At 65.0% G+C, this 57017-nt stretch carries 52 protein-coding genes (2 of these 52 running past the window's edge); 12 read left to right on the forward strand and 40 right to left on the reverse strand.

Annotation, left to right across the window (positions count from 1 at the left end; genetic code table 11):
* The 4 genes from DOM41_RS10770 to DOM41_RS10785 all read right to left on the reverse strand — a co-directional run.
* On the reverse strand, window positions 1–2230 hold the 5' portion of the coding sequence (locus tag DOM41_RS10770; RefSeq protein WP_110686957.1) for a Tex family protein. Its footprint begins 158 nt before the window's first position; the window shows 2230 of its 2388 coding nt (coding positions 1–2230); it begins with the start codon at window positions 2228–2230; the stop codon falls past the left edge of the window.
* Window positions 2231–2405: 175 nt separating this feature from the next.
* On the reverse strand, window positions 2406–3989 hold the full coding sequence (locus DOM41_RS10775; protein WP_110686861.1) for a phosphoenolpyruvate carboxykinase: 1584 nt from the start codon (window positions 3987–3989) through the stop codon (window positions 2406–2408).
* Window positions 3990–4188: 199 nt separating this feature from the next.
* Complete coding sequence (gene hslO / locus DOM41_RS10780) at window positions 4189–5061, reverse strand: Hsp33 family molecular chaperone HslO (RefSeq protein WP_110686862.1); 873 nt, start codon at window positions 5059–5061, stop codon at window positions 4189–4191.
* A gap of 63 nt (window positions 5062–5124) precedes the next feature.
* Complete coding sequence (locus DOM41_RS10785; RefSeq protein ID WP_110686863.1) at window positions 5125–5517, reverse strand: RNA-binding S4 domain-containing protein; 393 nt, start codon at window positions 5515–5517, stop codon at window positions 5125–5127.
* Between the two features lie 151 nt (window positions 5518–5668).
* Here DOM41_RS10785 and nudE point away from each other — a divergent pair, with 151 nt between their 5' ends.
* Entirely contained in the window at window positions 5669–6262 is a 594-nt protein-coding gene (nudE, locus tag DOM41_RS10790) for an ADP compounds hydrolase NudE (RefSeq protein ID WP_110686864.1), read from the forward strand.
* A gap of 156 nt (window positions 6263–6418) precedes the next feature.
* Here the strand turns inward: nudE and DOM41_RS10795 are convergent, their stop codons facing one another.
* Both DOM41_RS10795 and DOM41_RS10800 read right to left on the reverse strand, forming a co-directional pair.
* Window positions 6419–6799: a hypothetical protein gene (locus tag DOM41_RS10795; RefSeq protein ID WP_110686865.1), complete on the reverse strand. Its 381-nt coding sequence runs from the start codon at window positions 6797–6799 to the stop codon at window positions 6419–6421.
* 173 nt (window positions 6800–6972) lie between these two features.
* Complete coding sequence (locus DOM41_RS10800; protein WP_110686866.1) at window positions 6973–8001, reverse strand: LysR family transcriptional regulator; 1029 nt, start codon at window positions 7999–8001, stop codon at window positions 6973–6975.
* A 318-nt stretch (window positions 8002–8319) separates the two neighbouring features.
* Here DOM41_RS10800 and DOM41_RS10805 point away from each other — a divergent pair, with 318 nt between their 5' ends.
* Both DOM41_RS10805 and DOM41_RS10810 read left to right on the forward strand, forming a co-directional pair.
* The gene (locus tag DOM41_RS10805; RefSeq protein WP_110686867.1) at window positions 8320–9897 is read left to right on the forward strand and encodes a UxaA family hydrolase; all 1578 of its coding nucleotides are present in this window, start codon (window positions 8320–8322) and stop codon (window positions 9895–9897) included.
* Between the two features lie 40 nt (window positions 9898–9937).
* Entirely contained in the window at window positions 9938–10975 is a 1038-nt protein-coding gene (locus DOM41_RS10810) for a 2-keto-3-deoxygluconate permease (protein ID WP_110686868.1), read from the forward strand.
* Window positions 10976–11037: 62 nt separating this feature from the next.
* Here DOM41_RS10810 and DOM41_RS10815 read toward each other — a convergent pair whose 3' ends face one another.
* Both DOM41_RS10815 and DOM41_RS10820 read right to left on the reverse strand, forming a co-directional pair.
* On the reverse strand, window positions 11038–12087 hold the full coding sequence (locus tag DOM41_RS10815) for an oxidoreductase (RefSeq protein ID WP_110686869.1): 1050 nt from the start codon (window positions 12085–12087) through the stop codon (window positions 11038–11040).
* A 289-nt stretch (window positions 12088–12376) separates the two neighbouring features.
* A complete protein-coding gene (locus tag DOM41_RS10820; RefSeq protein WP_110686870.1) occupies window positions 12377–13633 on the reverse strand; it encodes an acyltransferase family protein in 1257 nt (418 codons plus the stop codon).
* Window positions 13634–14054: 421 nt separating this feature from the next.
* Here DOM41_RS10820 and DOM41_RS10825 point away from each other — a divergent pair, with 421 nt between their 5' ends.
* The gene (locus tag DOM41_RS10825; protein ID WP_110686871.1) at window positions 14055–14819 is read left to right on the forward strand and encodes an SDR family NAD(P)-dependent oxidoreductase; all 765 of its coding nucleotides are present in this window, start codon (window positions 14055–14057) and stop codon (window positions 14817–14819) included.
* 315 nt (window positions 14820–15134) lie between these two features.
* Here DOM41_RS10825 and lon read toward each other — a convergent pair whose 3' ends face one another.
* The 9 genes from lon to nrdR form a co-directional block, all read right to left on the reverse strand.
* Window positions 15135–17564: an endopeptidase La gene (lon, locus tag DOM41_RS10830; protein ID WP_110686872.1), complete on the reverse strand. Its 2430-nt coding sequence runs from the start codon at window positions 17562–17564 to the stop codon at window positions 15135–15137.
* Between the two features lie 188 nt (window positions 17565–17752).
* The gene (locus DOM41_RS10835) at window positions 17753–19069 is read right to left on the reverse strand and encodes a DUF945 family protein (RefSeq protein ID WP_110686873.1); all 1317 of its coding nucleotides are present in this window, start codon (window positions 19067–19069) and stop codon (window positions 17753–17755) included.
* Between the two features lie 107 nt (window positions 19070–19176).
* Window positions 19177–19650: a phosphatidylglycerophosphatase A family protein gene (locus DOM41_RS10840; RefSeq protein ID WP_110686874.1), complete on the reverse strand. Its 474-nt coding sequence runs from the start codon at window positions 19648–19650 to the stop codon at window positions 19177–19179.
* Window positions 19647–20615 (reverse strand): thiamine-phosphate kinase, encoded by a 969-nt coding sequence (gene thiL / locus DOM41_RS10845; RefSeq protein ID WP_110686958.1) that lies wholly within the window; start codon window positions 20613–20615, stop codon window positions 19647–19649. Before thiL ends, DOM41_RS10840 begins: the two co-directional genes overlap by 4 nt.
* Before the next feature lie 16 nt (window positions 20616–20631).
* Entirely contained in the window at window positions 20632–21159 is a 528-nt protein-coding gene (nusB, locus tag DOM41_RS10850; RefSeq protein WP_188112394.1) for a transcription antitermination factor NusB, read from the reverse strand.
* Window positions 21156–21638: a 6,7-dimethyl-8-ribityllumazine synthase gene (ribH, locus tag DOM41_RS10855; protein WP_110686875.1), complete on the reverse strand. Its 483-nt coding sequence runs from the start codon at window positions 21636–21638 to the stop codon at window positions 21156–21158. The genes nusB and ribH overlap by 4 nt, the downstream gene beginning before the upstream one ends.
* Before the next feature lie 178 nt (window positions 21639–21816).
* Window positions 21817–22950, reverse strand: a complete 1134-nt coding sequence (gene ribBA / locus DOM41_RS10860) for a bifunctional 3,4-dihydroxy-2-butanone-4-phosphate synthase/GTP cyclohydrolase II (protein ID WP_110686876.1) — start codon at window positions 22948–22950, stop codon at window positions 21817–21819.
* 127 nt (window positions 22951–23077) lie between these two features.
* Entirely contained in the window at window positions 23078–24256 is a 1179-nt protein-coding gene (gene ribD, locus DOM41_RS10865; RefSeq protein ID WP_110686877.1) for a bifunctional diaminohydroxyphosphoribosylaminopyrimidine deaminase/5-amino-6-(5-phosphoribosylamino)uracil reductase RibD, read from the reverse strand.
* A gap of 67 nt (window positions 24257–24323) precedes the next feature.
* Window positions 24324–24806: a transcriptional regulator NrdR gene (nrdR, locus tag DOM41_RS10870; RefSeq protein ID WP_110686878.1), complete on the reverse strand. Its 483-nt coding sequence runs from the start codon at window positions 24804–24806 to the stop codon at window positions 24324–24326.
* A gap of 243 nt (window positions 24807–25049) precedes the next feature.
* Between nrdR and DOM41_RS10875 the strand changes: the two genes are divergently transcribed.
* Both DOM41_RS10875 and crcB read left to right on the forward strand, forming a co-directional pair.
* Window positions 25050–26822 (forward strand): sugar phosphorylase, encoded by a 1773-nt coding sequence (locus tag DOM41_RS10875; protein ID WP_110686879.1) that lies wholly within the window; start codon window positions 25050–25052, stop codon window positions 26820–26822.
* An 80-nt stretch (window positions 26823–26902) separates the two neighbouring features.
* Window positions 26903–27280: a fluoride efflux transporter CrcB gene (gene crcB / locus DOM41_RS10880; RefSeq protein WP_110686880.1), complete on the forward strand. Its 378-nt coding sequence runs from the start codon at window positions 26903–26905 to the stop codon at window positions 27278–27280.
* Between the two features lie 59 nt (window positions 27281–27339).
* On the opposite strand, the gene DOM41_RS10885 is transcribed toward crcB, so the two are convergent.
* From DOM41_RS10885 to DOM41_RS10930, 10 genes are all read right to left on the reverse strand, one after another.
* Window positions 27340–28599 carry an outer membrane protein assembly factor BamB family protein gene (locus DOM41_RS10885; protein WP_110686881.1) on the reverse strand — a complete coding sequence of 420 codons (1260 nt, stop codon included), beginning with the start codon at window positions 28597–28599 and terminating at the stop codon, window positions 27340–27342.
* A gap of 291 nt (window positions 28600–28890) precedes the next feature.
* Window positions 28891–30111 carry a glycosyltransferase family protein gene (locus DOM41_RS10890; RefSeq protein ID WP_110686882.1) on the reverse strand — a complete coding sequence of 407 codons (1221 nt, stop codon included), beginning with the start codon at window positions 30109–30111 and terminating at the stop codon, window positions 28891–28893.
* Between the two features lie 105 nt (window positions 30112–30216).
* A complete protein-coding gene (locus DOM41_RS10895) occupies window positions 30217–31080 on the reverse strand; it encodes an HAD-IIB family hydrolase (protein ID WP_245391812.1) in 864 nt (287 codons plus the stop codon).
* 238 nt (window positions 31081–31318) lie between these two features.
* Window positions 31319–32278, reverse strand: a complete 960-nt coding sequence (locus DOM41_RS10900; protein ID WP_110686884.1) for a 2-dehydro-3-deoxygalactonokinase — start codon at window positions 32276–32278, stop codon at window positions 31319–31321.
* Window positions 32275–32961, reverse strand: coding sequence for a 2-dehydro-3-deoxy-6-phosphogalactonate aldolase (locus tag DOM41_RS10905; RefSeq protein ID WP_110686885.1), 687 nt, complete (start codon window positions 32959–32961; stop codon window positions 32275–32277). Before DOM41_RS10905 ends, DOM41_RS10900 begins: the two co-directional genes overlap by 4 nt.
* 58 nt (window positions 32962–33019) lie before the next feature.
* On the reverse strand, window positions 33020–34168 hold the full coding sequence (dgoD, locus tag DOM41_RS10910) for a galactonate dehydratase (protein ID WP_110686886.1): 1149 nt from the start codon (window positions 34166–34168) through the stop codon (window positions 33020–33022).
* Window positions 34165–34965, reverse strand: a complete 801-nt coding sequence (locus tag DOM41_RS10915; protein ID WP_110686887.1) for a FadR/GntR family transcriptional regulator — start codon at window positions 34963–34965, stop codon at window positions 34165–34167. Before DOM41_RS10915 ends, dgoD begins: the two co-directional genes overlap by 4 nt.
* A gap of 206 nt (window positions 34966–35171) precedes the next feature.
* On the reverse strand, window positions 35172–36434 hold the full coding sequence (gene glyA, locus DOM41_RS10920; protein WP_110686888.1) for a serine hydroxymethyltransferase: 1263 nt from the start codon (window positions 36432–36434) through the stop codon (window positions 35172–35174).
* A gap of 235 nt (window positions 36435–36669) precedes the next feature.
* The gene (locus DOM41_RS10925) at window positions 36670–39189 is read right to left on the reverse strand and encodes an ABC transporter permease (RefSeq protein WP_110686889.1); all 2520 of its coding nucleotides are present in this window, start codon (window positions 39187–39189) and stop codon (window positions 36670–36672) included.
* Entirely contained in the window at window positions 39186–39911 is a 726-nt protein-coding gene (locus tag DOM41_RS10930; protein WP_110686890.1) for an ABC transporter ATP-binding protein, read from the reverse strand. The genes DOM41_RS10925 and DOM41_RS10930 overlap by 4 nt, the downstream gene beginning before the upstream one ends.
* Here DOM41_RS10930 and DOM41_RS10935 point away from each other — a divergent pair.
* The gene (locus DOM41_RS10935) at window positions 39910–40587 is read left to right on the forward strand and encodes an arylesterase (RefSeq protein ID WP_188112395.1); all 678 of its coding nucleotides are present in this window, start codon (window positions 39910–39912) and stop codon (window positions 40585–40587) included. The genes DOM41_RS10930 and DOM41_RS10935 overlap by 2 nt on opposite strands.
* Window positions 40588–40685: 98 nt before the next feature.
* Window positions 40686–41675, forward strand: a complete 990-nt coding sequence (locus DOM41_RS10940) for a zinc transporter ZntB (RefSeq protein WP_110686891.1) — start codon at window positions 40686–40688, stop codon at window positions 41673–41675.
* A gap of 35 nt (window positions 41676–41710) precedes the next feature.
* Here the strand turns inward: DOM41_RS10940 and DOM41_RS10945 are convergent, their stop codons facing one another.
* The gene (locus DOM41_RS10945; protein ID WP_110686892.1) at window positions 41711–41983 is read right to left on the reverse strand and encodes an Rdx family protein; all 273 of its coding nucleotides are present in this window, start codon (window positions 41981–41983) and stop codon (window positions 41711–41713) included.
* Between the two features lie 174 nt (window positions 41984–42157).
* Here DOM41_RS10945 and DOM41_RS10950 point away from each other — a divergent pair, with 174 nt between their 5' ends.
* The 4 genes from DOM41_RS10950 (at window position 42158) to ettA (ending at window position 46180) form a co-directional block, all read left to right on the forward strand.
* Window positions 42158–43474 carry an MFS transporter gene (locus DOM41_RS10950; RefSeq protein WP_110686893.1) on the forward strand — a complete coding sequence of 439 codons (1317 nt, stop codon included), beginning with the start codon at window positions 42158–42160 and terminating at the stop codon, window positions 43472–43474.
* A 118-nt stretch (window positions 43475–43592) separates the two neighbouring features.
* Entirely contained in the window at window positions 43593–44012 is a 420-nt protein-coding gene (locus tag DOM41_RS10955; RefSeq protein ID WP_110686894.1) for a PAS domain-containing protein, read from the forward strand.
* A 143-nt stretch (window positions 44013–44155) separates the two neighbouring features.
* Window positions 44156–44359 carry a PA3496 family putative envelope integrity protein gene (locus DOM41_RS10960; RefSeq protein WP_110686895.1) on the forward strand — a complete coding sequence of 68 codons (204 nt, stop codon included), beginning with the start codon at window positions 44156–44158 and terminating at the stop codon, window positions 44357–44359.
* Between the two features lie 159 nt (window positions 44360–44518).
* The gene (ettA, locus tag DOM41_RS10965; protein WP_110686896.1) at window positions 44519–46180 is read left to right on the forward strand and encodes an energy-dependent translational throttle protein EttA; all 1662 of its coding nucleotides are present in this window, start codon (window positions 44519–44521) and stop codon (window positions 46178–46180) included.
* A gap of 137 nt (window positions 46181–46317) precedes the next feature.
* Here the strand turns inward: ettA and DOM41_RS10970 are convergent, their stop codons facing one another.
* From DOM41_RS10970 to ispD, 12 genes are all read right to left on the reverse strand, one after another.
* Window positions 46318–46476, reverse strand: coding sequence for a DUF1328 domain-containing protein (locus DOM41_RS10970; RefSeq protein WP_110686897.1), 159 nt, complete (start codon window positions 46474–46476; stop codon window positions 46318–46320).
* 163 nt (window positions 46477–46639) lie between these two features.
* Window positions 46640–47554 carry an LpxL/LpxP family Kdo(2)-lipid IV(A) lauroyl/palmitoleoyl acyltransferase gene (gene lpxL / locus DOM41_RS10975; protein WP_110686898.1) on the reverse strand — a complete coding sequence of 305 codons (915 nt, stop codon included), beginning with the start codon at window positions 47552–47554 and terminating at the stop codon, window positions 46640–46642.
* Window positions 47555–47566: 12 nt separating this feature from the next.
* Window positions 47567–48691, reverse strand: a complete 1125-nt coding sequence (gene alr / locus DOM41_RS10980) for an alanine racemase (protein ID WP_110686899.1) — start codon at window positions 48689–48691, stop codon at window positions 47567–47569.
* Window positions 48692–48847: 156 nt separating this feature from the next.
* Complete coding sequence (locus tag DOM41_RS10985; protein WP_110686900.1) at window positions 48848–50314, reverse strand: TolC family outer membrane protein; 1467 nt, start codon at window positions 50312–50314, stop codon at window positions 48848–48850.
* Window positions 50315–50639: 325 nt separating this feature from the next.
* Window positions 50640–51614, reverse strand: a complete 975-nt coding sequence (rpoS, locus tag DOM41_RS10990) for an RNA polymerase sigma factor RpoS (protein ID WP_110686901.1) — start codon at window positions 51612–51614, stop codon at window positions 50640–50642.
* Window positions 51615–51904: 290 nt separating this feature from the next.
* The gene (locus tag DOM41_RS10995) at window positions 51905–53029 is read right to left on the reverse strand and encodes a peptidoglycan DD-metalloendopeptidase family protein (protein WP_110686902.1); all 1125 of its coding nucleotides are present in this window, start codon (window positions 53027–53029) and stop codon (window positions 51905–51907) included.
* 53 nt (window positions 53030–53082) lie between these two features.
* Window positions 53083–53997 carry a DUF368 domain-containing protein gene (locus tag DOM41_RS11000; protein ID WP_110686903.1) on the reverse strand — a complete coding sequence of 305 codons (915 nt, stop codon included), beginning with the start codon at window positions 53995–53997 and terminating at the stop codon, window positions 53083–53085.
* On the reverse strand, window positions 53994–54629 hold the full coding sequence (locus tag DOM41_RS11005; RefSeq protein WP_245391813.1) for a protein-L-isoaspartate(D-aspartate) O-methyltransferase: 636 nt from the start codon (window positions 54627–54629) through the stop codon (window positions 53994–53996). The genes DOM41_RS11000 and DOM41_RS11005 overlap by 4 nt, the downstream gene beginning before the upstream one ends.
* Before the next feature lie 19 nt (window positions 54630–54648).
* Window positions 54649–55401 (reverse strand): 5'/3'-nucleotidase SurE, encoded by a 753-nt coding sequence (surE, locus tag DOM41_RS11010; RefSeq protein WP_110686905.1) that lies wholly within the window; start codon window positions 55399–55401, stop codon window positions 54649–54651.
* Between the two features lie 64 nt (window positions 55402–55465).
* The gene (gene truD / locus DOM41_RS11015; protein WP_110686906.1) at window positions 55466–56515 is read right to left on the reverse strand and encodes a tRNA pseudouridine(13) synthase TruD; all 1050 of its coding nucleotides are present in this window, start codon (window positions 56513–56515) and stop codon (window positions 55466–55468) included.
* The gene (ispF, locus tag DOM41_RS11020; RefSeq protein WP_110686961.1) at window positions 56512–56991 is read right to left on the reverse strand and encodes a 2-C-methyl-D-erythritol 2,4-cyclodiphosphate synthase; all 480 of its coding nucleotides are present in this window, start codon (window positions 56989–56991) and stop codon (window positions 56512–56514) included. The genes truD and ispF overlap by 4 nt, the downstream gene beginning before the upstream one ends.
* Window positions 56992–56993: 2 nt before the next feature.
* A protein-coding gene (gene ispD / locus DOM41_RS11025) for a 2-C-methyl-D-erythritol 4-phosphate cytidylyltransferase (RefSeq protein WP_110686907.1) crosses the window boundary here: on the reverse strand, window positions 56994–57017 show its final stretch. It continues 726 nt past the right edge of the window; 24 of the gene's 750 nt are visible here — the last part of the coding sequence; its start codon lies beyond the right edge, outside the window; its stop codon occupies window positions 56994–56996.

Consider the following 57017-nt stretch of genomic DNA (forward strand, 5'->3'; position numbering starts at 1 on the left):
CCGGCTCGTCGCCCATGCGCATCGACAGTCCAATGCGTTTACGCTCGACGTCCACCTCGAGCACTTTCACCTTGACGATATCGCCGGCCTTGACCACCTGACGAGGATCCTCGACGAATTTCTCTGCCAGCGCCGAGATGTGCACCAGACCATCCTGGTGCACCCCGACGTCGACGAAGGCGCCGAAGTGGGTGACGTTGGTGACCGCCCCCTCGAGCACCATGCCGGGCTCCAGATCGGCGATCTTCTCGACGCCCTCGCGAAACTCGGCGGCCTTGAACTCCGGCCGCGGATCGCGCCCGGGCTTGTCCAGTTCCCCCAAAATATCGATCACTGTCGGCACGCCGAAGCGCTCGTCGACGTAGTCCGCGGGCTTCAGGGCCTTGAGGGTTCGGCTATCACCGATCAGCTCGCCCAGTTCGCGGCCGTTATGCTCGGCGATACGCGACACCAGCGGATACGCCTCAGGGTGAACCGCGCTGGCATCGAGCGGGTTGCTCCCTCCCATGATGCGCAGAAAACCCGCGCACTGCTCGAACGTCTTCGGCCCCAGTCGGGCGACATCGAGCAGCTCTCGCCGACTGGTGAAGGCGCCGTCGCGGTCGCGACGCGCCACGATGTTTTCCGCAATCATCGCGCTGAGGCCGGAGACTCGGGACAGCAGCGCGCTGGAGGCAGTATTGAGATCGACTCCCACGGCGTTGACGCAGTCTTCGATGACCGTCTCCAGGCTGCGCGAGAGTTTGAGCTGGGAGACGTCGTGCTGGTACTGGCCCACGCCGATCGATTTGGGATCGATCTTGACCAGCTCCGCCAACGGGTCCTGCAGTCGACGCGCGATCGACACCGCCCCGCGAATGGAGACATCGAGCGCCGGAAACTCCTTGGCCGCCAGTTCGGACGCCGAATACACCGAGGCTCCGGCCTCACTGACCATGACCTTGGCCACGCGGCGGGAGGCCACGCTGGCGATCAACTCCGCCGCAAGACGGTCGGTTTCCCGGCTGGCGGTCCCGTTGCCGACCGCAATCAGGGTGACCTGGTGGCGCTCGACGAGATCGTTCAGCGTCTTGAGCGACTCCTTCCAGCGGTTCTGCGGGGCGTGGGGATAAATAGTGGCATGGTCGAGCAGACGACCGGTCGCATCGACCACCGCAACCTTGCAGCCCGTGCGCAGCCCCGGATCGAGCCCCAGCGTGGCCTGTGGCCCGGCCGGCGCCGCGAGCAACAGATCCTTGAGATTGGCGGCGAAGACATCGATCGCCTCCTGCTCGGCGCGCTCGCGCAGCCGCCCCATCAGCTCGGTCTCCAGGTGGGTGTAGAGCTTGACCCGCCAGGTCCAGCGCACCACCTCCTTTAGCCAGCGTGCGGCCGGCGCCTCGCTGTCCAGCGCGATGCCAGCGTGACGCGCGATCGCGACTTCCGCGGGATGAATCGGCGCCTCGTCCTCGCCGGCCATCGTCAGGGACAGCGAGAGCACGCCCTCGTTGCGGCCACGGAACATTGCCAGCGCCCGGTGGGAGGGCGTCTTGGCGAGCCGTTCATCGTGTTCGAAATAGTCAGAGAACTTCGCGCCCTCCTGCGCCTTGCCCTTGACCAGGCGAGCACGCAGCCCGCCTTCGTCCCAGAGCCGTTCCCGCAGGCCACCGACCAGTGCGGCCGACTCGCTGAAGCGCTCCATCAGAATCTGCTTGGCACCATCGAGCCCGCTCTTGGCATCCTCGATGCCGTTGGACACGCCGGTCGCGGCGTCGATGAAAGCGGCCGCCTCTGCGTCAGGGTCGAGCGTCGGGTCATCGAGCAGGCGCGTCGCCAGCGGTTCGAGACCGGCCTCGCGCGCGATCTGCGCCTTGGTTCGCCGCTTCTTGCGATAGGGAAGGTAGAGATCCTCGAGGCGCTGCTTGGTCGTCGCGGCGAGCAGGTCGGCGCGCAAGGCGTCGGTGAGCTGGCCCTGCTCGTCGATTGTCTCCAGGATCGCGCCGCGCCGCTCCTCCATCTCCCGCAGGTAACGAAGACGCTCCTCGAGGGTGCGCAGCTGGCTATCGTCGAGACCACCGGTCGCCTCCTTGCGGTAGCGCGCGACGAACGGAACGGTCGCACCGCCGTCCAGCAGCTCGACAGCCGCTGCGACCTGGGCAGGCCGGGCACCGAGCTCGTCGGCAATCAGCGAGACGATGGCGTTTTGCGTCGCGGCGGACGCACCGGTTGCGGAGGATGAATTAGAGGACATGGCAGACATCACGGCAGAAAAGATCGCGCCACGTTAGCACAGCACTCGCCCGGCTCCCATGCTGGGCAAATCGACACGTCTCGCGCCGAAAGTGCACCCCGGAACGCAGCGCGGGGAGAGCCGTAGCTCTCCCCGCGATCGATGCTGCTGTTGCCGAACGTCCTCGGACGCGACCTCAGCGCTGCTGCGGACCCGCTGCAAGGATGGCGTCATCCACGCCGGGGAACTTGGCAAAGTTGTCGGTGAATTTCTGAATCAACGCGTTCATCTGCGTCTGATAGGCCTCACCATCACCCCAGGCATCGCGGGGATCGAGCAGCTGCGAGTCGACGCCCTCTACCGCCACCGGCACATCGAGGTTGAGACCATCGATATGGCGTGTCTCGACCTCGGCCAGTTCGCCTTCCTGAATCGCACGGATGATCGCGCGGGTGGTCGGGATGCTGAAACGGCTGCCGCCCTGCCCGTAGGCCCCACCGCTCCAGCCGGTGTTGACGAGATAGACACGCGAACCGAAGGCTTCGATGCGCTTGATCAGCAGCTCGGCATACTCGTGCGCGGGGCGCGGAAAGAACGGCGCGCCGAAGCAGGTGGAGAAGGTCGCGGAGAGCGTGCTGGTAGAGCCCATCTCGGTGGAGCCGACCTTCGCCGTGTAACCGGAAAGGAAGTGGTAAGCTGCTGCTTCCTTGGAGAGCACCGAGACCGGCGGCAGTACGCCGCTCATGTCGCAGGTCAGGAAGATGATGGCGTTGGGCTCACCCGCCCGGTTCTCCTCGACCCGCTTTTCGACGAACTCCAGCGGGTAGCCGGCACGCCCATTCTGGGTCAGGCTGTCGTCGCTGTAATCCGGTTGACGCTCGGCGTCGAGCACCACGTTCTCGAGCACCGTACCGAAGCGAATCGCATCCCAGATGATCGGCTCGTTCTTGCGCGAGAGATCGATGGTCTTGGCGTAGCAGCCGCCCTCGAAATTGAACACCGTGCCTTCGCCCCAGCCGTGCTCGTCGTCACCGATCAGATAACGCTCCGGGTCGGCGGAGAGCGTGGTCTTGCCGGTGCCGGAGAGGCCGAAGAAGAGCGTGGTTTCACCGTCTTCGCCGACGTTGGCGCTGCAATGCATCGGCAGCACGTCCTTCTCGGGAAGCAGGAAGTTCTGCACCGAGAACATCGCCTTCTTGATCTCGCCGGCGTAGCGCATGCCGGCGACCAGCACCTTGCGACGCGCGAAGTTGATCATGACAGTGCCTTCGGAGCGCGTGCCGTCACGCGCCGGCTCACACACGAAACCCGGCGCGCTCAACACCGTCCACTCGCTCTTGCCCTTGGGGTTATAGCCCTCCGGGCGCACGAAGAGGTTGCGACCGTAGAGGCTCTGCCAGGCAGATTCGGTGATCAGGCGAGTGGGGAGGTAGTGCTCAGGATCGGCACCGACGTGCAGGTCGGAGACGAAGGTATCGCCCCCGGCGAGGTAGTCCTCGACACGTTCCCACAGGGCATCGAAGACGTCCGGTGAGATCGGGCGATTGACCTCGCCCCACTCGATCAGCTCCGAGGTGGAGGGCTCATCGACGATGAAGCGATCCAGTGTCGAGCGGCCCGTGCGCTCCCCGGTCTCCACCGTCAGCGCGCCGTTGGCGGCCAGCACACCCTCTCCCCGCGCCAGTGCATACTCGACCAATTCGGCCGGGGTCAGATCGGAGTGCGCTTTCGCAGAGTGAGCATCTTGGGCAGCCGAAGCGGTCGCTTGCGTGGTCATCATCCAGTCCTGGGCTCGAGGGCCTCTGTTCATGTTGTTTCACAGCGTCGCTGCCCGCCTCGGACACGACGCCGCTCGCTGGGACACGGCAAATTCGACGTGTGGCGGGCAAAAAGGATCGCCATTATGGCAAAAAGCGCTCGGGGCGCAAACGCCGGGGACGTCACGCCGGTGCGCCCCGCATCGAAGTATTAGGCAACCCCTAGTGTAACGTGGGGGACGGCGCCTGGGGTGACTCGATGATCGCCTCGATGTCGGCAGCGCTGAAGTGATAGCGGGTATGACAAAAATGGCACTGCGTGTCCACGGCCTGCTCCTCCTCGAGAATGCTCCGCAGCTCCTCGGCTCCCAGGGAGTGCAGCGCATCGGCGAATCGCTCTCGGGTGCAGTTGCAGCCGAACTCGAGCGCCTTGGGCTCGAACACCCGCGTGGTCTCTTCATGGAACAGCCGGTAGAGCACGTCCTGCCCCTCGACCGTGCAGAGCTCCTCGGGGGTGATCGTCGAGGCCAGCTGGGTCAGGCGGTTCCAGGCGTCCGGGTCGAGATTGGCGGCATCGTCGGGGAGCTGCTGCAGCAGTAGCCCGGCGCCCCGCGTGCCGTCGGCACTCAACCAGAGGCGGGTCGCCAGCTGTTCGGACTGGGCGAAATAGGCTTCCAGGCAGCCGGCAAGGCTGTCGTGCTCGACGGAGACGATGCCCTGATAGCGCTTGCCCTCTTTCGGATCGAGCGTGATGACGATCTGGCCATCACCGATGAGCTGGCGCAGGTTGGCGTTGTCGGCAAACACCTGGAATTCGTCGTAGCGCGCGATCGCCCGCAGCTGGCCACCGGGGTTCGACTCCGCCATCAGCACGTTGACGCCCTGCTTGCCACGCACCTCGAGGCTCACGGTACCTTCGATTTTGACCGTCTCGGTGAGCAGTGCCACGGCACTCATCAGCTCGCCGAGCTGCAGCCGGATGGCCTCGGGGTACGCCTGGCGCTCGAGCACTTCGGCATAGGCGCGCTCCAGCTGGACGATCTCGCCACGCACGTTCGTGTCGTCGAAAAGAAAACGTTGAATCTGGTCGTTCATTAATCGGTCTCGTCGACCGCGGGCGCCGCCCGGCGCCGGCCGTCGTCAATGAAAAAGGGAAAGTCAGTCGTCGCTGGGATTGCGCTGGAAGCGCTGAATATCGCGACGCTGGCGTTTGTCGGGTCGCTTGATGGGCGGGCGCATTGCCTGATTGGCCAGCTTGCGATTCTGGGCTTCGCGCTCGCGCTTTGCGATGCTCTCGGGGGTCTCGGCATAGAGCGCCTGAGCCTCGGGGGCGCCGCGTCGCTGATCCGACAGTGCGACCACCTCGACGACCGCACTGTCCCACCCCTGTGGGACCTCGATCAGCGCGCCCACCTCGACATTGCGGCTGGTTTTCACCCGGTTGCCGTTGTAGCGAACCTTGCCGCCCTCTATCGCTTTCTTGGCGAGCTGACGCGTCTTGAAAAAGCGCGCCGCCCAGAGCCACTTGTCGATACGTACCGTTTCACTCATGGGTCTGTCACCTCGACCGCCAACAATGGGGGCATCGATGCGTCGCTTCAACCCGCCAGAGTCGGCCGGTTGCCCGCGGACCATCGCCTTTTGTACCGCGTCATGGCTGAATAGGCCTAGCCGACCCTCTGATATGCACCCGGAGCGCACCATGACCTCGAGCGACCCGTCTGCCCCCGCTTATTCACGTCCTCACGTGCGCGCTCGCCGTGACGTCGCCGCAAGCCGTCTGTTCGCCATCGAGGAAATAGACCTGCATTTCTCCAATGGTGCCGAGCGCACCTTCGAGCGGCTGAAAGGCAAGGGCCACGGCGCCGTCATGCTGGTCGCCATGCCGGACCCGGATCACGTACTACTGATTCGCGAGTACGCGGCAGGTTTCGACGACTATGTGCTGACACTGCCCAAGGGGCTGGTCGATCCGGGTGAAGATATCGTCACCGCTGCCAATCGCGAACTCATGGAGGAGTGCGGCGTCGGCGCTCAAAACCTCGAACCGCTGGTGGAGCTCTCGTTGGCGCCCAACTACATGGATCACCGCATTCAGGTAATGCTGGCGAGCGATCTCTACCCCCAGCGCCTCCCGGGCGATGAGCCGGAGCAGCTGATCGTGGAGACGCACCCTATCGACGATATTCTGGGGCTTCTGGCACGTGACGACTTCCATGAGGCCCGTGCGGTCGCTGCACTCTTTATTGCCCGGGAGACACTGCGGCGGCAACAGGAGGGAGAGAGCTGGTGGTAACGTGCCCTCGCTTGCTCCGGTATCGCTCGTTACCGGCGAGCGCCCCTTGCCAGCTCCCTCTGTTCCGGCGGGCGATGATTGGCTGAGCACAAAAAAATCGCCCCGAATTCGGGGCGATTCAAGTCACACGATCGAGCGAGCTAGCACGACGTCACATCACGGCGTGGGGTCGACATCCTGGGCGGAGTCGATGCCCGCATTGTCGTCCATGGTGTCATCCACCGGACCCTTCGCTGCCTCGGCGTCCTGCGCGGTCGGCCCATCGGCCTTCAGGCTGCCGGGCTGGGTATTGGCAGACCCGGTCTGAGCGTTGTCAGTGTCGGGGAGGCTGTTGTCGGACGGCAGGCTACCATCGGTGTCGCCGGTCGCCGTGGCGCCTTCGACTTCCGTCGGTGTACCGCCGGCCCCTTCGGTGTTGGCTGAGCCGGTCTCCGGGCTGACGTCCGGGGCTTCCTGCGTTGACTGCTGGGCCATGGCAGCGACAGGCAGTGAGAGCAGTGCCGCCACGATGGCGGTATTGAGCGTCTTCATCTTCAAGGGGATCTCCTCGTTCCACGGGATCTCAACCGGCTCCCAACTCCCTGGAAGCCGTCGACTCGACGATGGATGGGCAAAAAGATCGAACGGTGCGCCGCGATCTCTTTCCCAACCGGCTGTTACAAAACGTAGACAGGGTTCCGGATATTCGCAACCGCCATCTCACGGTATCGCTAGTCGCTGGCCCCCTCACCTCGCATGGCGAGCCGCTGATACTCGCTGACGAACCGCTGGGCGGCAGCGGAGAGTTCGCGGTCGCGGCGCCAGAGCAGCTCGAACGGCGGGTTGTCGGTCGCGAGACGATACGCGATCCGCCGAATCTGGCCGCGCGCCACCGGCAGCGTGGCGATACGCTCCGGTAGCAGCGCCAACGCGGTTTCGTCGCGCTCGATCATCGCCAGAATCGCGTAGGTTGACGAAATCTCGAGCGTTCGCAGCGGCTGGGGGAGTCCTGCCGCCATGAACTCCTGTTCGAGCATCCGCGGCATGCTGACCGGATAGACGATCCAGGTCTGCTCGGCAAGCTCGGCAAGAGAGGGGGCGGGCACGTCCGCCAGCGGATGCCGCGGGTTCGCCAACACCCATAGCGGCTCGGGAAAGCTGCCCTGGCGATGATAGTCGCCCGGACGCTGCCCAAAGCTCGAGCGGCAGAGTGCGACGTCGAGGCGCCCCTGGTCGAGCATTCGCAGCAACCCCTCGCTGGTGTCCTCGACGATCTCCAGCGATAGCGACGGCTGCTCGGCGCGAAGTAGGGCGACCACGTCGATCAGCGTTCCGATCGCCCCCATGGTGGCGCCGACCGCAAGATGTCCGCCAACGCCCTGCCGGATGCCGATCATCTCCTCGCGCAGATGCGCAATGTCCGCCTGGATCAAGCGCGCATAGCGCAGCACGCAGCGCCCCAGCTCGGTCGAAGTCAGCCCGCGGGCGCCGCGCACGAAGAGCGTCGCACCGAGCGCCGACTCGATCTCGCTGAGCGCCCGCGTCGCACCGGGCTGGGAAATGGCCACCCGTTCCGCGGCCTTGTGAATCGAGCCGCACTCCTCGAGCGCCATCAGCAGCCGCAACTGGCGGAGTCGCAACCGCGACATCAGCGCCTCGAGCGTCGGCGTTGTCTCCAGCGGCCCAGGACTCGTCACCGCGAAATCCGCCCCACCCTGCTGGCTCTGCGCCCTCCCGCGGTCTGGCTTGTCACCCCTCATCGCTACGCTTCCTTTGCCTGCCATTAACCGTTGATGGAGCTCGCCGCCGGTCACCCAGCCACGGCGGCGTCCTATCAACCCGTGGCGCCCTTCGAGGCATGTCACGTACGACTTTCGGTCGATACACCCCGGTTATCGCACCATCAGCAACTCTCAGTATCGCCGACAGCCCGCCTCAGTCTACCGTCGCCGCTAGACCTGATGCTTTCAACAGACTGATAACACTGCATTTCTCACCGAAGGTCGAATCGACCAAAGTCGAACGACGCCGCGCGTCGATGCCGTCTTGCGACCCGGTAGGGAAATCGAGGAGACACCATGAGCCTGATCGAACACGCCAGCGAAGCGCCAGCGTCGGTGGTGCGTCTACATGAGCGCGACGATGTCGCTATTGCTCGTCGCCCGCTGCCGGCGGGTACCGAGGTCGCCCCCGGGGTGACGCTCACGGGTCCCGTCCCGGGTGCGCACAAGGTCGCGCTCCGGGCGATCGCCGCCGGCGAGACGATCCGCCGTTACGGGCAGATCATCGGCAAGGCGAGCGCGGCCATCGCCGCCGGGGACCATGTTCACGTGCACAATCTCGACATCGCCGATCTGGAGGGGGAAGCCCACGAGCAGGCGTATGCGAAGGACTACGCCATCGGCAGCGACGTTGTGCCGGTGACGCCGGTCGCCTCACCGGCGACGTTCATGGGCATTCAGCGTCCGGACGGCCGCGTCGCCACGCGCAACTACATCGGCATTCTCACCTCGGTGAACTGCTCGGCCACCGTCGCCCATGCCATCGCCGATCACTTCCGTCGCGACGTGCATCCGGAGGCGTTGCTGCCCTACGCCAACGTCGACGGCGTCGTCGCGCTGACCCATGGGGTGGGTTGTGCCGTCGCCTCCGAAGGAGAAGCCCTGGCGATGCTGCGTCGAACGCTCGCCGGCTACGCGCGACACGTGAATTTCGCCGCCGTGCTGGTGATCGGTCTGGGCTGCGAAACCAATCAGATCGATGCCTTGATCGAAGCCGAGGGGCTCGAAGTCGGTCCCAGACTCCACCCCTTCACCATCCAGCAGATCGGCGGTACCACCCGAGCGATTCAAGAAGGAATTCGCCATATTCACACGCTGCTGGAGGAGGCGAACCAGGTCGAGCGTACTCCCTGCGGCGCCGAGCACCTGCGCGTTGCACTGCAGTGCGGGGGGTCCGACGGCTACTCCGGCATTACCGCCAACCCGGCACTGGGCATCGCCGTGGACAAGCTGATTGCCCACGGCGGCAGCGCCATTCTGGCCGAAACGCCGGAGATCTATGGGGCCGAGCATCTGCTGACCCGCCGCGCAGTGAGTCCGGCGGTCGCCGAGAAGCTGATCGAGCGCGTGCACTGGTGGGAAACCTTCTGCCGAGTGCGTGGCGCCTCGCTGGACAACAACCCCTCTGCCGGCAACAAGGCCGGCGGGCTGACCACGATTCTCGAAAAATCGCTCGGCGCCATCGCCAAGGCCGGTACCAGCCCGCTCGAGGAAGTTCTCGAGTACGCCGAGCCGATGCGCGCCCGCGGCCTCGCCTTCATGGATTCCCCCGGATTCGACCCGGTGTCGGTCACCGGCCAGGTCGCCAGCGGCTGCAACCTGATCGCCTTCACGACCGGCCGCGGCAGCGCTTTCGGCTGCGCCCCGGTGCCGTCGCTCAAGCTCTCGACCAATAGCGCACTGTGGGCCCACCAGAGCGATGACATGGATATCAACTGCGGCGCGCTGATCGACGGTGAGGTCGATATCGACACGCTCGGTGAGCAGATATTTCAGCGTCTACTGACCCTGGCCTCCGGCGATTGCAGCAAGAGCGAGCGCCATGGCTACGGCCAGCAGGAGTTCGTGCCGTGGCAGATCGGCGTCATCACCTGAACGACTCCAGCAACCAGCCTTGTTCACTTAGGAGAGAACAATGACTCCTGTCCGTTCCCGCTTGCCTATCTACGATACCCTGAACCGCATCCCTGGCGGACTGATGATCGTTCCGCTGATTCTCGGCTCGATCTTCGGCACTCTCGCCCCTGACGCGCTCGAGATCGGCAGCTTCACCACGGCACTGTTCAAGGATGGTGCCATGGCCTTCATGGCGTTGGTGATATTCGCGACCGGCATGCAGATCACCCCGCGCAACGCCGGGCCCATCGTGGGTACCGCGAGCGTGATTCTGCTGACGAAGAGTCTAATACCCGGGGTGTTAATCGCCGGGCTCGGACTCGCAACCGGCATGGAGGGACTATTCGGTATCTCGATCCTGGCGATGCTCGCCGCCATGGACAACAGCAACGGCGGCATCTGGCTCGCCTTCACTGGTCGCTATGGCGATCAACGTGACCGCGGCGCCTATATCGCCAGCGCCATCAACGATGGCCCCTTCTTCACGCTGATCCTCATCGGCGCCTCGGGGCTTGCGGACATTCCGCTCGAGGTGTTCCTGGCAGCGATCATTCCGCTGCTGCTGGGCATTCTGGCAGGCAATCTCGACCCCAAATGGACCGAGGTGATGCGTCCGGTACCTGAGATGGTCATTCCGTTCTTCTCGTTCGGTCTCGGCACCGGCATTAACCTAATGGATGTCGTACAGGGCGGGATCACGGGGGTCGGGCTCGGCCTTCTGGTCGCACCGTTGACCGGCGGACTCGTCTATCTTGGCTATCGCTATCTGCTCAAGCGGGGCCCGCGTAGCGGCATCGGCTTCGCCGCCGGGACCACCGCCGGTAACTCCATCGCCACGCCGGCGATCGCCGCGGCGGCGGACCCTTCGCTACAGGCTTACGTAGGCGTCGCCACCACTCAGGTCGCGGCCTGCGTGCTAGTCTCTGCGCTATTAGCCCCCGCCATCGCCTCATGGCTACTCAAGCGCAATGGCGAGCTGAAATCCCCGGACGCCGAGGTCGAGGCACCGCTCTCCACTTCCACGGCCCACATGACCGACCAGGCGATCTTCAAGTAGCGCGGTTCAAATCGTCGACATCGCCGCAAAAACGCCGCGCCGACGGTTCGCTCCCGCGGGGTCTAGCCGATGTCGACCCGCGAGCCGGTTTCGGCACTCTGGATACCCGCCTCGAGCAGGCGCATGACATCGAGCGCGGACTCGGCGGTCACCGGTAGCGGCCCTCGCCCGAGAATGGCGTCACGCACGCCGGAGTAAAACGCAAGATAGTCGCCCGGGAGCGTGGGGATTTCGTGGAGCTCTGGCTGACAGCCCTCGCGTACCTGACCGATGGTCAGCATGCCGTGGCGCCAATCCTCACCCCAGTGCGGTGACGGCAGACGGTCTCCACGCTGCAGCATGGCTTCCTGGGGATCGAGACCGTACTTGACGTAGCTGCCTTGGGTCCCGTGAAGAGTAAAGCGCGCGGACGGTGCCGCGACCAGCGACCCGGCGTGGAGTACCACGCGGTGGTTGCCGTAGCGCAGTACCGCGTGAAAGTAGTCGTCCACCTGCGCGCCATCGCGCTGATTGGCGAGATCGAGGGTAATGGCATCCGGACGGCCGAACAGCACCAGGCTTTGATCGAGCAGATGAGCGCCGAGATCGAACCAGATGCCCGATCCCGGCGCAGGCTCTTCGCGCCAGCGCTGGGCTACTTCGGGCCGAAACCGGTCAAAATGTGACTCGAAGTGAACGACGTCGCCCAGGGTCCGGCAGTCGATGAGGTTACGAACGGTAAGGAAGTCCGCGTCCCAGCGTCGATTGTGGAAGACCGAAAGCCATAGCTTCTGTGTCGCCGCCAGCAGGCAGAGCTCTTCCGCCTCCGCCACGGTCACCGTGAAGGGCTTGTCCACGACCACGTGCTTGCCCACCTCGAGTGCGGCTTTCACCAGCGTATAGTGAGTGGCGTTGGGCGTCGGGATGACCACCAGGTCGATGTCATCGCGAGCCAGCAGCGCCTCCGGCGACGCCTCTACCGACAGCGCCGGCCAGTCCATGCGGACTTTGTCAGCGTCGCTGCTCGAAACGCTAACCAGCGTCAGCCCTTCCTGGGCCATGATCAACGGCGCATGGAATCGTTTACTGGCCATGCCGTAACCGATCAGCCCTACCCGTATGGCTCCTTTCATGCCAAGTCCTTTAAGAAAATCCTTTGAGAAAGTCGTTCGCGACGGACGCCTTCGCCTGACTGCCTAGCGAAGTCGATCCGTGCCACCGGGGCCGGACATCACGATCCGACAGCGAGCGCCGACGTTCGCAAGGTATCGCCACGGTCCGTGACAAGATGGCTACGCCGCGAGAATATCGCAAATGGGCCGACAGCGAATGCGCCGGCATCCTCCCCCTACCGGCCGGGCCATCGGTTATCCGTTCCTCCTCGACTCACCGAGTTGCGGATGGCCTCGGCGACGACGCGGTTCAGGCGCGAACCGGCGCGATTACCGGAAGCTGACGCCAGGCGGACGGCAGCCGCGCTTCGAGCCAGTGGCGCATTGGCGCGACCACGAACCGCTGGACCAGCAGGGCCAGTCCCACGATCAGCGCAAGGTGCAGCGCCATCGTCCACATCGGCACTGCCAGCCGATCGGCGACCAGCGTGCTCTCGAGACCCCAAGCCGTGTTCCACTGTTCGAGCAGCCAGCGCGTAAGGCGTGCCAGCGGACCGATCAGCGGCGTGTGCAGCGCGAAGATACACAGCGCCGCCTCTCCCAATCGCTGCGCCCAGGCACGCACCGAGGCGCGGGACGGGGCGGCGAACGCGGTGGCGCTCAGCAGTACCAGCGCCTGGAACGGCATCAGCAAGCCGTTGTGCGTGAGGTAGTAGAGATGCAGTCCGTCGAGTTGAAGCAGCCACACGCCGATGGGGACACCACAAAGACCCAGCGCCAGCAGCGAGTGACGAAACTTGCGCAATGTCTCGACTACGCTCTCCGCCTGCATCGCTCGGTAGAGCAGAATCCCCGCGAGAAATTCCGGCAGCCGAAACAGCGGATTGCGGTGCAGCATGCCGACGGTCACATAGTCGAACGAGCCCATGAGCGTTGCCATCAGCGGGCCCGCCGCATAGATCCCCCAAACGCTCAGCAGCGCCAAGCCGACACGCTGGACTCGCATCAGTCGAGGCGCGAACCAGGGAAAGCAGGCATAGAAGAACAGCAGTGCAGAGATCGACCAGGAGGCACCGTTGAGCCACAGAAAGCGGGGTTCCCACGCCTGCAGCAGCGTCAACTGCAGCGCGATGTGCTTGAGCGCGTCCGGCCAGGACAGGCGCTCGTGAAACGCCGCCCGTGCGGCATCGCTCAACGGATAGTAGGGATGGGAATTGAAGTAGACGTAAACGCCTTCGGGGCGGATCGGGTACTGCACGAGCAGCATCACGATCGCCAGCAGCATGGTGATCACGTGAATGGGGTAAAGGTTGCAAAGACGCTTGGCGACGAACGCCGGGCCGCGCATTGTCATCGCTCCTGCCTCGTCCAGCACGACGTGTGCCAGCAGAAAGCCGGAGAGCATGAAGAAGGTGCTGGTCGCGAAAAAGCCCATGCCGATGAAGTCGTGTACCAATGCCGGCATATCGGCGTAAACGCCACCGAAGTGGTAGGCGACCATCCACAGCGCCATCAGAAAACGAAGCCACTCGAGGCCGTAGTAACGCTGCTTGCGGGAGTGTGTCATGGTCCCCTCCTCACCGGACGAAGCTGGAATGGGCGCCCCGGCAACGCGAAGCGCCGGGACTCGGCGCCACGCAACGTCGCCGTCTGCGGGTGGAATAGCGAAAGCGCCGACGGCGACATGGGGAAACCTACAGGACGTCGGGTGGGGAGACGATCAGGGCCACGGGCCTTACCGCATGTGCGCAGCGGCGAGGCGCGAGGCTATTGCCCAAGTGTAACCGAATCGCAACATCTTTTAGGTTGGCTTTCAGGAAATCACCGGTTTTACACACACTCGTGCCCGGCGTCGGCCAATGGCGACAGCGGGTCGATCGGCACCTGCGTGTTCATCGTGCTGGCAAGACGCTATCGTGCGATGAGGGTCGACCGCCACTCCCCGTGGCGCCGTCGATGGCTTCCCCCCATCACCTCAGGAGATTTTCATGTCTCAACCCCCCGTTGCTTTCATTACCGGCGCCACCTCCGGCTTCGGTCGCGCCTGCGCCGAGCGCTTCGCCGACGCCGGCTGGGCGCTGGTGCTCACCGGCCGTCGCGTGGAGCGCCTCGCCTCGCTGAAGTCGTCTCTGGAAAACCGGGTGCCCGTGCACACCGCCCCGCTCGACGTCCGCGACCGCGACAACGTTGCCGAGGTGGTCGCGTCGCTGCCGGAGGCCTTTCGCGCGGTCAAGGTCCTGGTCAACAACGCCGGACTCGCCCTGGGGGCTGGGCCCGCGCAACAGGCCGATCTCGACGATTGGCAGACAGTGATCGACACCAACATCACCGGCCTGGTCAATGTCACCCGAACACTGCTGCCGACGCTGATCGAGGTCGGCCGCGGCGCGGCGATCATCAACATTAGCTCCACCGCGGCACTGTGGCCCTACCCCGGCAGCCACGTCTACGGCGCCTCCAAGGCGTTCGTCAATCAGTTCTCCTACAACCTGCGCTGCGATCTCAAGGGCACCGGCGTGCGGGTCACCGACGTCGCGCCCGGCATGTCGGAGACCGAGTTCACGCTGGTGCGCATGAAGGGCGACCAGAGCGCTCATGACAACCTCTACGGCGGCGTCGAGCCGATTCAGCCCGAGGACGTCGCCGAGCAGGTCTTCCACGCTGCCACCCTGCCGGCGCACCTCAACATCAACCGATTGGAGATCATGCCGGTGTGTCAGTCCTGGGGCGGATTGACCGTCGACCGCGACTGAGTCTCTCGCGGAAGGACTGTCCGGCCAAAAAAAAGGCGGCGGCGCAATAGCGCCACCGCCTCTCTATCGCCAGACGAGTCCAACCCGCTCAGCAGTTGCCCTTCTTGGCTTGCCCGCGCGGGCAAAAGTCACCGTTGCCGTGACCCCGGCCGCCATCGCCGATAATCACCGGCGGTTGGGGGTCGATTCGTGCCGAGGTGTCACGACAGCCACTCAGGACCGTCGCCGCCAGCCGCATGGCTGCCTGCCTTGCCGACGCCACCGGTCGTTAAACGGCCTTGCCCCAAGCCGATCACGCCGGTGGCCTGCGTCGGCTCAGCGGCCGAACACAACTTTGGAAACGTCACGGTAGACCTTGGCGAAGTGCACGGTCATACCCGCCTTGAGGTAGTCCGGCAGCTCGTCGTAGTCGCGCTTGTTGGCCTCCGGCAGGATCAGCTCGAAGATCTCGCTGCGCCGGGCGGCGATCACCTTCTCGCGGATACCGCCGACCGGCAGCACCTGCCCGGTTAGCGTCAGTTCGCCGGTCATCGCCAGCGGCCGGTCGATACTCTGATTTCGCGCCAGCGACATCAGCGCCGTGGTCATGGTGACACCGGCGGACGGGCCATCCTTGGGCGTCGCCCCTTCCGGGACGTGCAGGTGGATGAACGCTTCATTGAAGAAATCCGGGTCCGCGCCGTACTCGCCGAGGTGACCCAGCGTGTAGCTGTAGGCGATGTTGGCGGACTCCTGCATCACGTCGCCGAGCTTGCCGGTCAGCTTGAAGCCGCGGGTGAGCGCATGCACCTTGCCCGCCTCGATGGGCAGCGTCGCCCCGCCCATCGCAGTCCAGGCCAGGCCGGTGACCACGCCGACGCCCTTGAGCACCTTCTCCTTGCGGAAGATCGGCGCGCCGAGAAACTCCTCGAGGTTGTTGACCGACACCTTGACGGTCTCTTTCTCCTCTTCGAGCAGCTTCACCGCGGCCTTGCGCACGATACGGTGCAGCTGTTTCTCGAGCTGGCGCACGCCAGCTTCGCGGGCGTAACCCTCGATCACCTGCCTAAGCGCGGTGTCGGTCAGGTTGATGCGCTTTTTCGGGATGTTGTCGCGCTTGAGCAGCTTCGGCCACAGGTGGTGCTTGGCGATCGCGATCTTCTCTTCGGCGATGTAGCCGGAGAGCCGAATCTGCTCCATGCGATCGAGAAGAGGCCCGGGAATGTTATCGAGCGTGTTGGCGGTGCACACGAACAGCACCTTCGATAGATCGAGACGCACGTCGAGGTAGTGATCGAGATAGTCGACGTTCTGTTCCGGGTCGAGCACCTCGAGTAGCGCCGAGGCCGGATCGCCCTGGAACGACTGCCCCATCTTGTCGATCTCGTCGAGCATGATGACGGGGTTTTCGACCTCGACTTCCTTGAGCGCCTGGGCCAGCTTGCCCGGCATTGCACCGACGTAGGTGCGCCGATGGCCCTTGATCTCCGCCTCGTCGCGCATGCCACCCACCGAGAAACGGTAGAACTTGCGTCCCAGTGCCTCGGCGATGGAGCGTCCCACCGAGGTCTTGCCCACGCCCGGCGGACCGACCAGCAGCACGATGGAGCCGCCGACATCCCCCTTGAAAGCGCCCTCGGCGAGAAACTCGACGATGCGTTCCTTCACATCGCTCAAGCCGTCGTGATCGCGATCGAGCACCCCGCGCGCCTGCTTGAGGTCGAGCTGGTCGTCGGAGGTGATGCCCCAGGGCATCGACGTCAGCCAGTCGAGATAGTTGCGCGTGGTGCCGTACTCCGGCGAGCCGGTCTCGAGCACGGAAAGCTTGCCAAGCTCGTCGTCGATGCGTCCCTGGACGCGCTCGGGCACGTTGAGGTGCTCGAGCCGGGCGCGGAACGTATCGACGTCGGATTCGCGATCGTCCTTGGAGATGCCCAGCTCTTTCTGGATCACCTTGAGCTGCTCGCGCAGGAAGAACTCACGCTGATGCTGCTGCATCTGCGAGTTGACCTGCTCGCTGATCTGATGCTGCAGCTGGGCGACCTCGATCTCCTTGCGCAGCAGCGGCAGCACGCGCTGCATGCGATCCATGATCGGCAGCGTCTCCAGCACCGCCTGTAGCTCATCGCCCTTGGCCGAGGTGATCGCGGCGGCGAAGTCGGTCAGCGGGCCCGGCTCATGAGGGCTGAAGCGATTGAGATAGCTCTTGAGCTCTTCGCCGTAGAGCGGGTTGATCGGCAGCAGTTCCTTGATGCCATTGATCAGTGACATGGCGTAGGCGCGTGCTTCTTCGGCCTCGGCGTCCACCGGCTCGCGGGGATAGGAGACCTCGACCAGATACGGGGGAGTCTTGGAGAGCCAGCGCTGGATACGAAAGCGACGCCGGCCCTGGGCAATGAACTGGATCTGCTGATCTTCGTTCTGGGTACGGTGGACCTTCACCGCCGTGCCTATCTCGGGGAAGCTATCGGGACCCAGGTCATCCAGGCTGACATCGCCGATGAAGGCCACGCCGACCATGTGATGCGGCGTGTTGGCCACCCGTTCGAGCGTCTCTTCCCAGCGCTGGCGCTGAAGGATCAGCGGCTGGACCTGTGCCGGAAAGAACGGCCGGTTGTGGATGGGGAGCAGATAGATCCGTTCCGGCAGTGTGTCACTGGAGGGCACCATGGCACTGCCGGCGCCATCATGCGGGTGTGTTTGGCCGTCCTGAGTGTCCTGGACGTCGTCGAAGGCTTCCGTCGAATTCCGTTCGTGTTGACTCATCGTTCACCTTGCGTTCGTGGCCATCGTGGCCGAATGCACAGGTGATGCGGGCGCCGAGCACGGAGTTCAAGTCACGCCGTGTGTTGCCCCCGGCCGCCGACGAGGCTCGAGCGCCTCGAGTGCGAGCGCGACATGGACTGGGCAGGCACCTCGCGGAGCCCGACACCCTGCCTGGGGATCAGCGCTCACTAGGGGATCAGTACCCGGCGCTGATCATCGAAGGTGAGCACGCCGTCGGCGAGGGTCAGGGTCAGCGGATCGGCGTCGAGGCCCACGCCGAGGTAGAGCTTGAGAAAGGCTGGCGCCTCGACGAGCGTCAGACGCCCCCGCAGTCGCCGGCCGAGATCGGGGCCGAACACGGCCTCGCCCTGACTTGCGTACTGCTGGGCAAGGCCCTCCCCATCGAGGGAAAGCGCGCCCTCGCCCTGGGTCTGGATCCCGAGCAGCTCGCTGGTTAGCGACAATTTGTTCACCGTGAGTTGCGGCGAGTCGGCAAGCAACGCCACGGCCGCATCGCGGGTCGCCTCATCGGGTCGGCTCAAGAGCTCCTTCAACGCCTCGTCTGACGCCCCGCGCGCGACGGCCTGCGCCAGCGCATCCCGGCGCTGCTGCCAGCGACTGACGAGCCGGCGGTAGGCGTTGCCATCGATAGGCTCGAGAGTGAACTGGGCCTGACCGGACAACAGCGACTGACCCCGCATCTCGGTGTCGTCGAGGGTCAGCGTGGCCGTTGCCGACAGGTGATCATGGAGGCTCGCCTCAGCCGCCAGCGCCAGGCCGTCGACCTCGACGGGCGCCACACCGCTTCGATTGAGGGTCGCCCGCGGTATATCGAGCGCCGCCCGTAACGAGAAATCTCTCGCATCGCCTGTGAAGCGGCCATCGAGCCTTACCCGATCCAGTGCCAATGCGGAGCGCCCGTCGTCGACCGTCACCGGGGCCAGCTCACCCGCATAGTCGAGCGTACCGTCTTCCTGCCCGAGGGTGAGCGTCAGACCACCGAAGTCGATGTCGACCCCCGCCGACGGCACGTCAGTCTTCGCCGCAAGCGCCGCCATCGTCCCGGCGGGAAAGGCGTGATGGAAAGCGGGGACGTCGAGGGTCATCTCCACGCGCTGCGTCAGCGTGGTGAAGTGACCCTGCCAGACCAGTGGCGCCTGGGTATCGAGCCAATCGTCGAAGAGCGGCTCGCCGTCATCGCGAACCTCGCTTCGCCCCTCGAGCGACGTGCGAAGAATGCCATGATCGGCCGCGTAGTCAGTGGTGACGACGAGACCGGTCGGCGTCCCCCGCCCCATCCGATGCGCCACCAGGCGTCCGCGAGAGTGAAACCAGCCGCGCTCGACGTCCTGACGCTCGACCCGCCAGCCATCGCTCGCATCGAACTGGGCAACGAGGGCCGCCGTCTCCTGTTCGAAACGATGACTCGAATAGGCCTGGGCGCCCAGGTAGCTCGCCCCCAGGGCGACGGCAACGACAACGGCCGCGACGACACGTCGACGCATGGAGGCCTCCCTATGACAGCGCGATGGATTCGACGGCACCAGCCGGCGACGAGAACGATCCGGGATCCCGCGAGACGAACGTCATGCCTTGCAGCGAAGCGCCCGTCTCAATGCAGCCAGAACCAGAGATGCATGGTGCACCAGGCATACACACCGGCGAGGATGTCATCGAACATGATGCCGATGCCGCCGGCCACCCGACGGTCGACCCAGCGAATCGGCCAGGGCTTGATGATGTCGAAGACGCGAAAGACCACGAATCCCCACAGCGCCGCTTCCCACGAGAAGGGAACCGCCGCCATGGTCAGCCAGTAGCCGACGAACTCGTCCCAGACGATCCCGGAGTGGTCATGCACGCCAAGATCCCGTGAGGTGGTCTCGCAAAGCCAGATGCCGACCACCGTGGCGATGCCCATCAACGCGAAGTAGACCGGCAGTGACAGCCCCGAGAGCAGCCAGTAGAAAGGGATGGCTGCAAGCGTACCGAACGTGCCCGGTGCAAAGGGCACCGCACCGCTGCCGAGCCCGAAAGCCAGAAAATGGGTCGGGCGACGCCAGACACTTCGCGGTGCGCGGTTCATGTCGCACTCCCCGCAGCGGTGTGAGTGAAGTGGTCCCAGCCACCGCGCTCGAGCAGTGCCGCCGGCAGACCGTGAATGCCGAAGCCGTCGACCACTCGACCGATGACGGTCAGCGGCAGGTGCAGTGCGGCCAGACGACGCTGCGCCTCGCCGAGATCGGACTCACTGAGCGTCAGCAGCAGTTCGTAATCGTCGCCGCCATGAAGCACGAGCTCGTAAACGTGGGAGAGATCGTGCGTCGCGCGAAGCGGCGTCGCCAGCGGCAGTGCGTCGATATCCAAACGCGCGCCGACGCCGGAGGCGTTCAGCACATGGCCAAGATCGGCGACCAGGCCATCGGAGAGATCGATGGCACTGGTGGCGAGTCCCCGCAGCGCCTCGCCTGCCTCTAGCCGCGGCGTCGGGCGCAGATAGGCTTCGAGGAGGGGATGATCGAGCTCGCGCTCGCCGCGCCGCCAGCGCGCAAGCCCCGCCGCCGCGCGCCCCGGGTAACCGGTGATCGCGACCCAATCGTTGGCCCGCGCGCCACTGCGAAGCATCGCAGTGCCGGCGGGCAGCTCGCCCTGAACCGTCACCGTGATCGAGAGCGCGCCGCGCGTGACATCGCCGCCGACCCAGGCGCAGCCGACCCGGTCGGCGAGCCCGCCGAGCCCGTCGGCGAAGGCCGCCGTCCACTCCGGGTCGGGCGTCGGCAGCGTCAATGCTACCGTGCACCATCGCGCCCTTGCGCCCATGGCGGCGAGATCGCTCAGCGCCACGGCCAGCGCTCGATGACCCACCGCCGCCGCCGGCGCATCGGCCGGGAAGTGCACGTCGACGATAGAGGTGTCGACGCTGACCGCGAGCTGGTGGCCCGGCGTAGGGGCCACCACGGCGCAGTCGTCGCCGTTGCCAACGACGACATCGTCCCGCTGCCCCGCCGCGGGGCGCGAGAGGTAGCGGGCGATCAGCTCGAATTCGCTCATCGAGGTGGGCGTCATGTCAACGACGGCGAGCAGCGACCTCGGCACCTCGCAGGCGCGAGGCCAGCTTGTCGAGGATACCGTTGACGTACTTGTGCCCATCGGTGGCGCCGAAGATCTTGGCAAGCTCCACGCCCTCGTTGATCACCACACGATAAGGGACCTCGGGGCGATGCGCGAGTTCGTAGGCACCCAGACGCAGAATCGCCAGTTCAATGCGGTCGAGATCCTCCAGGCGGCGGTCGAGCAGCGGCGCAATGGCACGGTCGACGTCGGCGCGCTGGCCGGCGGTGTTCGACAGCAGCTCGTGAAACAGTGCCTGGTCGGCGATCTGCATCACCTTGTGCCAGTTTTCATGATCCTCGAGCTCCTCGTCGGCGACCTGAGCGCGAAACTCCGCTTCCACGGCGCTGATCGACTTGCCCGTCATCTGCCACTGATAAAGGCCCTGCACCGCCAGCTCGCGGGCGGCGCGACGCGCCTCCTGTGCCGGCGTGGCTGGCCGGGTCGCCTTGCCCGCGTTGTCGGGCATGTCGGACGCGCTCATTGACCACCTCCGAAACGCTTTAACAGTGACACCATTTCCATCGCGGCCATCGCCGCCTCGGTGCCTTTATTCCCCGCCTTGGTACCGGCACGCTCGATCGCCTGCTCGATGGAGTTCACCGTCAGAACGCCGTTGGCGATCGGGGTGTCGAACTCCAGCTGCAGCGAGGAGAGCGCCGAATTGCAGTTGCCAGCGACGTATTCAAAGTGCGGCGTGCCGCCACGAATCACAGCCCCGAGGGCGATGATCGCGTCCGGCTGCGACACCGTGAGCGCGCGCTTGACCGCCAGCGGCAGCTCCCAGGCACCGGGAACGTGGATCAGCTCGATGTTCTCTTCGCTGACGCCATGACGCATCAGGCTGTCCACCGCGCCCTCGACGAGGCTATCGACCACGTGATGATTGAAGCGCCCGACGACGATGGCATAGCGCCCGTCGACGTCGGTGAATTGACCTTCCAGTTGAGCGATCGGTTGCATTGTCGAGTTCCGGAGTCACTGCGCCAGCCGCGGCAATTCTTGGCGCTGACGCACGATAAAACAGTCTGTGAGGCCGGCGCCCTTGCTGGGCGCCCGGCGCGAAGCCGGCCATCTTACCATGCGGACACGGGGTCTAGGTCACCCCTTGCCGCACCGCGCGGCGAGCCGAGGAAGGCGCTCAGGCGTCGCCGCTAACGAGTTCGACGACCTCCAGGTCAAAGCCGGAGAGCGCCGAGAAGCGCCACGGCGAACTGAGAAGACGCATCTTGCCGACACCGAGTTGACGCAGGATCTGCGAGCCGGTGCCGATGGAGAGAAAATTCCCGGCGCCGTCGGATGCGCTGGTGCGGGGCGGCGGCCGTCGACCGAGCGCCACGTCGAGCTGCATCTTGAGATCGCCTTTGGGGCTTGCGTCGTCGAGCAGCACGAATACCCCGGCATCGGCATCCGCGATCGCTTCCAGCGCGGTGTAGGCGGTCCAGTGGCTATCGCCCTTGCAGAGGGTCAGGATGTCGCGAAGGGTATCGCCACCGTGAACGCGAACCGTGGTCGGGGCGTCGCGGCGGGGAGTTCCCTTGACCAGCGCCAGGTGATGGGCGTTCTGGATTCGATCCTCGAAGACATGCAGCGTCATTTCGCCGAACGCCGTCACCACTGTCTGCGACTCCACGGGGTCGACCGTGCGCTCATTGAGCATGCGGTAGTGGATCAGGTCGGCAATGGTCCCAATCTTGATGTCGTGCTCGGCGGCGAAGCGTTCGAGCTCCGGGCGCCGGGACATGCTGCCGTCGTCGTTCATGATCTCGCAGATCACGCCGGTCGCCTCGAAGCCCGCCATGGCGGCGAGATCGCAGGCGGCTTCGGTGTGGCCGGCACGCCGCAGCACGCCACCCGGCTCCGCCATCAGCGGAAAGATATGCCCGGGCTGAACGATGTCTTGTGGCTTGGCATCGCGGGCGGCAGCCGCACGCACGGTGAGCGCGCGATCGCCTGCCGAGATGCCGGTAGAGACCCCGCGGGCTGCCTCGATGGAGACGGTGAACTTGGTGCCATAACCCGAGCCGTTGTCGCTGACCATGAGCGGCAGATTGAGCTGCTCACAGCGCTCCCGGGTCATCGGCTGGCAGATCAGGCCGCGTGCATGGCGCGCCATGAAATTGATGTGGCTCGCCTCGACGCACTCGGACGCGACGATGATGTCGCCTTCGTTCTCGCGATCCTCGTCATCCATCAGGATGACCATCCTGCCTTGGCGAATATCCTCGACAAGTTCTTCGATGCTGGCCAGCTGGGCTGATTGCGCTGTCGTCATAGCTGATTCGTCCACACAGACCGCGGGGGTTGGATGACGGCACAGACTACCTGTCGGGAGAAGCGGACGCTACTGTCGGCACGTGGCAACGCTGTGACACTCGGTGACACGATCCGACGGCCACGCCTCAAGCCTCGATCGCGGCCTCGCCCGTTAGCGGGCGCGCACTGATCCACCAGTCGTCGCCGACCGCACGGAGGCGGTCGATGACGAGCCGCCGCTGATCGCTCATCCGGCTCAGCCCGGGCAGGGCAAAGAGCGGCCGGGCCTCGCCACCCAGAAGCGTGGGCGCGACGAAGAGCTCGAGCCGGTCGACGCAGCCGGCCTCAAGCATGGCGCCGGCGAGCGTTGCGCCGGTTTCGACCAGCACCTCGTTGCAGGACTCGACCGTGGCGAGGTGGGACAGCACCGCCTCCAGGGGGATACGCCCGTCCTCGCCCGCCGGGATCGCCACAACCTCGGCGCCGGCGGCTTCCAGAGACGCTCGCCTTGAGCCGGCATCGTCGCGAGCGGTGAATACCAGCGTGCGACCCGGCTCGCGCAGACAGGCCGCGGCCAGCGGCAGGCGCAGCCGGGTATCGATGATCGCGCGCAATGGCTGACGCGAGGCGGCCAGCGCATTTTGCTGCTCGTCGTCGAGCGCCAGCTGATCGGCGCGCACCGTCAGCCGGGAGTCATCGACGATGACCGACTCGACGCTCGTGAGCACCGCGCTCGATGCCGCTCGCAGCCGCTGCACCTGAGCGCGCGCGGACGGGCCAGTGATCCACTGGGACTCCCCGCTCGCCATCGCGGTGCGCCCGTCGAGACTCATCGCCATCTTCAGGCTGATCTGTGGCCTCCCCTGGCTCATGCGCTGCACGAATCCCGGATTGAGCGCGCGGGCCTCGGCCTCGCAGACGCCGAGCACCACCTCGATACCGGCCTCGCGCAGCATCGCCAGCCCGCGTCCGGAGACCTGCGGGTTGGGGTCCTGCATGGCGGCGACGACGCGAGTGACACCGGCGTCGATCAGCGCGACGCTACAGGGCCCAGTACGCCCGGTATGCGAGCAGGGCTCCAGCGTGACGTAGGCCGTCGCCCCGCGAGCCGCGTTGCCGGCGGCGTGCAGCGCGTTGATCTCGGCATGCCCTTCGCCGACGCGCGCGTGGAACCCCTCTCCAACCACGCGGCCGTCGACCACCAGCACGCAGCCGACCCGCGGGTTGGGATCACAGGTGTAGCGCCCCTTCTCGGCGAGCATGAGCGCCCGACTCATCCACTCGATGTCGGTGGCTTCCGTGGGAGGCGGGGCGGTCGACGTCATGGCAGTCTCTCCGTAGGTCTATGAATCCGAGCGCGCTCAGTCGGTGGGGAGGCGCCATGGCGAGAGGTCAGCGGTTATCGTCACCGCCGCGGGTGTCGGGCTCCTGGGAGAGGCGATCGATCTCGGCACGAAACTCGTCGAGATCCTGGAAGCGTCGATAGACGGACGCGAAGCGAATGTAGGCGACGTGATCGAGACGCTTGAGCATCTCCATCACTTCCTGACCGATCAAGTGCGCCTCGACCTCGCGGTCACCGCGGGCTCGCAGGCGCTGACGGATGCGCTCCACGCCCGCCTCGAAGGATTCGACGCTGACCGGGCGCTTCTCGAGGGCCAGCGACATGCCGGCGCGCATCTTCTGCTCGTCGAAACTCTCGCGTGAGCCATCCCCCTTGATCACGCGAGGCATAACCAGTTCGGCGGTTTCGTAGGTCGTAAAACGCTCGCCGCAGGCGGCGCATTGACGACGCCTTCGCACCTGGTCCCCCTCGGCGACCAGGCGTGAATCGGTCACCTTGGTATCGTGGGTACCGCAGAAAGGACAGTGCATCGTCGTTCACCCGATAACGCGAACGGCCGTGCGAGGTCGCCGCGTAGTGAATGGATCGGCTCATTGAGTTCGGCTGAATAGTGTAACGGCTAGCGCAAGATACCGGAAACACGCCAAAAATCGCCGGCGATTTTCAACTTGGCCCGGGTTCTGCAAGGATAAGATTTATCCGGCGCCGCGTTCGCCTCCCCGCGATAGGATCGATCGCCGCACCGTCATCTCCCCTATGACCAGGTACTGCTCATGTCCAGCCGCGTCACGCACTACCCTGCACTCTCCGAAGAGGCCTTCATCGAACGCGCCAATGCGCGACTGGAAGAGATCTATGGGCCTCGACGAGACGAGGTGATGCGCCGGCTGATGACGCTACTGTTGCACCAGGGCAGTGCACTGGGGGATCGGGCGCGTCCGGCGTGGAGCGAGCGAGACCAGATTCTGATCACCTACGGCGACACGCTGGTCGACGGCGAGCGCGCCCCACTGGAAGTGCTCGACGACTTCCTCGCCAATCGCCTCGACGGCACCTTCAGCGGGCTGCACATCCTGCCGTTCTTCCCCTGGAGCAGCGACGATGGCTTCTCGGTGATCCACTACCGCGAGGTCAACCCGAAGCTCGGCGACTGGCAGGATATCCGCCGTCTCGCCTCGCGAGTCGATCTGATGGTCGATCTGGTGATCAACCACGTCTCGCGGGATTCGCTCTGGTTCATCGACTACCTTGCCGGCTCCCAACCGGGCCGTGATTACTTCATCGAGATGGATCCGGCAACGGATCTCTCCCAGGTGACCCGGCCGCGCAACTCGCCGCTGCTGGTACCGGTCTCGACCCGTCGCGGCACCCGCCATCTATGGGCGACCTTCTCCGAAGACCAGATCGACCTGAACTTCGCCAATCCGGACGTGCTGCTGGAGTTCGTCGGCATTCTGCTCTTCTACGTCCAGCAGGGCGCCCGCGTCATCCGGCTCGACGCCATCACCTATCTCTGGAAACGGGTCGGCACCAGCTGCACCCACCTGCCGGAGACGCATGCCGTCGTACGCCTGCTGCGGGCGATTCTCGACTTCGTCGCCCCGGGGACGCTGTTGATCACCGAAACCAACGTCCCCCACCGGGAGAACATGAGCTACTTCGGGCTCGAGCGCGTCGATGAGCAACACGCCCCGGACGAAGCGCACATGATCTATCAGTTCACCCTGCCGCCTCTGCTGGTGCACACCCTCACCAGCGGCGACGCCACCACGCTAGCCGAGTGGGCGAAGGCACTGCCGCCGCTGCCGGCGAACTGCACCTACTTCAACTTCACCGCCAGCCACGACGGCATCGGTGTCAGGGCGCTCGAAGGCCTGCTACCCGCCCACGACGTTCAGGCACTGCTTGAGCTGATGCACCGCTTTGGCGGCTACGTGAGCATGAAGACCAATGCCGACGGCAGCGACTCGCCCTACGAGATCAACATCACCTACTACGACGCCATGAGAGGCACGCGCCGCGGCGCCGACGCCTGGCAGGTCGAACGCTTTCTCTGCAGTCAGAATCTGATGCTGGCGCTCCAGGGCATTCCCGGAGTCTATTTCCATACGCTGACAGCGACGCTCAACGACCATGAGGGCGTTGAGCGCAGCGGTCGATTGCGCTCGATCAACCGCCGGCGGTGGGACAAGGAGGAGCTCGACGAGCTGATCGACAGCCGCAGTACGCCGACCCGGGAGTCATTCACCTCGCTCAAGCGTCGCCTCAATCTGCGCGCCAACGAGCCCTGCTTCCATCCGGAGGCACCACAGCGAGTGCTGGAGACGGTGCCGGGCCTCTTTGCCATCGAACGCGGCCCACTGGAAGACGGCAGACGCCTGCTGGCGATCTACAACATCAGCGATCGGCGTCAGCCGCTGAGCATCGAGGAACTCGACCAAGGGGACTGGTATGACGTGCTCGACGATGGCCGGCCCTGGCGCCCGCGGGAGGAGGAGCGTAACGTTCTTCGCCCCTACCGCAGTCTATGGCTGGTGCAGCCTTGAGCGCCATTAGGGACGAACAGCGGCGCGCCGACAAACGCCGGGCTGCGGGCGCACTCAAGCATTGAAGAGACGATAGACGTATGTGGATTCCCATTCTCGCCATCAGCCTGGGGGCCGCCATCGGGGCCAACCTGCGCTGGTGGCTCGGCGCGCAGTATAACGGCGCCTTCCTGCCTATTCCGCCCGGCACCCTCATCGCCAATCTCATTGGCGCCTGGCTGATCGGCGTTGCGCTCAGCTTCTTCCAGGAGTCGTCGCTCAGCGTCGAATGGAAACTCTTCGCCGTCACCGGGCTGCTCGGCGCGCTGACGACCTTTTCGACATTCTCTGCGGAGATGGTCGGTGCGATTCAGAGCGGCCGGTGGGCCTGGGCGCTGACCGGCACGCTGGTTCACGTGCTCGGCTCGTTTGCCATGACGGCACTGGGCATCGCCTGCTATGGCTGGCTACGCCACTGACGGCCGCCACCGCCAGCGAAGACAGCCGACATCGCGCAATAGCGGCGAACGCCAGCCCGTCAGCTCGGTAGCGGGACCAGGTAGAGCTGGCCGTTGTCGGCGGGGACGATGAGATGGCCGCCCAGGCGGACCGGGCCTGCCGACGCCCTCGGCGCTTCGCCCAGCGACGCCCGGAAGTGAGCCTCGCCGGTGGCGAGGTCGGCGCCCAGCAGTTCGCCGGCGACAAGCGTCACATAGACACTGTCGCCTTCGATGACCGGCGCCCCCAGGATTGGCCCGCAGCCGAGCTGCCAGCGCGTCTCGCCGCTGCGCAGATCGAAGGCATGCAGGGTGTCTCCGGTGGCGCCGACCACCACGACGCACCCTTCGGCCACCGTGGGCGTCCCGAGAACCGAAGCGTCGCGAGAGCGATTCTCGCCAAGATCGGCGCTCCAGCGGCGCTCGCCGCTCTGGGCATCGACTGCGAAGAGGCGATGAGAAAAGCGCCGCGGCCTCGACGCCGTCACCACGGCCGTGGTCAACACCAGATCCCCCTCGATTGCCGGCGGCACGCTGTCGAGCCCGGCAACGACCTCGCCGAACTCTGCCATCCAGACCACGGAGCGGGTCATCGGATCGACACAGAAGAGCCGATAGGGCGCCGCGCCGCCGATGAAGAGTCGACCCTCGTCGTCCAGTGTCGGCGACGAGAGTCCGACGTAGGCACCCAGCTTGATCAGCCCGGTCTGGCGACCGTCCTCGAGCGACAGCACATGGAGCGCACGATCTCCCCCGGCGGCGAAGACTTCGCCGGCGTGGAGCACGGGGGTCAGCATCGACTCCCCCGTGCCACGGTAGTGCCAGACAGGCTTGCCGGTTTCGAGATCGACCGCCAGCAGACCGCTCTTGCCACTACCCAGCAGGTCCCCGGTGACATTGGCCCGCGCACCCGGGGGTGAGAAGCGATTGCCGTAGCCGACGACGCCGATGCCGCGCTCCCAGGCAATATCGGAATGAATCCAGTTGGGCGCGTCCAGCCGCCAGCGCGTCTCGCCACTGGCAGGATCCAGCCGCTTGAGCGCGCCGCCCTCCTGGTTGCCGACCAACAGGTCACCGGCAAATACCGTGGGTGGCGTGCGCACCTCCTCCGGGGTTCTTAACTCGGTGATGCGCTCACGGCGAGGCTCGGCCAGCGTATCGATATCGGCACTGCGCTCAGCGTCGAGACGACAGCGTGCCCCCTCGGCACCGGCGGGTTCGAGGGTCATCAGTGAGAGCACCACCAGTCCGCCCAGACGGCTGTAGAGCGGATGGCGATGAGAGGAAGACGCGAACGGCATGAGGCACCTCTAAGTGCGTTTCAGCGTGTGCGACCCTGACTAGCGGTCTTCCCTGCGTGAAATCATCTCGTTATCGGTCTCGACCTCGAGACACTTTAGGACCAGCGCCATTATGGCGAGACTCGAGTCTAGCCCGAGCCGGCGCGGGAAGGCGACCCGGGCAAGACCCGGGAGCGACGTAGCAGGCCAGGGCGTATCAGCCATCAGGCCACGCCGGTACGCCGGTACGCCGGTACGCCGGTACGCCGGTAAGCCGGTAAGCCGGTAAGCCGGTAAGCCGGCGAATGACTGTTAGACGTCGCCGCTGTTGTCCAGTTCCACGGCCTCGTAAAGGCGATCCTGCAGATCGGGAATGGCGGCCTGAACACGATTCCAACTGGGGATGAACGGCTTGTCGCGGGGCGACTCATAGAACGCCGCCCCCGCCTGCATGATGTTGTCGGCAAAGAGCTCTACCGCCGCCTCTTCGCTGTGGCGATCGAGCTTGAGCCCGTTCATTGCCGCGTCGTGGTCATACGCTTCGATCAGATCCAGCGCCACTCGGTAGTAAGTCGCCTTGACGGTGCGGAAACTCTCCACGCTCATTTCCACGCCGAGGGTCGCGAGCTTGCGGTACATCGCCTTGGCGATATCCATGCTCATGCGATTCAGGCCACCGCTGGGGTCCTCCTGGGACACCGGCTGATGCTTGTGATCATAGGCGTCGGCGATGTCGACCTGACACAGTCGCTTGGTCGAGAAATTGCGGTGGACCTCCGAAAGCACGCCGATTTCGAGTCCCCAGTCGCTGGGGATTCGAATGCCATCGAGCACGTCGGCGCGCATGGAGAACTCGCCGGAGAGCGGATAGCGATAGCTATCGAGGTAGTCGAGATACGGCAGCGGCCCATAAATCATCTTGAACGCCCGAATCAGCGGCGTGACCATTAGCCGGGCCACGCGGCCGTTCAACTTGCCAGAGGCGATTCGCGAGTAGTAGCCCTTGCAGAACTCGTAGTGAAAACGCGGGTTGGCGACGGGATAGATCAGCCGCGCCAGCAGGCCACGGTCGTAGGTGACGATGTCGCAGTCGTGGAGCGCGACTGCCTCGGCCTTGCGGGAGGCGCGGACGTAGCCTGAGCAGTACCAGACGTTGCAGCCCTTGCCCGGTTCCTGAGGCGCCAACCCCTCGGCGGCCAGCTCCTGATGCAGCGCCTGCAGCCTCGGGCCATCGTTCCACAGAATGCGGTGGTGCTGCGGCAGCCGGGAGAAGAACTCCTTTGCCTGAAGAAACTGGTCGCGGTTGGCGCGATCGAGACCGATGACGATCTCGCTCAGATAGGGCACTTGGCACAGTTCATCGACGATGTGCGACAGCGCCGGCCCTTCGAGCTCGGAATAGAGCGACGGCAGGATCAACCCCATGGGCCGATCTCGAGAGAAGCGCTTGAGATCACTCTCCAACGCCTCGATGGAGCGCCGAGTGAGGTTGTGAAAATTGGTGATGATGCCGTTCTGGTAAAAATCGCTCATGGGGCGCCCTCGCTGATGATCGTTGTCACGGCGTCATCTCCGACGCCCTCGAGCGCTGCGCCATGACTCGGCACGCGCCGCCCGTCACTCTCTACTCCCCTCGGGTCAATCCGGTGACGTGAGCCAGCGGGGCTCCTCGCGCAACCAGTGTGCCACGCCCTCGGACCAGCCTTCGGGACCCCGCGCTCGGGTGCGGTAGATGTGCTCGCCCTCGATGGCCATCGGCTGGCCGTGGCCGGCGGCAATCACCACCGCGCGCTCGGTCGCTTCGAGCAGCGCCAGATCGTTGGGGCCATCGCCGAGGCCGAGCGTGCGCGGGCACTGACCCCGCAGCGCTTCGTATCTTGCCACCAGCCAGGCCGCCGCCTGGCCCTTGTCCACCGCGCCCATGACGTGCCAGAAGCGCCCGCCTCGGGTCAGCCGCAGTCCGTCGATGCGCAGCGTCTCGGCGAAGTGGTCGATGTTGTCCGGACTATCCTCCCAGATCAGCGGCTCACTGCCCTCTCGCGCCATCGCCTGGCGCGCGCCCTCCGGCGAGAGCGCTGTCATCTCACAGACCGTCTCGACGCTCATCTCCCCCATCCGCTGAAAGCGCAGCCCCTGTCGCTCGCGGACGACATCGAGACGACGCCGGATGAAATCCACGTCCAGGCTCGGGGTCTTGACCACCAGACCATCCGGCGAGGCGGGATCCCGGTCGAGGCGAGCATGCTGCCACGAGGGCGGCAAGCCGATCACCGCGCCGTTCTCGGCGATGAAGGGCGTCTCCGTCAGCCCCAGCTCCTGACGCAGCGCCAATAGCTCGTTACGGGTCTTGCTGGTAGTGGGGATCACCGGCACGTTGGCCTCGGCGAGACGCGATAGCCACGCCGCGGCCGGCTGCCAGTCGTAGGTATCGTGATCGAGCAGCGATCCATCGAGATCCGTGAAGATCAGCAGAGGCACCTGGCTCAGATCCGGCTGTGTCATCGCATCGCTCTCTTGCATCGCTTGGTGAGTGGCCTGCCCCGCCGTCAACGCGCGCAAGGCGCGACTGGGCGTTACCGCAGGGCGTCGGAACCCACCGGAGGGTGGCGCCTGCCAACTGAAGGTAGCACGGATCGTGCCAACGTCGACGGCCCGGATAATCCGGGCCGTCGGGCAAGAGAGAATAGCGAGTTTGCGTCGTTTTGGTGCAACATCGGGGCACCTTACAACCTGTTCGCCTTTAGTCGGCGAGCGCTGACGCCCGTCGCGAGGCGTGACGGGCGGCGATGGCCGTCACCCCCGCGAGTGTCGCGGCGTCGCTGCCCAGCGCCTCGACGGTCAGCCCGGCATTCTCGAGCGCCAGGGTATAGCTCTCGCGAAGCGTGTCGGCGCCGACCAGATAGACCGTTTCGATCTCGGGCCGCGCCGTGTGCATCGTACGGACCTCCTCACCGATCAGGACGCCGGAGAGAAAGCTTGCGACCTGCCCCCTCTCGAGCCCTGCGTAGAGATGACGAGAGCGCCCCTCGAACAGGGCGTGCATGACGCCCCCCGGCGCCCCGGCACGAGAGAGCCCGAGCCGAAAGGCACTCTCGTCGAAAGGCGCGTCTTCCCGCGCGGGCTCGCCGGGCAGGGTATGGAAGCGCACCGCATGAAAGAGCTCGCCCGTCATCAGGGTGGTGAAGTCGACCAGCCGCCCCGCGTCGAGATGGGCCCATTTGCTGTGCGTCCCCGGCAGACAGCAGTGGGCCGTATCGACCCCCGCGAGCGCCAGGGCGCCGAAGGCCTGGACCTCCTCGCCGCGCATGACGTCGACGTGCGTCGGCGTGACCTGTTTGACCCCGGGGACGATCCAGGCGTTGTCGAGCCCGGGCGCGGCGATCACGCGATCGGCAAGATCCGCTGCCGATACCGGCAGCGCAAGCTGTGGCGCCTCGGCCCAACCGCGGGCCGAGCCAACCATGCCAGCGAGGTAAATGGGGACACACGCCGCCCCCTCGCGCTGCCGCCAGTCGTCCGTCTGCGAGGCGCAGTAATGCGGAAACTCGTGCTGGCTGAGCGCACGCAGGCCGGAGGCCGAGCGGCGACTGTCGAGCACCTCGCCGCTGCTGGCGTCGACCAGGAACGCTCGGAAGTTGCTGGTTCCCCAGTCAACGACAATCAGCCGCTCGCCGTGGGAAGTCGTCGCTGTCCCGCTCATGCATCCGCCTCGCGTTCGAGCTGCTCGGCGTGATTGGCGCTTTCGCGAATCCGCTGCCACTCGGTGACGAGCCCACGAGCGATCGTCCCCACCTCTTCGGCGCGGCGCCCGGGTTTGTAGAGGTTGCTGCCAAAGCCGAAGCCCGCGATGCCATGGGCATGCCACTCGCTCATGTTGCTTTCATCGATGCCGCCCACCGCCAGCACCGGCACCCCCTTGGGCAGGATCGCGCTGATGTCCTTGAAGTAGCCGGTGCCCAGACGCGCCGCCGGAAAGAGCTTCAGCGCAGTGGCACCGGCCTTGGCCGCGGCGAGCGCTTCACTCGGCGTCATGCAGCCGATCATCGGCGCCAGGCCGTGGTCGACGCCGGCACGAATGACCTCCGGATCGGTATTGGGCGTGATCAGAAGCGGGGCATTCAGGGCCGCCAGCCGCTCGGCATGAGCGGGGTCGAGCACCGTACCGGCGCCGATCACCACGTCCGCCGGACAGCGCTTGCTGATCAAGGCGATGCTGTCCCAGGCGCGTGGCGAGTTGAGCGGAATCTCGATCAGCTTGAAGCCCGCGCTCACCAGCGCATCGAACACGCTCTCGATCTCCTCGGGCGTGATGCCGCGCAGAATCGCGACCAGCGGCCGCTCGCTCAGCGCCGTTTCCAGCGCAAATTGTCGTGTCTCGTTCATGCGTCTCTCCTCGATGTCGGACCGCCCCGATAGCGAGCGGTCAGCCCCGCGTCAGCCATCACCACTCCGCGATGGAGCCGTCTTCGTGCGTCCACACCGGGTTGCGCCAGCGGTGTCCTACCTTGGATCGCTCCTCGACAAAGGCCTCGTCGATCTCGACACCGAGTCCCGGGCCATCCGGAATCTTGCAGTAGCCATCGGTAATCGAGAGCGCGTTCTTGTCGACCAGGTAGTCGAGCACGTCGTTGTCACGATTGTAGTGGATGCCCATGCTCTGCTCCTGGATGAACGCGTTGTGGTTCACCGCATCCACATGGAGCGAAGCCGCCAGCGTCAGCGGACCCAGCGGGCAGTGCGGTGCCAAGGCCACATCAAAGCACGATGCCAGCGTCGCGATCTTCATCCCTTCGCTGATGCCGCCACAGTGGGAGAGATCGGGCTGGACGATGTCGACCATGCCATCGGCCAGCAGGTCGCGGAACTGATAGCGCGTGTGCAGCCGCTCGCCGGTGGCAATGGGATAGCCCAGTCCGCCCGCGATGTGCTTGAGACTCGGCAGATGCTCCGGCAGCACCGGCTCTTCGACGAACATCGGATGATACGGCTCCAGCTCACGCAGCAGCGCCTTGGCCATCGGCCGGTGGACACGCCCGTGAAAGTCGATGCCGATCCCGACGTCGGGGCCGACCGCATCGCGGGCCTCGGCGACCCGCGCGACCGCCTCATCCACCTTGGCGTGGGAGTCGACGATCGCCATCTCCGCGGTACCGTTCATCTTGAAGGCCGTGAAGCCCTGATCCACCAGTGCCTTGGCGCCCGACCCCACATCCGCAGGCTTGTCGCCACCGGTCCAGGCGTACATGCGCATACGGTCGCGGCACGCGCCGCCCAGCAGCTGATGAACCGGCACCCCGAGATCGCGCCCCTTGAGATCCCATAGCGCCTGATCGATACCGGCGATGGCGCTCATCAGAATCGGCCCGCCGCGATAGAAGCCGGCGCGATACATGATGTTCCAGAGGTGCTCGATGCGGTGCGGGTCCTGACCGATCAGGTAGTCGGAGAGTTCGTGGACCGCCGCTTCGACGGTCGCCGCGCGCCCTTCCACTACCGGCTCACCCCAGCCGTAGCATCCTTCGTCGGTCTCGATTTTCAGAAACAGCCAGCGCGGCGGTACCTGCCAGGTCTTCAAACGCGTGATTTTCAAGAGTCTCTCCCGAGTTCTGGGGATGAAAGGGAAGTGTCACCGATGAACGCAAGCGTTCGCTGGCGCTGCATCAAGTCCTGCAGTCCGAGGTCGATGGCGGTGCGCTCGAGCACCGACACCGCCGCTGTCGCCGCCGCTTCCGGCTGGCGCAGGCGGATCGCCTCCAGCATGCGACGGTGACGCGCCATGCTGTCGTTCAATACCCCGGCACTGCGATTGGATCGCGTCACCAGCATGGCGATTGCGGGCTTCAGCACGTGGCTGATCTGCGCCCAGATAAGGTTGTGCGACGCGGCAAAAATCGCCTCGTGAAACGCGACGTCGTAGTCGTCGTGGGTCATGCCCTGCGACACGAGGTCGGGGCTCTCCAGCGTCGCGATCATGCCATCGAAGGCGCTCTCGATACTCATGAGATCGACCGCCGTCGCCGCCTCGGCGGCGAGACCGGCAACGAACGGCTCGGCGGCCAGACGAAAGGCGAACACCTCTCGCGTCAGCATCGGGTTGGGCTGGGCGTAGCGTGCCATCCAGGCGCTGACTTGCGGGTCGAGCAGATGCCACGCCGAGAGCTCGCGCACACGGGTGCCCTGCCCCGAAATACGCACCACCAGCCCGGCATTGACCAGTTTCTGCAACGCGCTGCGCACGGTGCTGCGGCTCACGCCGAAGCGCTCGCAGAGATCGACCTCCCTCGGAATGGTGTCGCCGCTCGCGTAGGCGCCGCTGAAGATCGCCTCGGCGAGGGAATCGGCGATATCCGGGCGCGGTTCGCGGGCGTTGGAGAGAGTAGACGGCATGGTGTCTCGAGGCATGAAGGTAAACGCCATTATCGACTATGTCGGACATAGCTTCCAGCAACGGTGACGTTCTTGCCTTTAGACCATGGTCACAGCGCCCGGCGTCGATCGGCTGTCGGCCCCTCCTCGTCTCTCATCTCTGGGTGCCTCGAAACGAAAAACGCCCCTCCGAGGAGGGGCGTTGCTAGCCGGGCAACCCTGCAAGATCAGCGATAGACCGGAAGACGTGCGCAGACGGCCTCGACCTGCTGTTTGACGCTGGACTCGATCTCGCTGGAGTCACCCTGCTGCATGGCGTCCAGAATGTCGCAGATCCAGCCGGCGAGATCGCGGCATTCGCTCTCGCCGAAGCCCCGCGTGGTCACCGCCGGGGTACCGATACGCAGCCCGGACGTCACGAACGGGCTCTGCGGGTCACCGGGCACGGCGTTTTTGTTGACGGTAATGTGCGCGCGGCCGAGCGCAGCGTCCGCGTCCTTGCCGGTCAGCCCCTGCTTGACCAGCGAGAGCAGGAACAGATGGTCCTCGGTGCCGCCGGAGACGACCTCGAAACCGCGCTCGATGAATACGCCGGCCATCGCCTGGGCGTTTTTGATCACCTGACCCTGATAGGTCTTGAACTCGGGGTCCATCGCCTCCTTGAAGCAGATCGCCTTGGCCGCGATCACGTGCATCAGCGGGCCGCCCTGACCGCCGGGGAAGACAGCAGACTGCAGCTTCTTCTCAATGTCGGCGTCGCTTTCGGCGGAGAGAATCAGGCCGCCACGCGGGCCGCGCAGTGTCTTGTGCGTGGTGGTCGTCACCACGTGAGCGTGGGGCAGCGGGCTCGGATAGTGGCCGGCAGCGACGAGACCGGCAACGTGCGCCATGTCGACCAGCAGATAGGCGCCCACTTCGTCGGCGATCTCGCGGAACTTCGACCAATCGATGATCTGAGAGTAAGCGGAGAAACCGGCGATGATCATCTTCGGCTGATGCTCGCGCGCGAGGTTGGCGACCTCGGCGTAATCGATGCGGCCGCTGTCGTCGATACCGTACTGCACCGCGTGGTAGTGCTTACCGGAGAAGTTCGGCTTGGCCCCGTGGGTCAGGTGGCCGCCCGCGTCGAGGCTCATGCCGAGAATGGTGTCGCCCGGTTTCACCAGCGCCTGAAAGACCGCACCGTTGGCCTGAGAACCGGAGTGCGGCTGGACGTTGGCGTAGCTCGCACCGAAGAGTTCCTTGGCGTAGTCGATCGCCATCTGCTCGACGACGTCGACGTGCTCGCAGCCGCCATAGTAGCGCTTGCCGGGGTAGCCTTCGGCGTACTTGTTGGTCAGCTGCGAGCCCTGCGCTTCCATGATGCGCGGGCTGGCATAGTTTTCGGAAGCAATCAGCTCGATGTGGGCTTCCTGGCGCGCGACTTCCTTCTGCATCGCGTCCCACAGGGCATCATCGAATCCGGCGACTTGCATGTCTCGAGTGAACATTTTGGGGTACCTCGGCTCTCGGGGAGGAGTCGACGGACGCGGAGCGGATCCCGCCCGTTCTGAAATCGTGGAGGGCAAGTTTACCCCAGCGTCAGCGGCCTTTCCTATGCAACACGAGCTTGCGCAGGCGCATAATTTCTCACGCTGACTTTAGCGTGAGTAAAAATGCCGCCAGAAGCGACACTAGCCTCGCCGAGGACGACACCACCGTACCCGGCGAGCCACGACGAGGGGCTCAGGTCTCGCCGAGCAGACGCAGACTCGCCATCGGCGAGTGCCGACGGGTCGAGCGCGACAGCAGGAAGCCGATGCCGCCGACCATGACCGCCCCCAACAGCGGCATGGAGAGCCACATCGTCAGGTGGAGACGGGGGGAGAGCCCGAGCCAGGTGAAGATGCCCACGGCCGCGACCTCGGCCAGCGCCGCCCCGAGCAGGCCGCTCGCCAGCCCCAGTAGCGCGAACTCCGACCACTGCATTCTCGAGAGCGTGCGATCGCTCGCGCCGAACACCCGCAGCAGCGCACCCTCATGGGCTCGCGCGGGTCGGCTCGCGGTCAGTGCCGCGTAAAGCACACTGACGCCGGCCAGCAGAACGAAGCCAAGCACGAATTCCACCGCGCGAGTGACCTGCGTCAGAATCCCGCGGACCTGTTCGAGCAGCGCCTCGACGTTGAGCAGCGATACCCCCGGGTACTGTCGCACCATCTCGCCGAGCAGGGCGTCGTTGCCCTCGGCCAGATAGAAAGAGGTAATGAAACTGTGCCCGAACGACTCGAGCACGCCCGGCGGGAAGATGATGAAGAAGTTGGGCTGGAAGCTCTCCCAGTCGAGATGACGCAGACTGGTCACCTCGCCGGTCACCGTGTCGCTACCGATGGTGAAGGTGAGCGTGTCGCCGAGTGAGAGCCCCAGGCGGCCGGCGAGCTCTTCCTCGACCGAGATCGGCACGTTGCCTGTCGCGCGCATCGCCGCATCGGGATCGAACCACTCGCCCGCCGTCACGTCGTTGCCGTCGGGGAGCGCCTCTCGCCAGGTCAGGTTGAGATCACGCCGCAGCGCCCCGTCGTTGGCGTTGTCGGCGGGAACCCGGGCCTGCGGCGGCTGACCGTCGATGGCCGTGAGCCTGCCGCGCACCAACGGGTAGAGCCCGCTGGCGCTCCCGGCGGCATCCTCGAGCAGCGTCTCGACGCCGTCGCGCTCCTGGGGCTGAATATTGATCGCAAAGTAGTTGGGCGTCTCCTCCGGCAGCTGCGCCTGCCAGGTGGTGAGCAGATCGCCGCGCACCACCGCGATGATCGCCATCGCCGCAAAGGTCACCGAGAACGCCAGCAGCTGACCGAGGCTCGCCTGACGCCGCCGCGCGAGCTGACGTCCACCGAGCTGCAGCGCGCGCCCGCCGTTGCCGCTCGGGGTGAAGCGCGATAGCGCCCCCAGCAGCAGACTCAGCAGCAGATGCGCCGCCCCGGCGAGCACCGTCAGCGCCACCAGCCCGCCGAGCAGAATGCCCACGGCGAGTACCGGATCGCCGGAGTAGAGCCAGAGCAAGCCACCGAAGACCAGGCTCGCGATTCCCACCACCACCCAACCCGCGGCCGGGATGGGGTCGAGCTCACGCCGAAGCACCTTGAGCGCACTGACCCGGCGCAGTCGGATCAGCGTCGGACCGGCGAAACCGACCAGCACCGCCAGCGCGGTGAGAATGCCCATGGCGAAGGGCAGCCAACCCGGCGGCGGCAGCTCCAACGGGAGAAACCGCACCAGCAGCGCCAGTAGCCCCGCCTGTCCCGCCAGCCCCAGAAGCGCGCCGAGCGCCGCGGCGGCGATGGCCAGCCACCCCAGCTGCCAGGCGAAGAGCTGACCCAGCTGGCGCTGGGAGGCACCGAAGCAGCGCATCAACGCGGCGGTATCCAGATGGCGATCGACGTAGCGACGCGTCGCCATCGCCACCGCGACGCCGGCAAGCAGTACCGCGGCGAGACCGGCAAGACTCAGATATTTCTGCGCCCGCTCCAGCGAGCGTCCGAGGCTCGGTCGGTCGACCCGCACGTCGCGCACCTCGATGCCCGCCTCACGCCAGCGCTCGAAACGCGCCGCCACCGCTTCCACCGCGGCGGGCGGGCCGGCGGCCAGCAACTCGTACTCGATGCGTGATCCCGGGCGCACCAGTTCAGTTGCCTGCAGGTCTGCGCGGTCGAGCATGATCCTTGGCGTCAGCCCCGAAAAACCACCCTGCTGGTCCGGCTCGCGATCGATCAGTCCGCCGACGCGCAGCGACGCCGAGCCCACCTGGACGGTGTCGCCGACCTTCACCTCGAGCAGTCGCGCCAGCCTCGGGGCGATCCACGCCTGCCCTGCCGGCGGCCCGTGGGCCACCGCTTCGATACCGTCGCCACGATCCACCCTCACCTCGCCGTAGAGCGGGTAGTGGTCGTCGACCACCTTGAGCCCGGCCGACTGAAAGGCATCGCCCTGGGAGATCATCGAGACCAGATCGACCTGATCGCTCAGTCTCAGCCCCGCCTCGCGCAGGGTCTGGCGCACGTCGTCGTCGAATGGCTGGCCCTGCTCGAGCACCAGGTCACCGCCGAGCAACTGGCCTGCCTGGCGTGTCAGACCGCGGTCCAGGCGATCGAGAAAGAACCCGATCATGGTCGTGGCGGCCACCGCCAGCGTCAGCGCCATGAACAGCGCGCGGACGTCGGCGGCACGCAGGTCCCGCTTTAGCCCCTTGAGCGATAGTGCGATCAGGCTCATGCGCTGACCTCAGCGTGCCGATCGATCTCGAGTGGCTGCAGCGCACCGTTCTCGAGCTTGAGGCAGCGATCGCAGCGTCGCGCCAGCGCCAGGTCGTGGGTGACCAGAATCAGGGTGGTATCGGACTCGCGATTGAGTGCGAACAACAGGTCGATAATGCGCCGACCGGTCTCTTCGTCGAGGTTTCCGGTAGGCTCGTCAGCGAAAACCAGGTCCGGATCGGTCACGAAGGCGCGCGCCACAGCCACCCGCTGCTGTTCGCCGCCGGAGAGCTGTTTGGGGAGATGCGACAGGCGCCCTTCGAGACCGACCCGTGTCAGCCAGTGGCGACTTTTCGCGGCCACGTCTTGCCGCGGCGATAGTTCCAGCGGCAACATGACGTTTTCCATTGCCGTCAGAGTCGGTAATAACTGGAAGTTCTGAAACACGAAGCCTACGCGACCTGCCCGCAGCGCGGCGCGTCCGTCCTCGTCGAGTTCTTCGAGTGACTGACCGAAAAGTTCCAGCGCCCCGGAGGTGGGTGCATCGAGTCCGGCGAGCAGTCCCAGCAGGGTCGATTTGCCAGCGCCAGAGCTGCCGACAATGGCAACGCTCTCGCCGCGACCGACATCCAGCGATAGCGCTTCGAGAATAACGAGCTCTCCTTCCCCGCTTTTTACCCGCTTGCCCAGGTCGCTTGCGTATAGAATTCGATCCTGCTGATTCTCCGAGGAGTGAGACATGGTGTCTGTTTTTCCTGTAACGGGTGCGAAAAGAATCGTCGGCGCGGCCCTGCGTCGTCGCCTGATGGGAACGCTGATCGGCTCTATGGTGCTGGTGATGGCGCTGCCCGCTGCGGCCCGTGCGGAAACTATTCTGATCATGGGTGACAGCCTGAGCGCCGCCTACGGTATCGAACCGTCGGCGGGTTGGGTCAATCTACTCAAGCAGCGTCTCGACGACGAGCACCAAGTGATCAACGCCAGCATCAGCGGCGAGACGACGTCCGGCGGCGCTGCACGCCTGCCGGACATCCTCGACCAGCACGACCCCGACATCGTGCTGATCGAACTCGGGGGCAATGATGGTCTACGCGGCCTCTCCCCCCAACAGATGCAGGTCAATCTGGCAAAGATGGTCGAGCGTAGCGAGGACAATGGCGCGCAGGTGCTGCTGCTGGGCATCGAGGTGCCGCCCAACTACGGCGCCTCCTACGCCAGTGCGTTTCGCGGCGTCTTCTCGCAGCTCGCCGAGGAGTACGAGATTCCCCTGCTGCCCTTCCTGCTCGAGGGTGTCGATCTCTCGACCATGCTGCAGGACGACGGCATTCATCCGACGGCCGAGGCGCAGCCGATCATTCTCGACAACGTCTGGACCCTGCTCGCCCCGATGCTCGACGCCGAGGATCAAGCCGACTGATCCGTCGTCGGCCACCGCCCCCTTCGCCGTCGTCGCCCGCCCTCGCTCCGGCGTCGCCGGCATCCGTCGCGACGGCGGCACGGTTTCAAGGAGAGAACATGGAGAGTCAAACCACCCTGGAGGGTGACACGGCGCTGGTGGCTGCCTATCAACTCGACGGGCGCGGCGGTGGCGAGCTGCTCAGCGTCAGCGCACTGCGAGACGCTTGGAAAGACCCCGAACGCATGCTGTGGATGCACCTCGATTTCCGTCACGAGGACGTCGGGCACTATCTGAACGACCTTGCCCAGCTCGACGAAGCGGCGGTCGAAGCGCTGCTGGAGGAGGACACTCGTCCCCGGCTCGGCAAATTCCGCAACGGCGTGGTGACCACCCTGCGCGGCATCAATCTCAACCCCGGTGCCGCGCCTGAGGATCTGATCTCCCTGCGCATCTGGATCGCCCCCAATCGGCTGATCACCCTGCGCCGACGGCCGCTTCGCTCGGTCAGCGAGGTGCGCGAGCGGATCGACACTGGCGACGGCGCACTATCGACGCCCGACCTGCTCGCCTGGCTCGCCGAGACGCTGGTCGACAAGGTCGGCGACGTCGCCCATCAGATCGACGATGGCCTGGGCGCACTGGAGGAAGATCAGCTGTGTGATCGCGAGATCGACCCTGACGATCTGTCTCGCTTTCGCCGCTCGCTGATTACGCTGCGGCGATTCATGGGGCCGCAGCGCGACTGCCTGGAGCAGCTGGCTCACGGTCCCCACTGGTTCGACGACGACACGCAGGTCTCGATCCGTGAAAGCGCCAACCAGCTATCGCGCTACGTCGAGGACTTTCACGCCATGCAGGAGCGCGCCCTGGTCCTGCAGGAGCATCTTTTCAGCGAGCACAACGAGCGCATGAACCAGCGCATGTACATGCTGGCGATCGTCACGACGGTCTTCCTGCCGCTGAGCTTTCTGACCGGACTGCTGGGTATCAACGTCGGTGGCATCCCCGGTGCCGACAACCCCTACGGCTTCGCGATCTTTCTTGTCATCACCATTGGGGTCGGTGGCTGGGTCATGATGCTGCTCAAGCGCAAGCGCTGGTGGTGATGACACCCGGGCCCGTCGGGTCTGCCGTGCAGGGATTAGCGCTTGTCGGTGTGACCGAGATCGCGGTCGGGATCGAGCCGATCACGCACGCGGCGTTTGAGCACCTTGATGTCGGGAAAGCCGCCGTCACGCTTGCGCTCCCAGAGCGACTCGTCATCGTAGAACACTTCGAAGTGGCCACCGTGGCTCGGTGCCAGTGAGACTTGCTCCAGCCCCTCGCCAAAGGTCTGCAGGAGCTCCTGGGCGTACCAGCCGGCACGGAGCAGCCACTGACACTGGGTGCAGTAGTGAATTCGAATCTGCGCCATGCGCTAACCTCCAGAACGTCATAACCCCAATTGCGACCTGAACATCGCAAGCCACGGGCCATGATGCGCGGCGGTGACCCGACGCTCAAGCGTCTCACCCCGCTTGCGCGTGACACAGCGACCCCCACGCCGGGCCCGCAACACGTAATCCAAGAGCAACAGGGAACGTTGTCGATGTCCTCCAGACCCCCATCACTCACGCAGCTTTTCGAGCGTCTCACCGGCGACGACGACAGTCGCATGTGCCGCGATATCTCGGATGAGGCGTGCCGTGAACAGCCGGGCAATTTCTTCCGGCATCTGCTCGCCGCGCTGGGCAACAAGCTCGCCGACGAACTCTCCAACGCCCGGCTGATTCTGCCGTGGCTCATGGGCGCCATCGGCGCGCCGGTCTGGATGGTGGGGCTTCTGGTTCCGATCCGCGAGGCCGGCGCGCTGCTGCCGCAGCTGCTGATCGCGGGCTATATCCGGCTGCGAGCCGTGCGCAAGTGGGTCTGGGTGCTCGGCGGCATCGTCCAGGCCGCCGGCGCGCTGGCACTGGCGCTGTTGGCCCTGTTCGGCGAAGGCAGCTGGGCGGGCGCGCTGGTCCTGGTGGCGTTGACGGGGCTCTCGCTTGGCCGGGGACTCTCATCGGTGGCGACCAAGGACGTGCTCGGCAAAACGATCGCCAAGCAGCGTCGCGGCACCCTGATGGGCTGGAGTGCTGGCGTCGCTGGCGCGCTGACGTTGCTCATCGGTCTGGCCCTGGTATTGCTCGGCGATCGGCCTGGCGGCATGGCAATCGCCGTGCTGCTGCTGACCGCCGCCCTCGGCTGGCTGCTCAATGCGCTCTGCGCCGCGCTGGTTCAGGAGGAACCCGGCGCGACGAAGGGCGGGGCCAACGCCTGGGACAGCCTCAAGGATGGGCTCGGGTTGATGCGCAAAGACCGGCGATTCCTGCACTTCAACCTGTCGCGGGCGCTACTGCTGTCGAGCGCCCTGGCACTGCCCTACCTTGCCCTGCTCGGACAGCAGAACAGTGGCACCGACCTGGGGAGCCTGGGCATCCTGATCGTCACTTCAGGACTCGCCGGGATGATCGCCGGTCCCATCTGGGGGCGACTGGCGGATCGCTCGAGTCGTCAGGTCATGCGCACCAGCGCCATTGGCGCGGCGCTCTGCTGTTTCGCCGGCGCCGCCTGTGCGCTGCTGCCGGCATCGATTCGCGAGAGCGTCTGGCCGTATGCCGCGGTCTACGGCCTGCTGATGATTGCCCACGCGGGGATTCGGCTGGGTCGCAAGACCTATGTGATCGATCTCGCCGACAGCGACAGTCGCGCCCTCTACGTGGCGTTCTCCAACACCTTCACCGGCATCGTCATGCTGGGGCTGGGTCTACTACTCGGCGGGCTCGCCCAGTGGCTGGGGAGCGCCGGACTACTCGGGGTGCTCGCCCTGCTGGCGAGCGCCGCAGCGGTGAGTGCACACGCCCTCGCCGAGGTCGAGGCGTGAGCCGCCAAAGCGTTGTAATCCCTAGGTGCCGTGGCATCATGACACGCGTATCGCCCCGACTATTCGAAGGATGTCCCGCCTGGAGGCAAGGATGGCCAGTACCCAGAAACGTCCCCCTATGATCAGCCCCGCTCTGCTGGAGCGCATCGTGAACGCTTCCGACGACGGCATCGTCGTTGCCGAGCAGGAGGGTGACGAGAACATCCTGATCTACGTCAATGAGGGTTTCGAGCGACTCACCGGCTACAGCATCGATGAGATCCTCTATCGCGACTGCCGCTTTCTTCAAAACGGTGACCGCGACCAACCCGCCATCGACAGGGTGCGAGCCGCCCTCCGCGAAGGTCGGCCGTGCCGCGAAGTGCTGCGCAACTACCGCAAGGACGGCAGCCAGTTCTGGAACGAGCTGTCGATCACCCCGGTGCACGATGAAGCGGACCAACTGACCTACTTCGTCGGCGTTCAGAAGGATGTCACCGGCCTGGTCGAGGCGCTCCAGGAGCTGGAGGCGCTGAAGGCCGAACGCAGTTCGGCTTGAACCCGGCTCACGCCCCACGTGTTTTTATCGCCGCCCATTGCGGCGATAGTTTTTTTAAAAGCCCCTAGGCTTGCCCGCCCCCCCGTTCGACGATATATAGCCTTCTAGCATCACCGAGATGCCACTGATCGGGAGGGCTTAGCATGAGCCGTGAAGAGTATGCCGACGAGCAGGACGTGCTCGATGCCGTCAATGACGAACAGTTCGACCGTCCGCGGAGCAGCAAGGCGGACAAGATCGACACCTTGAAAGCCCGCCGACAGGTCGAGGCGCTGCTGGAAGAGCGTCGCCTGAAGCGCGCCATCGAGGACGATTGGTACCGCGACTTCGCCGACGAGGAGGAGTGATTCGCCGCGCGCCGGGGCGTTAGCATTTGCCCCGGTAGTCGTTTACCCTGCCTACTCTGAGTCCCGGGCCCCGCGTCCGGGCTTCTGTCTCGAATTCTCTTTTCTGGTCCCGGCTTGTCGGCGACCCATCTCTTACCAACGCGATACGACCGGATTTCCATGGCGCAATACGTCTACACCATGAACCGGGTGGGCAAAGTCGTCCCCCCGAAGCGCGAGATTCTCAAGGATATCTCGCTCTCTTTCTTCCCGGGCGCCAAGATCGGCGTTCTGGGCCTCAACGGGGCGGGCAAGTCGACGCTTTTGCGGATCATGGCGGGCGTCGATACCGAATACAACGGCGAAGCCCGTCCGATGCCCGGTATCAATATTGGCTACCTGCCGCAGGAGCCGGCGCTCGATGACGACAAGAGCGTCCGCGAGACCGTCGAGGAAGCGCTCGGCGAGGTCAAGGCAGCGCAGGAGAAGCTCGAAGCCGTCTATGTCGCCTACGCCGACCCGGACGCCGATTTCGACGCCCTCGCCGCGGAGCAGGGTCGCCTCGAGAACATCATCGAGGCCGCCGACGCCCACAACATCGAGCGCAAGCTCGAGGTGGCCGCCGAAGCGCTGCGCCTGCCAGCCTGGGATGCCCGCGTCGGCCATCTTTCCGGTGGCGAGCGGCGCCGCGTCGCCCTCTGCCGTCTGCTGCTGTCGAGCCCGGACATGCTGCTGCTCGACGAGCCGACCAACCACCTGGACGCCGAATCGGTTGCCTGGCTCGAACGCTTCCTGCACGACTATCCGGGTACGGTGGTGGCGATCACTCACGATCGCTACTTCCTGGACAATGTCGCCGGCTGGATTCTCGAGCTCGACCGCGGCCAGGGCATTCCCTTCGAAGGCAATTACTCCCAGTGGCTCGAGTCCAAGGAGAAACGCCTCGAACAGGAAGCCAAGGCCGAGGCCGGTCGTCAGCGGGCGATCAAGCAGGAGCTGGATTGGGTTCGCCAGAACGCCAAGGGGCGTCAGGCCAAGAGCAAGGCGCGTCTCAATCGCTTCGATGAACTCCAGTCCGGTGACTTCCAGAAGCGTAACGAGACCAACGAGATCTATATTCCGCCCGGGCCGCGCCTCGGCGACAAGGTCATCGAGTTTCACGACGTCTCCAAGCGCTTCGATGACAAGCTGCTGTTCGACAACCTGTCGTTCCAGATTCCGGCGGGCGGCATCGTCGGTATCGTCGGCGGCAACGGCGCCGGCAAGTCGACGCTGTTCAAGCTGATCGATGGCAAGGAGCAGCCGGACAGTGGTGAGGTCGTGCGTGGCGAGACCGTCGACGTGGCCTACGTCGAGCAGCTTCGCGATCACTTCGACAACAACCAGACGGTGTGGGAAGCGGTCTCCGACGGCCACGACATGCTCAACATCAATGGCTACGAAGTGTCGTCGCGGGCCTACGTCGGCCGCTTCAACTTCAAGGGCACCGATCAGCAGAAGCGTCTGAGCGAACTCTCAGGCGGTGAGCGTGGCCGTCTGCAGCTGGCACAGACCCTCAAGCAGGGCGCCAACGTGCTGCTGCTCGACGAACCGTCCAACGACCTGGACATCGAGACCCTGCGCGCGCTGGAAGAGGCGTTGCTCGCGTTCCCGGGCTGCGCGCTGGTCATCTCCCACGACCGCTGGTTCCTCGACCGAATCGCGACGCATATCCTCGCCTACGAGGGCGATTCGAACGTTGTGCTGTTCGAGGGTAACTACACCGATTACGAAGCCGACTATCGCAAGCGGGTGGGCAGCGATACGCCCAAGCGCATGAAGTACAAGCGCATCGACGCCTGACAGCGTCGCGTGAGACCGGCTCGAATCAGCGCGTCAGCGTGATGGGTTCGAGAACGCGAAAACCCCCGCCAGAGCTTGTCTGGCGGGGGTTTTTCGTTGCCTCAGCGCCTTGGCGCTGTACGGTCACACCGTTGGGGTCAGCGCCCTCGTCCTCGAATCAGCGAGACGACGAAGAGGATGAGGAAAATCACGAAAAGGACTTTCGCAATGGTGGCGGCAACGCCGGCGACGCCACCGAACCCGAGCACCCCGGCGATGATGGCAACGATCAGAAAAATCACGGCATAACTCAGCATGGCATTACTTCCTGTTGTGGCACGCTACATTTGCCGCAGCCGCTTCTGCATCGGCTTCACGGCAACCTCCTCCCGATATCCCTGGGAGCTCCTTAAGACTCGATCTTTCACGCGATCACGTCAAGCTCGCAAGCGGCCTGAAACCCTTGGCCACTCGCTTCGCTCAATAGAGTGAAGGCTCGCCCGGCGGGCGGGTTTTGAAGCGCCGATGCAGCCACAGATACTGCTCCGGATGTCGACGTATCGCTGCCTCGATGAACGCATTCACCTGCGCGGCATCCGCTTCGTCGTTGCCGCTGGGGAAATTGTCGAGCGGAGGCAGGTACTCGAGCGTATAGGTGTGATTGTCCGGATTGCGATGGAACATCAACGGCATGACCGGTGCTCCCGTCATGCGGGCGATCTTGGCGGTGAGCTTGATCGATGCGGCATTGACGCCAAAGAACGGAGCGAACACGCTCACCTCGCGGCCAAAGTCCTGATCCGGGGAGTACCAGACCGCATGACCGGACTTGATCCGACGGACCACACCGCGCAGATCATGGCGATCGATGGCAGCGCCGAAGATCCCCCGTCGAGCCCGAGTCATGAAGTCCTCGAACACCGGGTTGTCGTGGGGACGATAGACCACGTCTGCCGGGAAGAAGAGCGAGTGCAGCGCCCCGCCGAGATCGAGGGTCGAGAAGTGAATGCCAATGATCAGCGCCCCCTTCCCCTGCGCCATCGCCCGCTCCATGTGCTCGGTGCCGCGAAACGTCACGCGGTGGCGCAGATGCTCGGGATCACGGCACCAGCCGGTCGCCGTTTCCAGGACGCCGATGCCATTGGCGATGAAGGTCCGCCGGACCAGATCCGCGCGCTGCGGTTCGTCAAGTTCGGGAAAGCAGAGCGACAGGTTGGTCTCGGTAATATGGCGACGGCGCTTGGCCAGACGCCAGGTCGCAAGACCCAAGCCCTTGCCGAGCGCGAGCTTCAACCGCCACGGCAGCAGGGCGCCAAGGCGCATGAGCCCGATCAGCGACCAGGTCCCCCAGTAGCGGGGATGCAGGCGGTTGGCAGGGTAGACTTTCTTGGCCATGACAGTTCCTGATCAGTGCTCGCGCTCGGCAAGCGTTTCGCCCGTCGAGCCTTGCCAATAATGTCGCGGTACGCGCGGCAGCAACCCGGTCAACAGCGTGTAAGCGATCGTGTCGCAGTGCTTTGCGACCTCATCGACCGGCAGGCCGTGTCCCCATAGCGTGACGTCGCTGCCGACACGGGCGTCGGGATGATCGCTGAGGTCGACCGTCAGCATATCCATCGACACTCGCCCGGCGAGACGACACCGTCTGCCATCGACCAGCACGGGCGTTCCATCCGGTGCATGGCGATCATAGCCATCGCCATAGCCCGCCGCGACCACGCCGATGCGTGTCGCCCTGCCGGTACAAAAACGCCCGCCATAGCCCACCGGCTCTCCGCCATCCACCGCCTGAATCGCGATCAGCTTCGAGCGCAGCGTCATGACGGGCCTGAGTGACTCCAGGGGCGACGCGGCGACGGAAGGATCAACGGGATTGACCCCGTAGAGCATGACGCCGGGGCGATTCCAGGCACCGTGACTCTGAGGCTTGACCAGCGTGGCGGGCGAATTGGCGACACACAGCGGGGCATCGAGCGCTCGCCCCAGCCTGACGACTGTCTCTTGCTGAGCGTCGAACTGCTGGGTATCGCCATGATCCGCACTGGCGAAGTGGCTGATGAGATGAAGATTGGCCACCCGGTCCGTGGCGCGACTGAGCTGTCGCCAGCGTGACGGAAATGCCTCGGGTGAAAACCCCAGCCGGTGCATCCCCGAATCGAGCTTGAGCCAGACAGTGAGCGCACGGCGTGGCGTGTAGGCGAATAGCGCCTCAATCTGCCAGTCGCTATGAATCACCTGCCACAGGTCGAGCGAGTCGACGATCTCCAGTTCACGAGCTTCGAATATGCCTTCCAGCAATAGCAGCGGTGTCTCGATACCCGCCTCGCGCAGCGCTCGCGCCTCCTCGATCGAGGCGACACCGAACGCCGGCGCCTTCGGCGTCAGCGCGCGGGCGCACGCCAGAGCACCGTGACCGTAGGCATCCGCCTTGATCACCGCCATCGAACGACTGTCGGGGGCTAGGCCCGCCGCGATATCAAAATTGTGACGCAACGCGTCGAGATCGATCTCGGCTTTGAGGGGCCGGGCCATGACAACTCCTGAATACGCATCCGTCGAACCCTGTCATGGTAACGGTTTTGACGGCGAGCGACTGTCGCGGATGACCTTGCGAGTGAAGCCAGCGGGAGACACTCTCGCAAAAACGCCGCTACCCAGGCAGCGGCGCGGGATTGTAGAAGCAGTGGTTCAGGGCGTCGGCGCAGCCGGGCGCTGGCCGATATCGTCGATGGCCGCCATCCCGTCATCGGACATATCGATGGCCACGCTGTCACCCTGCAGCCACTCGTTGACCGAGCGCAGGACGTCGAGGCTGAGCGTGCCCGCCTGCTGACGAAGCTCGAGCAGGTCGGTCACGTAGGTGTAGCGGGCATCGGCATAGTCCGAGATCGCTTCGTAGAGCGACTGCTCGGCATCGAGAACATCCACGATGTTGCGCGTTCCCACGTCGTAGCCGGCGCGAGTCGCTTCGAGCGCACTGCGGTTGGAGACGATCGCCTCACGCTGGGCATCGACGGACTCGACGTCGTTGGCGACCTGGGTGTAGAGCGAGCGAACCTGCTGGGTGGTAAAGCGCCGCTGATCTTCGAAATCGTACTGGGTCGCCTCCAGGCTGTAAGTATTCTGCCTGACGGAGGCGCTCGTCGAGCCCCCGGTGTAGATCGGCAGGTTCGCCTGTACCCCGAACTCCACACCCTCATTGTGGCCGCGCAACTGGTCCTGATCGCTGTTCGAGTAGTTGTAGTCGCCGTAGGCGCTGAGCGTCGGCAGGTGGCCCGCCTGAGCAATGTCGACGCCGGTTCGCGACAGTTCGACCGCCTGCTGCGCAAACTGAATCGAGGGGCTGCTCTGCATGGCCAGGTCGACCCATTCGGTGCGGCTGGCGGGCTTGGGCGGCTCGATCGGCAGATCGTCGGTCAGCCCTTCGATGCTGTCGTAATGCTGGCCGGTCAGGCGCTCCAACGCCTCGAAGCTCACCTGAAGCTCGTTCTTAGCGGCGATTCTCTGCGCGCGTGCCGAGTCGAAGGCCGCTTTCGCTTCGTTGACGTCGGTGATGGCGACGATGCCCACGTCAAACTGCTCCTGCGCCTGCTCCTGCTGGCGCGAGATGGCCTTCTCCTGGGCCTGGCGCGCCTCGAGCACTTCCTTGGCACGCAAGATCTCGAAGTAGGCCGAGGAGACATCGTAAAGCAGCTGCTGCTGGTCGATCTCAAGCTGGAGCGCCTGCTGATCGACCTGCTGCTTGCTCTGCTCGTACTCGAACCAGTTGGTCGCGTCGAATAGCGCCTGACTGACGCTGACCCCGAGGCTGCTGCCGTTGTAGTTGTCGTCGGAGCTGCCGCCTGCACCGCCTCCCACCTGCGCACCACCTCCGCCGGCGCTACCGGTGTCGTACTCCTGACTCTCTAGGGTCCGGGAGTGGTAGACACTGCCGGTAGCACTAATCTGCGGCAGGAGCGCCCCCCGGGCGACATCCTGCGAAGCTTCGGTGCTGCGAAACGTCGAGCGAGAGGAGTTCAGGCTGGCCGAGTGGTCAAGCGCATCCTGAGAGATGGAGAGCAGATCCGCGGCCTGGGCGGTGGGAGCGAATGACGCCGCAACGAGCAGCGAAATGGCGTATCGCAGAGGCGAGCGCAACGGGACATGAGGCGACATCGAGACGATTCCTATCGTGGGGCGCTAGGTAACAGGGACCGATCGACTGGCTGACCTGACCATCGCCGCGTCCTGATGTGACCTAGACATTCGATAATGACTGATTCGAGCCGACTAGCGTTGCCGGCCGGACGCCGACAGCCACCGCTCGAAAAGCAGCCGAGGCGCTGACAGTGAGTCAGCGCCTCGGCGAGAAGTTTACATACAATGCCGCATGTAAGCAGTGGGATCAATAGTCGAGGGGCGCGATGCAGCGCTTTTACACATTGGGCTCACCGCACTCTTCCCCCTCTTTGCGGCATTTTGTTCGACGATCAACGGCCTCTTATTCGAAGATCGAGTCCATCGAGAGTCCCTGCTTTTCCAGCATGCGACGCAACTTTTTCAGCGCCTCGACCTGAATCTGACGGACGCGCTCGCGGGTCAGACCGATCTCCTCGCCGACCTCCTCGAGCGTGGCCGCTTCGTGACCCCGCAGTCCGAACCGCCGGACGACGACTTCGCGCTGTTTCTCGCTGAGCTCGGCGAGCCACTCGTCGACGTGCGTCTTGACATCATCGTCGACCAGATTGGACTCCGGGCCCTCCTCATTCTCGTCAGCGAGCGTATCGATCAGCGGCTTGTCGCTCTCGGCCCCCATCGGGTAGTCGACGGAGGAGACGCGCTCGTTGAGACCGAGCATCTTCTTAACCGTCGCCACCGGCTTGTCGAGGTGATCCGCGATCTCTTCCGCCGTCGCCTCGTGATCGAGCTTCTGGGTGAGCTCGCGGGCGGCGCGCAGATAGATGTTGAGTTCCTTGACGACGTGGATCGGCAGGCGAATCGTCCGTGTCTGATTCATCAGCGCCCGTTCGATGGTCTGGCGAATCCACCAGGTCGCGTAGGTCGAGAACCGAAAACCGCGCTCCGGATCGAATTTCTCGACGGCTCGAATCAGGCCGAGATTGCCCTCTTCGATAAGGTCGAGCAGCGACAGGCCGCGATTGAGATAGCGGCGGGCGATCTTGACCACCAGCCGCAGGTTAGACTCGATCATTCGCTGGCGACCGGCCGGATCACCGGCCTGCGCCAGCCGACCGAAATGGACTTCCTCCTGCGGCGTCAGCAGCGGAGAAAAACCGATCTCGTTGAGATAGATCTGTGTCGCGTCGAGACTGTGGTGATAGTTGTTTTCCTCACGGTTCAGCGCTTTCTCGAAAGCGCTTTCTTCATCCTTGCCATCCGTGTTTTCGGTTTCGGTCTGCGATCGACCGGCACCTTCGAGCTCAACATCCTGAATATCCTGTTCAAGCATGCTCATCTCCACTACCCCAACTGGGCTTGCTGAGTACCTCGCCGAGAGCCGCCATTCGACTCACGACGACCGTGCGTTCCTTGCTAACTCTGACGCTTTCCATGAGGCTCGCGAGCACCCACCCCGTCGAGCGGGGTCGTCAACCCCACCCGCTCGACGAGCACAGCGTCCCACTCCGGGACGATACGCCCGTCGAGATCGAATGGATGCTGCCACTGCATCGATCTCGACGTCTGATAATCGGGTGTTTCGAAAGGTGCTCGCGGCATCGTCGATACCGCACCGCAGTTCGCGGTTCAGCGTTTGGGAAGGTATTGCAGCGGATCTTGAGGCTGGCCGTTGACGCGAACCTCGAAATGTAGCTGTACCTGGTCAGCATCCGTCTGCCCCATGGTAGCTATCGTCTCTCCGGCCTCGACGACATCGTTCTCCTTGACTCTCAACGTGTCGTTATGCGCGTAGGCGCTCAAGAAACGGTCATTGTGCTTGAGGATAATGAGGTTTCCATATCCCCTCACTCCGTCGCCGGCATACACCACAATCCCTGGCCCTGCCGCTTTCACAGGTTGCCCCTTTTGCCCGGCAATATCAATGCCGGGGGTGATGCTCGTCTGGTCGTCGAAACTGCTGACCAGGCGGCCATCGACCGGCCACTGCCACGGCACGTCCTCTACCGGTTTATAGGTCCGGTCAGAGCGATCCGGCGCGCCGCTGGGCTCGCCAGCCACTTCCGTACCCGCATCGTTGCCGGCAGCGGTACGGGTACTGCTGGCCATGGAAGCAGACGAGGATGACGATTGCGTGTCAGCGCTGGCCGCCGGTGCGCTATCCCCTGCCTGGCTGGCGTTAGCGGCGGCGCCGGATGACGGTGGCGTCGAGGAAGCCGCCGGCGCGCGCTGATCCCGCGAGGCCACGCTCGACGTCGGCGCTTGTGTCGATGATGCGCCTGCCGCGCGGTTCTGGCCACTGCCACCGGTCTGTGTCGAACGGCTCGCGCCAGCCGACGAACCCTCCGCCGAGGGCAGCAGCCACGACGGATTGTCCTGGCTGTCGCCAGCGGCACCACGGCTCGCCCCGCCCAGGGGGGTCGCCGTCGCTGCACCGCCGGCACTGCTGGCGACCTGCGGCTGGCTGGAGAGACTCGCATTCGGTCTCAGCTTGAGCTGCTGCCCGGGCTGCAGGCGGTAGGGTGGCGAAATGGCATTGATCTGGGCCAGGTCGCGAAAGTCGACCCGATTCTGCCAGGCGATACCATAGATGGTGTCGCCGTTCTTGACCGTATAGGTGTCGCTGGGTTGACTGCTACGGCTCACCGACAAGTCCTGCACCTGCGGGCGGCCGCTCGAGGTGGTGCAGGCGTTTAATCCCATGGCCGCGACGGGGAGTAACGAGAGCAACAGCAGAGTACGACGATGGTTCATGAGAAGATTCCTTTTCGTGGGGAAGCGCCGATCCGCGCCGCTTCGGTTGCCTTTCACCCGGATCGGCGCTCGCCGAACCACGCGACGAGCACGACCCCTAGCGCCATCAGACACAGCGACAACAGCCACTGTGAACCCTCGCCGGTATACGCCGTGTAGTCCCACGGCAGGTGGTACTGATACGCCAGTGGCACTGCCGCACCGTCGCTGTCCATACGGTAACTGGCGAGTTGTCGCCAGGGCCAGAGCTGCGGCAGCGAGCCCATGATGAAGCCGGCAATCGTCATCAGCGTGACGCCGTGATGACGGCGTAGCAGCCAGGACAGCAGCCGCGAGAAAGTGAAGAGCCCCACAGCGCAGCCGGCGCCAAACACCGCAATCAGGGCGATATCCGCACTCTTGATTCCACTCATGATGGTGGCGTAGAGCCCCATGACGAGCAGTAGAAAACTCCCGGACACCCCAGGGATCAGCATCGCGCTGATCGCGATGGCACCGGCGAGAAACAGCATGCCATTGCCGGCCTGGCTCATGTCCGGCAGCAGGGCCGGCAGGTAGAGCGCCACCATGGCCCCCAGAAGTACCGGAGACAGGTAGCGCCAGCGCCAGCGCTCGACCTGACGCCAGACGGCCCAGACCGACGCGAGCACCAGACCGAAGAAAAAGGCGTTGAGCAGCAGCTCATGCTGGGCCATCAACCAGGTGACCAGATGCGCTACCGTCACCAGACTGATCAGAATACCGAGCACCAATGGCGCCAGAAACCTCAGGTTGAGATAGCCGATCAGCGCACCCAAGCCCTCTCGGCGCCAGACGCCGACGGCACCCGGCCCAAAGCGTTTGATGGTCTCGATCAGCTCCTCGTAGATGCCCACGATGAGCGCGATGGTACCGCCGGAAACGCCGGGAACGGCATCCGCCGCGCCCATGCCCATGCCCTTGAAAACCGTTGCCAAGACACGCTTCAACGAATCACTCCTTCCAGTAGCGGCACGAATCTGACCTCCTCGAGCCGCTGATGATCGAATACCTGGCCGCGCCGACGAACCCGGGTGAGCCACTGCCGCCCGCTCTCATCTTCGACCGGGGCGATCAGGACCCCGTTGTCGCGCAGCTGTGAAAGCAGCGTTGCCGGCAGATGATTGGCGCACGCCGTGAGCAGGATGAGATCGAACGGCGCCGCCTGTGGCCAGCCAAGGCCGCCATCGGCGTGCCGCAGATAGACGTTGGTCGCGCCGAGCCGCGCCAGGCGCTGCTCGGCGCGCGCCTTGAGTGCAGCGATGCGCTCGACGCTCCAGACCCGCTCCACCAGCCTGGAGAGAATCAGCGTCTGATATCCCGAGCCGGTGCCGATCTCCAGGACCCTCTGAGGTTCTGCCAGCGCTACCAGCTCGCTCATGCGCGCGACGATCCAGGGCTGCGACAGCGTCTGTCCCAGGCCCAGCGGCAGCGAGGTGTCCTCGTAGGCCCGGTGCGACAGTGCCTCGTCGAGAAACAGATGGCGCGGTGTCGTCGCCATCACCTCGAGCACCTCCGAATGACGCACACCCGCCGCCGCCAGTCGTTCGACCATTCGGTTGCGGGTTCGTTGCGACGTCATGCCGACGCCGTTGAGCTCTTCAGACGTGTGACAGTCCATCCAGCCAACCCTGTACGTCGCCAAGCGTCTGATGACGCGTCAGATCGGTTTGCAGCGGCGTGATCGAGACAAAGCCTCCCTCGATCGCGGCGAAGTCAGTGTCCGGGCCATCGTCGGCGTTCTCCGACACCGCCGCGATCCAGTAACGATCCCGCCCGCGCGGATCACGCACATGGATCGGTTGACTCGCCGGCCCGCGATAGCCAAGCCGTGTGACGCGAAATCCGCGGATCTCGCTCCATGGCAGATCGGGGACGTTGACATTGAGCAGGCTTCGCGGCGGCAGGGACAGGTTACCCGCCGCCTCTACCAGACTGGCCGCGACCTTACCGGCGGTATCGAAGTGGCGCTGGCCGCACAGCGAGATGGCGATCGCCGCCATGCCCAGATTGCGCCCCTCCATCGCCGCAGCCACGGTACCCGAATAGAGTACGTCGTCACCCAGATTGCCGCCGTGGTTGATACCGGAGATGACGAGATCGGGCTTCTCCTCCCACACGCCGTTAACACCCAGATAGACGCAGTCCGCCGGCGTGCCATCGACGCAATAGAACCCCCCGTCCATCGCCGTCAGCGCCAGAGGGCGCGTGAGCGTCAGCGAGTTGCTCGCGGCGCTCATGTCGCGATCCGGGGCGACGACGCGCAGACGCGCGTGCGGCTCGAGGGCACTGGCCAGCGCCTTGAGCCCGGGCGCGTGGACACCGTCGTCATTGGATAGCAGCAGTCTTCGCATCACTTCGCTCCTGATCGGTCGTGGCTTGTCAGTCTGATCGCGTGACGAGTGATTCCCTCGGGCTTCACGTCAGGCTGGCGTCCGTGAAAAGCTCGCGCAGCAACGCGGTCGCGAAAGCACCTCTGGGCAGGGTGAACGATAGCTCGACGCCATCGTCCGTGGTCCGCCATTCGGGGTCGGCCAGACGCACCCGTAGCGGGCGCCTGGCCTGTCGCGCCCCGGCGGCCTCCAGACCATCGCGCAGCGTGGGGTGGGCGTTGGCGATCCGGGTTTCGCGCTCGGCGACCTCGCCGGCACTCTCCAGCCGCCCCACGCCCCAGAGCATCGCCGTGGGATGGAGATCTCCGCTGGCGAGCCGTGCTTCGAGCGCCGCATCGAGGGTCTCGGCGGCGAAACGGCTGTTGCTGCCGTCGAGATTGAACACGTCGCCGGCGATGGCGCGACACCAGCTACCATCGGCGACTCGCGCCGACAGCACCTCATTGAAAAGATAGCTTCTGGCCGTCGACAACAGCAGACCCTGGGGGTCATCGCGCTTGCGCCAGCCGCGGGCGAAAAGGGCTTCCGCGCGCTGCAAATTACGCCCGCCGGGACCGAATCGCTGCGGACCGAAATAGTTGGGTATCCCCTCCGCCACTCGGCGCTGCCAGCGTTCGAAGGTCGCCGAGGCGGCGGTCGCCTCGCCCCGCAGGCGCAGACTGAAGCGATTGGCGCGGTGCACGCCGCGCTTCAATTTCCGCGGATGACGCCGGGCGTCGAGTACCTGAACACCACGCTCGGCGAGGCCGTCGTCCCACCCGGCGGCGAGTTCACGCCCCGGTAGCGCCAGCGACAGCCACTGACGGGTGACGCCGTCGCGATCCTTCAGCCCGCTGAATCCCACGTCGCGCACCGCAATCTCGGCGCGCTTGGCGAGCAAGCGCGCCAGATCCGGGGTTGTCACACCTCGCTTCTCGACCCACACCCAGAGATGCTCGCCTTCGCCTTCCGGCGTGAAGCCGAGCACCTCGTCGACCACGAACTCTTCCGGTCGCTGCCGATAGCTGCCGGCTAGCGTCGGCTCGCCCTCGACATAGGCCCATTGCGGCGGCCAGACAGCTTGCGCTTCGCTCACGAGCCCACCGCTGTCAGCAGTGCCACCGCCTCGGCGGCGATGCCTTCGCCGCGTCCCGTGAAACCGAGGCGCTCGGTCGTGGTCGCCTTGACGTTGACCGCGCCGATCTCGATACCGAGATCGGCGGCAAGCTTCTCACGCATGGGGAGAATCCACTCCGCCATGCGCGGGGCCTGGGCGAGAATTGTCGCGTCGAGATTGCCGACGCGGTAGCCCTCTACGTGAATCAGCGAAACGACATGGCGCAGCAAGGCGCGGCTATCGGCCCCTTTCCAGGCAGGGTCGGTGTCCGGGAAGTGTCGGCCGATATCACCCAGCGCGCAGGCGCCGAGGAGTGCATCGCTGACCGCATGAAGCAGGACGTCGCCGTCGGAGTGGGCAACGAAGCCGCGGTCGAATGGCAGCCGAACGCCGCCGATCATCAGGTGGTCGCCCTCTCCAAAACGGTGGACGTCGAACCCGTGGCCGATGCGCAACGTCATGCTTCGATCTCCTGATTGCT

The sequence above is a fragment of the Salinicola aestuarinus genome (assembly GCF_003206645.1).
Lineage (GTDB): Bacteria > Pseudomonadota > Gammaproteobacteria > Pseudomonadales > Halomonadaceae > Salinicola > Salinicola aestuarinus.

Excerpts from the sequence above, each read along its gene's own strand:
- DOM41_RS10955 (WP_110686894.1), top strand. The coding sequence starts at position 43,593 with ATGATCAGCCCCGCTCTGCTGGAGCGCATCGTGAACGCTTCCGACGAC.
- DOM41_RS10785 (WP_110686863.1), bottom strand. The coding sequence starts at position 5,517 with ATGAGTGAAACGGTACGTATCGACAAGTGGCTCTGGGCGGCGCGCTTT.
- nusB (WP_188112394.1), bottom strand. The coding sequence starts at position 21,159 with ATGAGCGCGTCCGACATGCCCGACAACGCGGGCAAGGCGACCCGGCCA.
- DOM41_RS10905 (WP_110686885.1), bottom strand. The coding sequence starts at position 32,961 with ATGAACGAGACACGACAATTTGCGCTGGAAACGGCGCTGAGCGAGCGG.
- DOM41_RS10945 (WP_110686892.1), bottom strand. The coding sequence starts at position 41,983 with ATGGCGCAGATTCGAATTCACTACTGCACCCAGTGTCAGTGGCTGCTC.
- DOM41_RS10890 (WP_110686882.1), bottom strand. The coding sequence starts at position 30,111 with ATGAGCGATTTTTACCAGAACGGCATCATCACCAATTTTCACAACCTC.
- DOM41_RS10835 (WP_110686873.1), bottom strand. The coding sequence starts at position 19,069 with ATGCGTCGACGTGTCGTCGCGGCCGTTGTCGTTGCCGTCGCCCTGGGG.
- DOM41_RS10875 (WP_110686879.1), top strand. The coding sequence starts at position 25,050 with ATGTCCAGCCGCGTCACGCACTACCCTGCACTCTCCGAAGAGGCCTTC.
- DOM41_RS10995 (WP_110686902.1), bottom strand. The coding sequence starts at position 53,029 with ATGAACCATCGTCGTACTCTGCTGTTGCTCTCGTTACTCCCCGTCGCG.
- lpxL (WP_110686898.1), bottom strand. The coding sequence starts at position 47,554 with ATGGCCAAGAAAGTCTACCCTGCCAACCGCCTGCATCCCCGCTACTGG.
- DOM41_RS10775 (WP_110686861.1), bottom strand. The coding sequence starts at position 3,989 with ATGATGACCACGCAAGCGACCGCTTCGGCTGCCCAAGATGCTCACTCT.
- hslO (WP_110686862.1), bottom strand. The coding sequence starts at position 5,061 with ATGAACGACCAGATTCAACGTTTTCTTTTCGACGACACGAACGTGCGT.
- nudE (WP_110686864.1), top strand. The coding sequence starts at position 5,669 with ATGACCTCGAGCGACCCGTCTGCCCCCGCTTATTCACGTCCTCACGTG.
- surE (WP_110686905.1), bottom strand. The coding sequence starts at position 55,401 with ATGCGAAGACTGCTGCTATCCAATGACGACGGTGTCCACGCGCCCGGG.
- DOM41_RS10885 (WP_110686881.1), bottom strand. The coding sequence starts at position 28,599 with ATGCCGTTCGCGTCTTCCTCTCATCGCCATCCGCTCTACAGCCGTCTG.
- nrdR (WP_110686878.1), bottom strand. The coding sequence starts at position 24,806 with ATGCACTGTCCTTTCTGCGGTACCCACGATACCAAGGTGACCGATTCA.
- DOM41_RS10800 (WP_110686866.1), bottom strand. The coding sequence starts at position 8,001 with ATGAGGGGTGACAAGCCAGACCGCGGGAGGGCGCAGAGCCAGCAGGGT.
- DOM41_RS10820 (WP_110686870.1), bottom strand. The coding sequence starts at position 13,633 with ATGACACACTCCCGCAAGCAGCGTTACTACGGCCTCGAGTGGCTTCGT.
- DOM41_RS10895 (WP_245391812.1), bottom strand. The coding sequence starts at position 31,080 with ATGACACAGCCGGATCTGAGCCAGGTGCCTCTGCTGATCTTCACGGAT.
- DOM41_RS10815 (WP_110686869.1), bottom strand. The coding sequence starts at position 12,087 with ATGAAAGGAGCCATACGGGTAGGGCTGATCGGTTACGGCATGGCCAGT.
- DOM41_RS10960 (WP_110686895.1), top strand. The coding sequence starts at position 44,156 with ATGAGCCGTGAAGAGTATGCCGACGAGCAGGACGTGCTCGATGCCGTC.
- DOM41_RS10935 (WP_188112395.1), top strand. The coding sequence starts at position 39,910 with ATGGTGTCTGTTTTTCCTGTAACGGGTGCGAAAAGAATCGTCGGCGCG.
- DOM41_RS10805 (WP_110686867.1), top strand. The coding sequence starts at position 8,320 with ATGAGCCTGATCGAACACGCCAGCGAAGCGCCAGCGTCGGTGGTGCGT.
- DOM41_RS10970 (WP_110686897.1), bottom strand. The coding sequence starts at position 46,476 with ATGCTGAGTTATGCCGTGATTTTTCTGATCGTTGCCATCATCGCCGGG.
- DOM41_RS10840 (WP_110686874.1), bottom strand. The coding sequence starts at position 19,650 with ATGAACCGCGCACCGCGAAGTGTCTGGCGTCGCCCGACCCATTTTCTG.
- DOM41_RS10985 (WP_110686900.1), bottom strand. The coding sequence starts at position 50,314 with ATGTCGCCTCATGTCCCGTTGCGCTCGCCTCTGCGATACGCCATTTCG.
- ribH (WP_110686875.1), bottom strand. The coding sequence starts at position 21,638 with ATGCAACCGATCGCTCAACTGGAAGGTCAATTCACCGACGTCGACGGG.
- DOM41_RS11005 (WP_245391813.1), bottom strand. The coding sequence starts at position 54,629 with ATGACGTCGCAACGAACCCGCAACCGAATGGTCGAACGACTGGCGGCG.
- ribBA (WP_110686876.1), bottom strand. The coding sequence starts at position 22,950 with ATGACGACAGCGCAATCAGCCCAGCTGGCCAGCATCGAAGAACTTGTC.
- alr (WP_110686899.1), bottom strand. The coding sequence starts at position 48,691 with ATGGCCCGGCCCCTCAAAGCCGAGATCGATCTCGACGCGTTGCGTCAC.
- thiL (WP_110686958.1), bottom strand. The coding sequence starts at position 20,615 with ATGAGCGAATTCGAGCTGATCGCCCGCTACCTCTCGCGCCCCGCGGCG.
- DOM41_RS10940 (WP_110686891.1), top strand. The coding sequence starts at position 40,686 with ATGGAGAGTCAAACCACCCTGGAGGGTGACACGGCGCTGGTGGCTGCC.
- ettA (WP_110686896.1), top strand. The coding sequence starts at position 44,519 with ATGGCGCAATACGTCTACACCATGAACCGGGTGGGCAAAGTCGTCCCC.
- DOM41_RS10930 (WP_110686890.1), bottom strand. The coding sequence starts at position 39,911 with ATGTCTCACTCCTCGGAGAATCAGCAGGATCGAATTCTATACGCAAGC.
- DOM41_RS10950 (WP_110686893.1), top strand. The coding sequence starts at position 42,158 with ATGTCCTCCAGACCCCCATCACTCACGCAGCTTTTCGAGCGTCTCACC.
- DOM41_RS10915 (WP_110686887.1), bottom strand. The coding sequence starts at position 34,965 with ATGCCGTCTACTCTCTCCAACGCCCGCGAACCGCGCCCGGATATCGCC.
- ribD (WP_110686877.1), bottom strand. The coding sequence starts at position 24,256 with ATGACGTCGACCGCCCCGCCTCCCACGGAAGCCACCGACATCGAGTGG.
- lon (WP_110686872.1), bottom strand. The coding sequence starts at position 17,564 with ATGAGTCAACACGAACGGAATTCGACGGAAGCCTTCGACGACGTCCAG.
- DOM41_RS10900 (WP_110686884.1), bottom strand. The coding sequence starts at position 32,278 with ATGAGCGGGACAGCGACGACTTCCCACGGCGAGCGGCTGATTGTCGTT.
- DOM41_RS10925 (WP_110686889.1), bottom strand. The coding sequence starts at position 39,189 with ATGAGCCTGATCGCACTATCGCTCAAGGGGCTAAAGCGGGACCTGCGT.
- glyA (WP_110686888.1), bottom strand. The coding sequence starts at position 36,434 with ATGTTCACTCGAGACATGCAAGTCGCCGGATTCGATGATGCCCTGTGG.
- crcB (WP_110686880.1), top strand. The coding sequence starts at position 26,903 with ATGTGGATTCCCATTCTCGCCATCAGCCTGGGGGCCGCCATCGGGGCC.
- DOM41_RS10810 (WP_110686868.1), top strand. The coding sequence starts at position 9,938 with ATGACTCCTGTCCGTTCCCGCTTGCCTATCTACGATACCCTGAACCGC.
- DOM41_RS10825 (WP_110686871.1), top strand. The coding sequence starts at position 14,055 with ATGTCTCAACCCCCCGTTGCTTTCATTACCGGCGCCACCTCCGGCTTC.
- rpoS (WP_110686901.1), bottom strand. The coding sequence starts at position 51,614 with ATGAGCATGCTTGAACAGGATATTCAGGATGTTGAGCTCGAAGGTGCC.